This is a genomic window from Gemmatimonadaceae bacterium, assembly GCA_020851035.1.
Classification (GTDB): Bacteria; Gemmatimonadota; Gemmatimonadetes; order Gemmatimonadales; family Gemmatimonadaceae; genus JACMLX01.
The window spans coordinates 1-57,671 of the sequence record JADZDM010000001.1; the positions used below are offsets into that span (position 1 = coordinate 1).

Annotated in this window: 48 protein-coding genes and 1 CRISPR repeat array (1 of these 49 running past the window's edge); of the genes, 27 read left to right on the top strand and 21 right to left on the bottom strand. The window is 70.1% G+C overall.

Going from position 1 to position 57,671, the window contains the following annotated elements; genetic code table 11:
* The first annotated feature begins 35 nt into the window (after positions 1 to 35).
* Positions 36 to 2,188: direct repeats of the CRISPR family, unit length 36 nt; unit sequence GTTTCCGCTCAGGTCAACGAGCGGCTCCATTGAAGC.
* A gap of 424 nt (positions 2,189 to 2,612) precedes the next feature.
* The 6 genes from cas5u6u to IT355_00030 all read right to left on the bottom strand — a co-directional run bounded on the left by cas5u6u (position 2,613) and on the right by IT355_00030 (position 11,011).
* On the bottom strand, positions 2,613 to 4,058 hold the full coding sequence (gene cas5u6u, locus IT355_00005; protein MCC7051612.1) for a type I-U CRISPR-associated protein Cas5/Cas6: 1,446 nt from the start codon (positions 4,056 to 4,058) through the stop codon (positions 2,613 to 2,615).
* Positions 4,058 to 5,074 carry a type I-U CRISPR-associated protein Cas7 gene (gene cas7u, locus IT355_00010; protein MCC7051613.1) on the bottom strand — a complete coding sequence of 339 codons (1,017 nt, stop codon included), beginning with the start codon at positions 5,072 to 5,074 and terminating at the stop codon, positions 4,058 to 4,060. Before cas7u ends, cas5u6u begins: the two co-directional genes overlap by 1 nt.
* A complete protein-coding gene (gene csx17 / locus IT355_00015) occupies positions 5,028 to 7,118 on the bottom strand; it encodes a type I-U CRISPR-associated protein Csx17 (protein MCC7051614.1) in 2,091 nt (696 codons plus the stop codon). The genes cas7u and csx17 overlap by 47 nt, the downstream gene beginning before the upstream one ends.
* A complete protein-coding gene (gene cas3 / locus IT355_00020) occupies positions 7,115 to 9,529 on the bottom strand; it encodes a CRISPR-associated helicase Cas3' (GenBank protein ID MCC7051615.1) in 2,415 nt (804 codons plus the stop codon). The genes csx17 and cas3 overlap by 4 nt, the downstream gene beginning before the upstream one ends.
* A 368-nt stretch (positions 9,530 to 9,897) precedes the next feature.
* Positions 9,898 to 10,476, bottom strand: a complete 579-nt coding sequence (locus IT355_00025) for an RES family NAD+ phosphorylase (GenBank protein ID MCC7051616.1) — start codon at positions 10,474 to 10,476, stop codon at positions 9,898 to 9,900.
* Complete coding sequence (locus IT355_00030; GenBank protein MCC7051617.1) at positions 10,463 to 11,011, bottom strand: DUF2384 domain-containing protein; 549 nt, start codon at positions 11,009 to 11,011, stop codon at positions 10,463 to 10,465. Before IT355_00030 ends, IT355_00025 begins: the two co-directional genes overlap by 14 nt.
* A gap of 316 nt (positions 11,012 to 11,327) precedes the next feature.
* On the opposite strand from IT355_00030, the gene IT355_00035 reads away from it, so the two are divergent.
* The 9 genes from IT355_00035 (at position 11,328) to IT355_00075 (ending at position 22,208) form a co-directional block, all read left to right on the top strand.
* On the top strand, positions 11,328 to 12,506 hold the full coding sequence (locus IT355_00035; GenBank protein ID MCC7051618.1) for a hypothetical protein: 1,179 nt from the start codon (positions 11,328 to 11,330) through the stop codon (positions 12,504 to 12,506).
* Between the two features lie 379 nt (positions 12,507 to 12,885).
* Positions 12,886 to 14,580: a hypothetical protein gene (locus IT355_00040; GenBank protein ID MCC7051619.1), complete on the top strand. Its 1,695-nt coding sequence runs from the start codon at positions 12,886 to 12,888 to the stop codon at positions 14,578 to 14,580.
* A gap of 52 nt (positions 14,581 to 14,632) precedes the next feature.
* Positions 14,633 to 15,868: a DNA repair exonuclease gene (locus IT355_00045; GenBank protein MCC7051620.1), complete on the top strand. Its 1,236-nt coding sequence runs from the start codon at positions 14,633 to 14,635 to the stop codon at positions 15,866 to 15,868.
* Complete coding sequence (locus tag IT355_00050; protein MCC7051621.1) at positions 15,865 to 18,306, top strand: SMC family ATPase; 2,442 nt, start codon at positions 15,865 to 15,867, stop codon at positions 18,304 to 18,306. Before IT355_00045 ends, IT355_00050 begins: the two co-directional genes overlap by 4 nt.
* A gap of 2 nt (positions 18,307 to 18,308) precedes the next feature.
* Positions 18,309 to 19,286, top strand: coding sequence for a GNAT family N-acetyltransferase (locus IT355_00055; protein ID MCC7051622.1), 978 nt, complete (start codon positions 18,309 to 18,311; stop codon positions 19,284 to 19,286).
* A gap of 420 nt (positions 19,287 to 19,706) precedes the next feature.
* Positions 19,707 to 20,120, top strand: coding sequence for a 6-carboxytetrahydropterin synthase (locus tag IT355_00060; GenBank protein ID MCC7051623.1), 414 nt, complete (start codon positions 19,707 to 19,709; stop codon positions 20,118 to 20,120).
* Entirely contained in the window at positions 20,098 to 20,736 is a 639-nt protein-coding gene (gene folE / locus IT355_00065) for a GTP cyclohydrolase I FolE (protein MCC7051624.1), read from the top strand. Before IT355_00060 ends, folE begins: the two co-directional genes overlap by 23 nt.
* Before the next feature lie 94 nt (positions 20,737 to 20,830).
* Entirely contained in the window at positions 20,831 to 21,541 is a 711-nt protein-coding gene (locus IT355_00070; GenBank protein ID MCC7051625.1) for an SDR family NAD(P)-dependent oxidoreductase, read from the top strand.
* Positions 21,542 to 21,548: 7 nt separating this feature from the next.
* A complete protein-coding gene (locus tag IT355_00075) occupies positions 21,549 to 22,208 on the top strand; it encodes a hypothetical protein (GenBank protein MCC7051626.1) in 660 nt (219 codons plus the stop codon).
* Between the two features lie 189 nt (positions 22,209 to 22,397).
* Here the strand turns inward: IT355_00075 and IT355_00080 are convergent, their stop codons facing one another.
* The 4 genes from IT355_00080 to IT355_00095 form a co-directional block, all read right to left on the bottom strand.
* Positions 22,398 to 24,278, bottom strand: a complete 1,881-nt coding sequence (locus IT355_00080) for a long-chain fatty acid--CoA ligase (protein MCC7051627.1) — start codon at positions 24,276 to 24,278, stop codon at positions 22,398 to 22,400.
* A gap of 122 nt (positions 24,279 to 24,400) precedes the next feature.
* Positions 24,401 to 25,162 carry a hypothetical protein gene (locus tag IT355_00085; protein ID MCC7051628.1) on the bottom strand — a complete coding sequence of 254 codons (762 nt, stop codon included), beginning with the start codon at positions 25,160 to 25,162 and terminating at the stop codon, positions 24,401 to 24,403.
* Positions 25,159 to 25,944 (bottom strand): ParA family protein, encoded by a 786-nt coding sequence (locus IT355_00090; protein MCC7051629.1) that lies wholly within the window; start codon positions 25,942 to 25,944, stop codon positions 25,159 to 25,161. Before IT355_00090 ends, IT355_00085 begins: the two co-directional genes overlap by 4 nt.
* Entirely contained in the window at positions 25,934 to 26,545 is a 612-nt protein-coding gene (locus tag IT355_00095; GenBank protein MCC7051630.1) for a tetratricopeptide repeat protein, read from the bottom strand. Before IT355_00095 ends, IT355_00090 begins: the two co-directional genes overlap by 11 nt.
* A 227-nt stretch (positions 26,546 to 26,772) precedes the next feature.
* Between IT355_00095 and IT355_00100 the strand changes: the two genes are divergently transcribed.
* On the top strand, positions 26,773 to 27,303 hold the full coding sequence (locus tag IT355_00100; protein ID MCC7051631.1) for a hypothetical protein: 531 nt from the start codon (positions 26,773 to 26,775) through the stop codon (positions 27,301 to 27,303).
* A gap of 200 nt (positions 27,304 to 27,503) precedes the next feature.
* Here IT355_00100 and ligA read toward each other — a convergent pair whose 3' ends face one another.
* Positions 27,504 to 29,552 (bottom strand): NAD-dependent DNA ligase LigA, encoded by a 2,049-nt coding sequence (ligA, locus tag IT355_00105; protein MCC7051632.1) that lies wholly within the window; start codon positions 29,550 to 29,552, stop codon positions 27,504 to 27,506.
* Between the two features lie 154 nt (positions 29,553 to 29,706).
* On the opposite strand from ligA, the gene IT355_00110 reads away from it, so the two are divergent.
* Positions 29,707 to 30,012: a YtxH domain-containing protein gene (locus IT355_00110; GenBank protein ID MCC7051633.1), complete on the top strand. Its 306-nt coding sequence runs from the start codon at positions 29,707 to 29,709 to the stop codon at positions 30,010 to 30,012.
* A gap of 12 nt (positions 30,013 to 30,024) precedes the next feature.
* Here IT355_00110 and IT355_00115 read toward each other — a convergent pair whose 3' ends face one another.
* Positions 30,025 to 30,798: a hypothetical protein gene (locus tag IT355_00115; protein ID MCC7051634.1), complete on the bottom strand. Its 774-nt coding sequence runs from the start codon at positions 30,796 to 30,798 to the stop codon at positions 30,025 to 30,027.
* Positions 30,799 to 30,882: 84 nt separating this feature from the next.
* On the opposite strand from IT355_00115, the gene IT355_00120 reads away from it, so the two are divergent.
* The 7 genes from IT355_00120 to IT355_00150 all read left to right on the top strand — a co-directional run bounded on the left by IT355_00120 (position 30,883) and on the right by IT355_00150 (position 37,861).
* A complete protein-coding gene (locus IT355_00120) occupies positions 30,883 to 32,214 on the top strand; it encodes a thymidine phosphorylase (GenBank protein MCC7051635.1) in 1,332 nt (443 codons plus the stop codon).
* A 105-nt stretch (positions 32,215 to 32,319) separates the two neighbouring features.
* A complete protein-coding gene (locus IT355_00125) occupies positions 32,320 to 32,553 on the top strand; it encodes a hypothetical protein (GenBank protein MCC7051636.1) in 234 nt (77 codons plus the stop codon).
* Positions 32,554 to 32,557: 4 nt separating this feature from the next.
* Entirely contained in the window at positions 32,558 to 34,507 is a 1,950-nt protein-coding gene (locus IT355_00130; GenBank protein ID MCC7051637.1) for a M1 family metallopeptidase, read from the top strand.
* A gap of 77 nt (positions 34,508 to 34,584) precedes the next feature.
* The gene (locus IT355_00135; GenBank protein ID MCC7051638.1) at positions 34,585 to 35,592 is read left to right on the top strand and encodes a glycoside hydrolase family 16 protein; all 1,008 of its coding nucleotides are present in this window, start codon (positions 34,585 to 34,587) and stop codon (positions 35,590 to 35,592) included.
* 349 nt (positions 35,593 to 35,941) lie between these two features.
* Positions 35,942 to 36,100: a light-harvesting protein gene (locus tag IT355_00140; GenBank protein MCC7051639.1), complete on the top strand. Its 159-nt coding sequence runs from the start codon at positions 35,942 to 35,944 to the stop codon at positions 36,098 to 36,100.
* A gap of 39 nt (positions 36,101 to 36,139) precedes the next feature.
* Positions 36,140 to 36,352, top strand: coding sequence for a light-harvesting protein (locus IT355_00145; GenBank protein ID MCC7051640.1), 213 nt, complete (start codon positions 36,140 to 36,142; stop codon positions 36,350 to 36,352).
* 105 nt (positions 36,353 to 36,457) lie between these two features.
* Complete coding sequence (locus IT355_00150) at positions 36,458 to 37,861, top strand: PucC family protein (protein MCC7051641.1); 1,404 nt, start codon at positions 36,458 to 36,460, stop codon at positions 37,859 to 37,861.
* A gap of 15 nt (positions 37,862 to 37,876) precedes the next feature.
* On the opposite strand, the gene IT355_00155 is transcribed toward IT355_00150, so the two are convergent.
* Both IT355_00155 and gyrB read right to left on the bottom strand, forming a co-directional pair.
* Positions 37,877 to 38,191, bottom strand: a complete 315-nt coding sequence (locus tag IT355_00155) for a hypothetical protein (GenBank protein MCC7051642.1) — start codon at positions 38,189 to 38,191, stop codon at positions 37,877 to 37,879.
* 276 nt (positions 38,192 to 38,467) lie between these two features.
* Positions 38,468 to 40,411, bottom strand: coding sequence for a DNA topoisomerase (ATP-hydrolyzing) subunit B (gene gyrB, locus IT355_00160; protein MCC7051643.1), 1,944 nt, complete (start codon positions 40,409 to 40,411; stop codon positions 38,468 to 38,470).
* Positions 40,412 to 40,820: 409 nt separating this feature from the next.
* On the opposite strand from gyrB, the gene IT355_00165 reads away from it, so the two are divergent.
* Positions 40,821 to 43,577 carry an EAL domain-containing protein gene (locus tag IT355_00165; protein MCC7051644.1) on the top strand — a complete coding sequence of 919 codons (2,757 nt, stop codon included), beginning with the start codon at positions 40,821 to 40,823 and terminating at the stop codon, positions 43,575 to 43,577.
* Here the strand turns inward: IT355_00165 and IT355_00170 are convergent.
* Both IT355_00170 and IT355_00175 read right to left on the bottom strand, forming a co-directional pair.
* Positions 43,538 to 44,029: a GNAT family N-acetyltransferase gene (locus tag IT355_00170; protein ID MCC7051645.1), complete on the bottom strand. Its 492-nt coding sequence runs from the start codon at positions 44,027 to 44,029 to the stop codon at positions 43,538 to 43,540. The two genes, IT355_00165 and IT355_00170, sit on opposite strands and share 40 nt — an antisense overlap.
* 77 nt (positions 44,030 to 44,106) lie before the next feature.
* A complete protein-coding gene (locus tag IT355_00175) occupies positions 44,107 to 44,463 on the bottom strand; it encodes a DUF937 domain-containing protein (protein MCC7051646.1) in 357 nt (118 codons plus the stop codon).
* Between the two features lie 221 nt (positions 44,464 to 44,684).
* On the opposite strand from IT355_00175, the gene IT355_00180 reads away from it, so the two are divergent.
* Positions 44,685 to 44,987: a Dabb family protein gene (locus tag IT355_00180; GenBank protein MCC7051647.1), complete on the top strand. Its 303-nt coding sequence runs from the start codon at positions 44,685 to 44,687 to the stop codon at positions 44,985 to 44,987.
* A gap of 21 nt (positions 44,988 to 45,008) precedes the next feature.
* On the opposite strand, the gene IT355_00185 is transcribed toward IT355_00180, so the two are convergent.
* From IT355_00185 to IT355_00205, 5 genes are all read right to left on the bottom strand, one after another.
* The gene (locus IT355_00185; GenBank protein MCC7051648.1) at positions 45,009 to 46,667 is read right to left on the bottom strand and encodes an HD domain-containing protein; all 1,659 of its coding nucleotides are present in this window, start codon (positions 46,665 to 46,667) and stop codon (positions 45,009 to 45,011) included.
* Between the two features lie 6 nt (positions 46,668 to 46,673).
* Positions 46,674 to 47,081: a hypothetical protein gene (locus tag IT355_00190; protein ID MCC7051649.1), complete on the bottom strand. Its 408-nt coding sequence runs from the start codon at positions 47,079 to 47,081 to the stop codon at positions 46,674 to 46,676.
* A gap of 263 nt (positions 47,082 to 47,344) precedes the next feature.
* On the bottom strand, positions 47,345 to 47,662 hold the full coding sequence (locus IT355_00195; protein ID MCC7051650.1) for a DUF721 domain-containing protein: 318 nt from the start codon (positions 47,660 to 47,662) through the stop codon (positions 47,345 to 47,347).
* Positions 47,659 to 48,852: a DNA replication and repair protein RecF gene (gene recF, locus IT355_00200; protein ID MCC7051651.1), complete on the bottom strand. Its 1,194-nt coding sequence runs from the start codon at positions 48,850 to 48,852 to the stop codon at positions 47,659 to 47,661. The genes IT355_00195 and recF overlap by 4 nt, the downstream gene beginning before the upstream one ends.
* Positions 48,849 to 49,628, bottom strand: coding sequence for an enoyl-CoA hydratase/isomerase family protein (locus tag IT355_00205; protein ID MCC7051652.1), 780 nt, complete (start codon positions 49,626 to 49,628; stop codon positions 48,849 to 48,851). The genes recF and IT355_00205 overlap by 4 nt, the downstream gene beginning before the upstream one ends.
* Positions 49,629 to 49,848: 220 nt before the next feature.
* On the opposite strand from IT355_00205, the gene IT355_00210 reads away from it, so the two are divergent.
* The 7 genes from IT355_00210 to IT355_00240 all read left to right on the top strand — a co-directional run.
* On the top strand, positions 49,849 to 51,693 hold the full coding sequence (locus tag IT355_00210) for a M28 family peptidase (protein ID MCC7051653.1): 1,845 nt from the start codon (positions 49,849 to 49,851) through the stop codon (positions 51,691 to 51,693).
* Positions 51,694 to 51,709: 16 nt separating this feature from the next.
* A complete protein-coding gene (gene mtnA / locus IT355_00215) occupies positions 51,710 to 52,750 on the top strand; it encodes an S-methyl-5-thioribose-1-phosphate isomerase (GenBank protein MCC7051654.1) in 1,041 nt (346 codons plus the stop codon).
* Positions 52,750 to 54,237 carry a glycerol kinase GlpK gene (glpK, locus tag IT355_00220; GenBank protein ID MCC7051655.1) on the top strand — a complete coding sequence of 496 codons (1,488 nt, stop codon included), beginning with the start codon at positions 52,750 to 52,752 and terminating at the stop codon, positions 54,235 to 54,237. Before mtnA ends, glpK begins: the two co-directional genes overlap by 1 nt.
* Before the next feature lie 113 nt (positions 54,238 to 54,350).
* A complete protein-coding gene (locus IT355_00225; protein ID MCC7051656.1) occupies positions 54,351 to 54,560 on the top strand; it encodes a hypothetical protein in 210 nt (69 codons plus the stop codon).
* A gap of 72 nt (positions 54,561 to 54,632) precedes the next feature.
* Positions 54,633 to 55,115 carry a cytochrome c maturation protein CcmE gene (locus IT355_00230; GenBank protein ID MCC7051657.1) on the top strand — a complete coding sequence of 161 codons (483 nt, stop codon included), beginning with the start codon at positions 54,633 to 54,635 and terminating at the stop codon, positions 55,113 to 55,115.
* A complete protein-coding gene (locus IT355_00235) occupies positions 55,112 to 57,148 on the top strand; it encodes a heme lyase CcmF/NrfE family subunit (protein MCC7051658.1) in 2,037 nt (678 codons plus the stop codon). The genes IT355_00230 and IT355_00235 overlap by 4 nt, the downstream gene beginning before the upstream one ends.
* A protein-coding gene (locus IT355_00240; GenBank protein MCC7051659.1) for a cytochrome c-type biogenesis protein CcmH crosses the window boundary here: on the top strand, positions 57,148 to 57,671 show its 5' portion. 94 nt of this gene lie beyond the right edge of the window; the window shows 524 of its 618 coding nt (coding positions 1-524); the start codon lies at positions 57,148 to 57,150; its stop codon lies off the right edge, out of view. Before IT355_00235 ends, IT355_00240 begins: the two co-directional genes overlap by 1 nt.

Consider the following 57,671-nt stretch of genomic DNA (forward strand, 5'->3'; position numbering starts at 1 on the left):
GCAGTTGCGCGACTGTCAGCGCCGGGGTCAGGCTCGTTTCCGCTCAGGTCAACGAGCGGCTCCATTGAAGCTCAACTACCGCACCCTGAAGAACTACGTCGCGGCGTTGTTTCCGCTCAGGTCAACGAGCGGCTCCATTGAAGCGGGTCCGCGGCGCTCGCCGGACTGGGGGGCGTGTCGGTTTCCGCTCAGGTCAACGAGCGGCTCCATTGAAGCAACTCTTTGTGGATGTAGACCGGGTTCAGCTCGGCGGGTTTCCGCTCAGGTCAACGAGCGGCTCCATTGAAGCGGGACGTGGAACAGCAGGCGGGCCCGTGCGTCTGGGTGGTTTCCGCTCAGGTCAACGAGCGGCTCCATTGAAGCGAGCGTGCTCTCTCCCGTGCCTCGGGCGCGACGACGCTGTTTCCGCTCAGGTCAACGAGCGGCTCCATTGAAGCCGCACCGCCTTATTCGGGGTCGCCATCGTCCTCCTCGTTTCCGCTCAGGTCAACGAGCGGCTCCATTGAAGCAGCTCTTTGTGGACGTACAGCGGCGCGAGATCGCCCGGGTTTCCGCTCAGGTCAACGAGCGGCTCCATTGAAGCCGTCCTCCGACGCCCCGGCTACCACCGGGGCGTTCGGTTTCCGCTCAGGTCAACGAGCGGCTCCATTGAAGCCTGATAGAGCTGCGCCGCTTCCGGCGTCACCTCGCCCGTTTCCGCTCAGGTCAACGAGCGGCTCCATTGAAGCAACACCGCGATCGTGCGCCGGTAGCGCTTCACGATGTTTCCGCTCAGGTCAACGAGCGGCTCCATTGAAGCTAGTAGATCTTGAACGACGTCTCGTACGCGTCGCGGTCGTTTCCGCTCAGGTCAACGAGCGGCTCCATTGAAGCCAGCGCTCGCGCCCCGCCACCGACGGATCGATGTTGTGTTTCCGCTCAGGTCAACGAGCGGCTCCATTGAAGCACCCAGTTGTCCCACACCAGACGCGCCGGCACGTAGAAGGTTTCCGCTCAGGTCAACGAGCGGCTCCATTGAAGCATCATGACGACGCGGAGACCCCACGTCGCGAAGTTGGCGTTTCCGCTCAGGTCAACGAGCGGCTCCATTGAAGCGCCACCCGCATGCTGGAGGCCGGGGCAGCCGTGCAGAGTTTCCGCTCAGGTCAACGAGCGGCTCCATTGAAGCCCATGACGGCGCAGGAAGCGGACTACTGGCACAACTGTTTCCGCTCAGGTCAACGAGCGGCTCCATTGAAGCTGCTGCGGCGTCATCAGCATCCCTCCGCCTCGACCGTGTTTCCGCTCAGGTCAACGAGCGGCTCCATTGAAGCTGCCATGGGTCAGGCTCGGTGTGAGGGAGTGCGCCAGGGTTTCCGCTCAGGTCAACGAGCGGCTCCATTGAAGCCACGTCGCCGCGTTGGCGAGCGCGCCAGTCCACGCCACGTTTCCGCTCAGGTCAACGAGCGGCTCCATTGAAGCTCGAGCTCGGCCGACGTCGGGGCGTACCGGGAGTAGACGTTTCCGCTCAGGTCAACGAGCGGCTCCATTGAAGCACCTTCGGCGTGCGGCGCGACCTGCTGGTCTCGAAGGGTTTCCGCTCAGGTCAACGAGCGGCTCCATTGAAGCTGCTGGTCGGGCTGTCCGGACCGGGAGTGCCCGACCCGTTTCCGCTCAGGTCAACGAGCGGCTCCATTGAAGCGGCTGCGTGGTCTGGAAGCACACAACCACCGGCTCGTGTTTCCGCTCAGGTCAACGAGCGGCTCCATTGAAGCCTTTGCTGCGCTGCGCGCCGGCCAGCAGGAGCGGCGGTTTCCGCTCAGGTCAACGAGCGGCTCCATTGAAGCATCGTGTCGATGTCGATGCCGGTGCACACGAAGGGTTTCCGCTCAGGTCAACGAGCGGCTCCATTGAAGCGTGGACTTCTGTATTTCACTCACACACGGCGAACGTTGTTTCCGCTCAGGTCAACGAGCGGCTCCATTGAAGCGGCGACGCTGACGTACGATGCCGATCACCTACCTTTGTTTCCGCTCAGGTCAACGAGCGGCTCCATTGAAGCGCCGCCGCCATGTGGCGACCCCGACGCCGCAGCACGCGTTTCCGCTCAGGTCAACGAGCGGCTCCATTGAAGCTCAACATGGAGAAGTGCCAGCGGTGGAAGGTGCTGACGGTTTCCGCTCAGGTCAACGAGCGGCTCCATTGAAGCGGCGACATCACCTCGCCCACGAAGCAGGCCATCGGCCGCGGCCGGCGCTCGTCCTGTTGGTCGACAAGGTCAACGTCGGCCCCGCCGACGCGGTGATCGTGGTGCCGATCACGACGACCACCACGCGATCGCTCCCGACGCATGTGCTGGTGCCTGCAGGCGACGCCGGACTGGGCTTCGACAGCTTCATCAGGGGCGAAGACCTGCGTTCCATCTCCAATGATCGACTGGTGCGGCGAATTGGAGCCGTGGCCTGCCCGCAGATCGAGACTGTGCAGCGGTACGTCAGGGTGCTGCTGGGACTGCAGGCGGACTTGCCGTCAGTCCCGACCAGCACGACTTCAGGCCGGCCCGATCCGATCCGTGGCGTGAGCACGAATCACTCCGGCAGTATCCCGTCTGTGGAACAAGGCCTGCAGCGCCGTCACGCCGGTTCGAATTGCCCCAACCCCTGGCGGGCGCCGTACCCAACCGCGATCGGTCCCCGGACGGGCTCGGGAAACTCGAGGACGAATCCGTATCCAGCGCCGCCGCCGCGACTGCCGCCGCCGGACAGCCTGTTCATGCTGAAGTGACGCCAAGGGATCTCCTTGTCCGCCATCGTGTGCCCCAACGGCGAGATCAGCGGCTCCGGAAGGCCAAGGCGCGCCAGCTCGCGCTTGAGTTGATCGATCGGTCCGTCGACCAGGCGCCCGCCGCGCACCTTCGCGTGGCGCGTGAGCACGAACGGCGTTCTGGACTTCCAGCGTCGCGCTGGCGTCAGCGGGAACCTGGACTGCGACGCACGAGGGACACCGAGCGAAGCGGGATCACTCGTGGTCGTGCCACTTCCGGCAATGGCGGTCTCCAACGGGTAGTCGTCCACGCCCCAAAGCCGACGCAGTTCGGCGATCGCGCCAAGCGCGCCCGGACTGAAGCCGTCAGGCGCCCACAGGAGGATGTGATCGAGGTGCCCGTCCCTGTCGTCGTCCTGCGGAAGCACGTGGAGGTGCCCGTTCCCGCGCAGTGGAGTTCCATCGATCTCCTTCCCCGAGAAGATGGAATCGACCTGTCCAGTCAGCTTCTCCGACTTGCTCATGAGGGCGCATCGAACCACATCGCCGACATGCACTGCGCGTGTCAAGCGCGGGGTCACTGTGCCGCCGACAGCCAGGCGCACAATCGTGGTTCGCTCGCTCGGCGACACCGCGTCCCGAACCGATCGACGATTCGCCTCGACGCCCCGGATACGATACGTCACCCACCGTGAGTCCGGCGGCTCGAGCAGCCGGGACTTCTGAAGACTCGCGGTCGTGCGCATCAGTGCCGCGAGCAATGCGTCACCCTGCACTTCCCCTGCCGCCAGAAGACGAGCGGTCTCCTCTCCGGAGAAGCCCGCATCGATGGACGCGCTCGGCCCACCCGCAGGCACGTCGCCGAGCCACGCCTCCACCCAGCTTTCAGCGCGTCCCAGATAGGCCAAGCCACCGAGCCAGCGGGCGAGCGCCGTCGAGGCCTGCGCACCGAGGTGTGCGTTCGGCCAGACGGCATGCACGACTGCCGTGTCGTCGCACGCGCCACCGCCGACGGCGACGAACGCATCCAGCACGAGCGATGTATCGCCCGCAGCGAAAAGCGGCTGATAGCTTCGCGTATGTGCCGACGTCGACGCGGGGAGGTGGTAGTCCGGCGCCATGCTCAACGCCCCGACCGTCTCGGCGAGCAGGGCCCGATCCGGCGAACCGTCGACAGCATATGCCGCGGACACGACCGCACGAAGCAGACGCCACGGCGAGGGAGGCCACTCGGTGCCTCCCTCGTTGGGATGCTTGTCCCACGGCGTGGCGTGATAGCGACCGGCAAGGAAACGCATGGAGATCGTGAGAGGCATCAGTCCTTCTCCGCGCGGTCCGGTGATGACTTGCCCTTCGCTGCCTTCGCGGGCTTGGCCGCCTTGGCGCTTCCTCCGGCACTCCATTGCACGTCCGTCACGGCCGGCGTGGCAAACAACCCATCGGCCGTGCACTTCGCGATGCCGTCCCGGATCTCCTGTTCGAGCGCCGCGATCGTCGGCAGCTCGTAGCTCGTCGGGCGCGTCGCCCGGATGTCAGTGACCTCGAAATCGCATGCAGTCCGCAGGCGCAGACCGTCGTCGAGCAAGGTGCGGACCTTCCAGACGGCGAGTGCGGCGAGGAGCGCAGTGGCGGCCTCCGGCAACCGGTATGCCCGAAGCTGTCCGAGGTCGAGATTGAAGTACGCCGTCACGCGTTCGGCCGTGAACTCTTCCCGCGAGAACGGCACGTTACCGAAACCCGCGCCCGTGTCGCCACTTGGATTCACCCGGTCGTTCTTCACGCCGCCGGACGCGACCGGGCTGACGTTCCGTGCTTCGATGAACGACGAGAGGGCGCGCCGAAGCCGGAATCTGCCACCCGAAATGTCCTTCTTCGCCAGGAAGAGTCCGTGGATGAGACTGCTGGGGTCATACTTCATCACCACGTTCGCCAGCAGCCGCTCGTCGACCGCCGTCTCGTCCGCCACGCCAAGCGCCTCGATCAGGGCATTCCGGAAGGACTTGTCGTCGCCCTCCAGGATGTAGGGCGAGTTCAGGCGATGTGCCTCCACGAGCGACGATGTGATGGCAGCTCCTTCGCGGAGCACGCGCACGTACGGCAGCCCGGTGAAGAGTGCCCGCGGGGCGACGGAACCGGGCTCCAGCATGACCGTTTCGAGACGGTTCGCCATCGACTGTGGTGACTCGACCAGGAGCATCGTCGTGTCGTCGGCCAGGCGATAGGTCGCTGCCCCCAGCGCGGGGAAGCCGGTCGGCTGGAACCGGTTGCCCTGAACGGGTGCGAGATCAGCGGAGATCAGCAGTCGCGAGCTGGTCGGAAACGAGATCGTCATTGGTCGGGTTCTCTTGGGGAGTGTCTGAGGAGGGATGGCACACGGAGCGAAGCGCCAGCGCCCGCAGTGAACGCGAGAGCGGGAACAGCAGCGCGACGGCGAGTCGGCGCGCGCCGTCCGACTCGATGGAGACATGTGGAAAGCGCGGTCTGAAGTTGGCCGAGATCAGATACTGCCGGGCCGCCTGCAATGCACGGTCGCCGTCGCCGCTGGCCAGAAGTTCGAGCATCCTCGTGGGTAGGCGCCGCGTCTGTCCCGCATCCGACTCACCGGTCGCGACGAACAGCGCGGCGATGCATGTCGCGATGGGCACCGGCAGCACGACGTTCGGTTCCGGAATCCGAGGCGCGGGTTCGCTAGTGAGCAAGGCGGATTGGAATGCCCTTCCAAGCCAGCGTTCGCCACCCTTGAGCTGACCGTCGACGAAGGCGACGATCGTCGAAAGTCGAACGCTTGCCGAGGTCGTGGTGAAGGCGTAGAGCGGGGGATCCCGGTGCAGCCGGCGCTGCCCGACGCGCAACAGCCGATCGACGAAGCCAACGGCCGGCCCCATTTCGCTTTCGCGGACCAGGTCACGCCAGATGTACCGCGCGCCAGGGTCCACCGGATCGACCTCCGCTCGTGCGCGTCCGCTGGCGAGAGCGCGCGCGATCTCCCAGACCGGATCGTCACTCGCTGCGAGCGACGGCCAGCTTCCCTCCGGCGTGGGTGGGATCGGGAGGACATGCTCCAGCGCCTGCGCCCTGCGCGAACGGGCAACAGCTGCCGAGAGGTCGCCAAGCGCGAGCAGCAGATGCGCCTCGCCTCCACCAGCGCGACGGTCCAGAATGGCATCGGACAGCGTCCGGTACGCATGAACCACGCTCGCCGGACAACCCGGCTTCAGCGTCGCTGAGCGAACTCGTTCCAGCTGCGCATCGATTCCAGCAAGGGGGTCGGTTTCCGGGGTGTCTGCGACGCGATACTGGCCGGCCGGCGTCGCGAAGAAGGACAACCCGTTCCGTTGCGCGATCACGAAGCGCTGGAACGCGGCAATCCCGCGACTCACGCCCAGTCGCCGGATCGCACGACTGAACTCCTCGCCAGTGCGTGCGGGTCGTGTGCTCAGCCACGCGCGTCCCTCGCCGATGAGGAGCGCAATCTCGTTGCTTGTGGCAGGATGCTGCCAGAGCGGCATCCAGAGCTCGCCACGATCTTCCTCGGCGCTCGATGCGCTCCCGAATCCAGCCATCGTTCCCCGAACGTAGAACGGGAACGCCACATCCGATGCGCTCTCATGTGAGCGCGAAGCGCTCGCGGCGAACAACAAGGCGCCCTCGAGCGCCAGTACATAGTCCCACGGATTGACAATCGCCTCGCGGCTGAACCCGAACCCGGTGTTCACCCCGCCCGCGCGACCGGGGGCGAACTGTCCGATCGGATCCTGCGAGCCCACGGCCGAGCTCCCATACAGCGCGTGCGCAAGCTGGCTGCGTGACACCCGTGCTTCCTTCGGCGTGAGCAGCAGCGTGACGAGTCGCTGCATCTGGTTGTTGCTGAATTCGAGCCGGCCGTCATTGCCACCCGTCCCCAGCAGCGGCGGATACTTCGGCGTGTCCGCCGCGCCCAGCACGACGGCGGCGTCCAGCCAGCGGATGGCATCGTCGGCGAGTTCGGCCCGCAGGCGTGCGAGAAGCTCAGGCTTGTCGGCGAGACCGTGTGACGCGAGCACACGCCGACTGGTCGCGATGGCGGATCGGTAGCGTGTGAACCGAGGGTCGGAGGAATGCTCGATCGTGGCGATACCAGCCTGCTGGTCCTTCTCCCGGAAACCGCTGCCGCCATTCCATGGCGCCACGACGGGTGTCGGTGACCAGCGAGTCAGCAGGAAATCCGCGAGCTCCGCTTCGTCCGCCGCAGCGCAGATGGCGAACCCATCTGCAGTCCACCATCCCGTGACATCAGCGTCGAGCTGCTCGGCGACGATGCGCAACAACGCGATGGCCTTCAGGTACCCGGCGAGTGGCGTCGGGTGTACGCCGGTGAGAACGATCGTGGATGTCATGCCGTCGTGACTTCCGCGCTCGCTCGCCAGTCAGCGGCCCGGAGCAGCGTTTCGAGAAGGGCAAGTCGAAATGGGCCGTAGAGGTCGCGCAGCTCAGACGCTCGCGCGCTCCACCCGCGAGCGCCATTCGTTCCGCCGAGGCCGAACGGGCCGAGGTCCACCACCAGCGGCGCTGCAACGACACCTCCACCGAGATCGGTTGCGGGAAGCGCATCGTGGTCCCGGACGCCAAGAATCACGCGATCTCCGGATGGATGGACAGTTTCGCCAGGCCGCGCGCGCACGACCAGTCGTGCCTTGCCATGGTGAGCCGCGATCAGGTAGGGCACCAGAAACTCCTGAGGAAACTCGCGCATCGCCAGCAGTGCGCTGGCCACCTCGTGTCGGAAACTTGGTCGTGAGTAGCGGGTGTTCCGTGGAGACTTGGCAAGCAGGCGTGACGGGTCCGGAGTACCGCCGTGCAGGGCGGCCTGGAAAACAGGATGAGCCTTGCCCGCGTCGTGCCATCGCGCTGCCCGCAGGAGGGACGCGCGCTCCTCGGCGCCTATGGCTGGCGACCGATCTGCGATGGTGACGAGTTCGCGAAACACGGCATCCGTATGTTCGGCAATGGTCTCTTCGCGGGACAAGCGGGTGTGGGGGTCGTCTCGGTCTCCCTCGTTGGGTTGTCCGGCAGGGCCCGGCGGAAGTGGCGGTACCGCATCCGTGCTTCGGAGCGAGAATCCGATGTCCGCGGTGTAGCCCCCTGCTCCCGGGGAGACGAGCCAGGCGTGACCGGGAACGGCCTGCGTGACCCGTGTCCACTCGCTGACACGCGTATCCCAACGCCACGCAGATTCGCGGCGTGTCGCGAGGATCTTGAGGAACGCTCGCGCATCGCTGATCGACACGCGGCACTTCTCGTGGCGCTGCGGTTGCGCGGTCTTTGCGTCTGGCGCACCACGACGCTGGCCCGCCGCCTCGTGCCCGGCTGTCTCCTCCTCGCCAGGGGTATCTGCTTCATCACGGGCCGTGCGTACTGCCGAGGGCTCGGCGGTGCTCCAATCGCGCCAGGCGACGAAGACGTCGGTCTCCTCGTCATTGCGGATGAAGCGAGATACGTCGACATCCGCGCCAGAGAGGTCGGATGTGGTGTCGAACAGATCGATCAGGTCTCGTCGGCGGAGGACCGGCAACACCAGCTCGGTGTCAGCCTGCGGTACGATGGCGAGCTGGTTCGGCGCGGCGCCAGCGGCAGCTGCGAGATTCGTTCTCGCGATGTCGAGTTCAGATTCGGTGTACGGTACGGCACCGCTGCCGATCCGATCGATCCAAAGCACCTGACCGGATGAGAACTCGCCGTATCGATTGCATCGGCCGAAGCGTTGCACGAGCGACGGCCACGGCGCGAGGTCGGTGACGAGTGTTGCCGCGGAGATATCGACGCCCGCCTCGACGACCTGGGTCGCAACGAGGATTCCGTGCCATGCACGGGACAGGACCTGCGTTTCCACGCCAGCACGGTCGGCCGGTCTGAACCGTGAGTGGAGCAGTGCGGTCGTCGTCGTGCCGGCGAGCCGTCGGACCGCCAAGTACAGGTCTTGCGCGCGGCGCACGGTGTTCACGACGACGACGGTGCGCGAATCCGTCCGGTGGGCTGCGACCACGGCCGCGGCGACGGCGCGGAGGTCGTCTCCGTCCGGGATCGGCAGTGGGGATATCGACTTGGATGCGTCGAGCAGGTGCGTCAGTTCGGCGCGTTCCGACGGAGTCAGTCGGAACACGTCGAGTTCGTGCGGATGGTCGACCGTGGTGATCCGGCCTGGCTCGAACGTTGCGCTCATCCACAGCGATCGGCACGCACCCATCGTGCCGAGCGTGGTACGCAACCCGTCGAGTTGCGCGCTGGTCGTTGCGCCGACGCCCATCAGCTGCACTTCGTCGAACACCCATTGCGTGTCGTTGTTCAGAAGCCCGAACGCCATCGGCCAGCTGTAGCGCGTCTGATCGAATCCACGATTCAGCGCCCGGGAGAGCAGCATGTCCTGGGTGCCCACGAGGATGCACTCGGCGTCAGGGATCCCCAGCCACGCATCGTCGACGTCGCCTCCCATCACGACGTGCACGCTCGGCCGACGCACGAGGTCGAGCGCGGCGATCCACCGCTCGACGGCGAGTGCCGTCTGCGTGGTGAGCGTTCGCATCGGCAGGCAGATCGCGAGGCGTCGAGGCGTGGCAGTGCGGCTTTCCGCCGCGGCGCCGTAGCGCTTCCAGAGCCACGCCAGCACGACAGCGGCGGTCTTGCCGGCGCCGGTCGGCACTTCGACAGCGCCGGGAAGGGCAGCGGCTTCTGCGAGGCGCACCTGGTATCGATACGGCTCCATGCCTGTGGCACGCAAGAAGAACGCGTCGAAGCTCGTCGGAGAATTCATGGCGGAATATGCAGCGAGTGGAACCGAATGCTTGAAATGGGCACCTTGAAATGCGATGGGGGAAGTGCCGCGGCGTTGGCCTCCTCCTCTCGTATTGCGCATCGCTCCGTGGGTCGCGGAGACAGCAAAGAACCAGGTGGCCACGAACCATCTGTTCGGAAAGCACGAAGGGTGGGTGGCACGGGCATCCTGCGTTCGCGCACGAGAGCCGTCTCGTTCCCGGGGTAGGACCTAGCTCCCACGCAGCGCGATCGCGCTTTGGCAGGCTCTGCCGTGAGGCTCGGAGGCATCGGCGAGCTGTGCTGCAGGCGGACGACTGTTCGGCGTGACGAATCGGGCCTTGCCGCCTGAGCTGCCGCGTCGGCAATTCACGTGCTCCGCCGCCGCCGCGGCGGCTCGCCGCCCGCGACGAACATCCTCGGATCGTACAACCAACGCCGGACCTTGCTGGCGGTGACGTGTGCCACCCGTGCATGTGCGGGATTGATCAGCACGTTCGTCTCCTCCGGCACGATCGCCGACGGCACCTCGGCCAGCAGTGTGGCACTGCGCGCGGCCCACATCGTTCCCCAGTCGAGCGAGACGAGACCGGCGGGCTGTGCATCCCACCCCACCGCCTCGTCCACGCGGAACACCGCACGTGCGCGCCAGTCCGCCTCCGTGACCGTGATCGCCACCAGGTAGCGGTTCAATGGCATTCCGGCGCCATGGAGATGCACCACCGTTTCCAGGCAGGCCAGCGCACGCGACGTGGATGCGTACACCATCGCGGTCCCGCTCCGATTCCAGCGCCCGCCCGTGGCGCGCGCGCCGGCGCCGGTGAGATCGTCGGCGCCGTATCCCGGCGTGTCAGTCGCGATCCGCCAGAGTGTGCGCGTCAGCGGCGGCCGGCCAGGCCGGCGCGACGGGCCATGCGCCGCCGCGGCACCCTGCTCAGGCGTACGCACCGGACTGCATCTGCGTGAGCAGCTGATGCACCACCGCGCGCCCATCGGCCGTGTCCATGAGCGCCATCGGCGGCACGCCGCCCAGCGCCGGCGCGGGAGTGCGCAGCCAGTGCGACGTCCACCGGCCCGCATCGAAGCCCGCCGGATCGCCGGACTCCTGCACCATCCGCCCCGCCAGCGCCACCAGCGTCGCGACGCCGAGCAGCCGCTCGCTCTCGGCTTGTCCAAGGGCGCCGGCGGTACGCAGCTTCCGCTCGACGGTGGCGCGGGGCAGCCCCAACTGTCGCATCAACTCGTCGCGCGACAGGTCGAGCGCCTCCGCCAGCGCCGGCACGATCTGCGCCGGCAGGCCTTCGCGCACTACCGTCATGCGCACCATCGTGCCGCTGCCGGCGAGACTGGCGATCCAGCTCGAGTCCGCCGGTGTGGTGAAGTACGCGGGGTCGAGATACCGCATCGCGGCGCGGGGAACCACAGGGGTGATCTCCGCCGGGTTGCACCCCGGCTCGTCCGCTGCGGCACTGCGGCTGGACATGACTGTTCCTGTATCGAATGAGACCGTGAATGTACTCGAGTGAGACCGCACACGCAAATCCTCCCGGCGCGGTCGCCGTGTCGGGGGCGATGCGGCGAGGACCGGGGTGATCGTCGCCAAATTCGAATGGCCATGTTCGCCAGTGCGCCCCGGAACGGCTCGTGCAGCGGGACGTGGCGGCACCCGTGCGCCGGACCGGGGTTCATCTCCGGGCGCGCGAACGATCCATCCGACCAACGCGGTGGCACACCTTTCCCTGCCTGCCATGATGTCGCATTGCCGATCCCGACGGTCGTCGCGAGCCGCGCGCCCGAACGTGTTCCTGTTCCCGTTCGTTTTCCTGTTCCTGCTGCCCGTTGCCGCGGTACCGCTGCGCGCCCAGCAGCTCCCCGCCGGCTGGCGCGCCCTGCCGGTCCTCCCACCCGCGCCCGTCACGCGCGAGTTCGAGTCCGGCGCGCTCCCGCCCACCGAGTTCGTGCGCGTGCGCCAGTCGCCCGTCGCACCGCTCGCCGGGCTGCGCATCGACACGTGGCTGCGCGCCGCCGTCGCCACCGACGCGGCGCCGGACGGCGACTGGTCCGGCGACCTGCGGGTGATGCCGCCGGCCGGTGCACTCGTCACCGCCACACGCGAGTTCCGGCGCGTGTCCGGCGTGACCGGCGCCGTGCTCTATTCCGCCGTGGTGGTGAAGGGGGAACGCGCCCGCCTGCTGCGCACCGCGTTCAGTTCCTCGGCCGTCGTCACCGGTCCGGAGGGGCGCGCGGCGAAGGAGCTGATGCTGCAACTGGCGCGCGAGTCACCCGATGTGGTGCACGCACCGACGGCGGACTCGCCCGCGTCCGAACCCGCGTCCGATGCTGTGCGGACCGTGGGTGCGTCGCCACCGGTTGCCGCGCCGCCGGCCGCCACGCCCGTGCGCGCCGCCGCCGGCACCGGCGTGCGCGACGCCGACATCGAGGCGGTGTTCTATCACTGGGACCAGCGCTACGACGCATTCCAGGGACTGGTGATGGACGAGGCGGTGTACCTGCTGCTGAAGGACGGCACGGTGTTCAGCCGGCTGCCGGAATCACTCGAGACGTTCGACGTCATCGCCTCGCGAGCGGCCGCGCCGCGGCAATGGGGGCGGTGGCGACAGGAGCGTGGCGCCTATGAGTTCAGCTGGTTGATCGGCGGCACCGGCTGGCGACGGGAGCGCGGTAACGCGGTGCCACCGAGTGCGCCGGGCCGGAGCCTGTCAGGGCGGTTCCGGTCCGTGTCCACGTATCAACTCCCTGGCGGCAGCGTGGGGATGACGCTCTGGACGGACATGACCTTCACTGCCGACGGCCGGTTCACGGCCAACGACGAGCGACGGGGGACCTATCGCATCGACGGATACGCGATCGAACTGCGGCAGGCGGATGGACGCGTCGAGCGGCGGCCGTTCCTGGTGGATGGCGACGGGATCATCCTCGGCAGCGGACGGCTGTCCCGGGTGAAGCCGGGACCCTGACGGCCCAGGCCGGCGCCGTCGATCACCGTTGGGATGTCGCGGCGTCCGGTGCGACGGCGGGTGTTGGTGTGGGCCACGCGCCCATGGCGTGGGACCCGGTGGCAGCGTGGACGGTACGCGAATGCAGCGTACGATGCCGGACCTCGGCTATGATGCCCGCGGCACACCGCGAGTCCGCGCGTTCGCGCAGGCGCCCGGGGTGGCGCTGGAACCGTTGCACCGCTTTCCGGGTCTCGACTGAGCGATGACACCACCTCTCTCCGCCTCTGGCGTGCCTGCCGACTGCACGCGACGCCTGGATCACCCCGCCATGCGCGGTGCATTGCCCCCGGCCGCGTGGTCGTGCGCGCTGCCGAAACTGAGGCGAACGGCCGCGCTCATGTGGAGCGTCGGTCTGCTGTGTGCCGCGGTGCCGCTGCCGGCGCAGGTGCTACCCGCCGGGTGGCGAACGGCGCCGGGCACGGCGGCCGACGTGGAGCGCACCTACGAGGCCACTGGTCTGCCGCCCGGACAGTTTCTGCGCGTCGAACAGACGGTGCTGCGGCCACTGGCCGGGGCGACGATCGACGCGTGGCTTTCCGCGGCCATCGTGGACGATGCCGCGCCAGCCGGCGCCTGGTTCCCGCCGTCCCGCCCCGGCAACGTGGTGGAGTCGATGATGGCCACCATCACGCGGGAGTATCAGTCCCCGATGGGTGTGCGCGGCGGGCGCATCTACCTGGGCGTCGCGGGTGGCGAGTCACAGGCGCGGGTGGTGCGCCTCACGTTCAGCTCCGCGGCCGTGCTGCGCGCGTCGCAAGGCGCAGCCGCGAAGGAGCTCATGAGCACGTTGGCGCAGGCGTCGCTCGCGGGCCGGCGCGCATCGCGTGCGTCGTCGACTGACGGCGCCGGATCGCCCATCGCAGGCGAGGCACGGCGGGCCGTCGCGCCATCGCGCAACGGATTCCGCGCGGGTGGTGCGATCGTGCCCGGCCGATACGTCGGCGACATGGTCAACGACGAAGGGCGCGTGATCGTCCGCTACGACGTCACGCTCTTCGCCAACGGCGAGTACGCGGCGCCGTCCGGTGACAACCTGCTCGACTCCACCGGCACCTACCGGTACGTCGCCACCACGGGGCGGCTCGACATCGACGGGAAGCTCGTCAACAGCCGCTACGATCCCGACCAGGATTTCTGCCTGTACGGGCGTGATGCCGGCGGGGGCGCCGCCATCTACGTCGAGGACTACTACGGCATCGGCACCTTTCGCGCCCTGCTGCGTCGCGTCAGCGACCCCACCCGCGACATGCCATCGGTGGTGCAGGCCGCGCGCAAGGCGGCCGCCGCCGAGGCGGCGCGATACCGGTTCGTGACGGCACCCGGGGCGGGGCTGCAGCCGTCGCAGATCGAGGCCGTGTTCTACGAGTGGCGGCAGGAGCTCGAAATCGGAGGCCTGCAGTTCAAGGAGGCCCTCTACGTGCTCCTCACGGACGGAACGGTGCGGAGCGGCATGCCTGTGCCACCGCAGGATCTCGACGTGGCCGCCTCGCGTCGCGGCGAGCCCGGGGCGTGGGGCCGGTGGCGTCGCGCCGGCACGACCTACGAGTTCGCGTTCGGCGCTGACCGCGCGTTCGCGCGCAAGCAGGGCTACGTGGTGCACCCGGCGCGAGCGGGGCTCTCCCTGCAGGGCCGGTACGAGGGCAACTCGCACTATGAGATCCCCGGTGGGGCAGGCGCCTGGTCGAACTTCGGGGTGACGTTCAGCGCGGGGCAGCGCTTCGAGCGATTCCGCAGCGGTGGTGCGGGGATGAGCGGCGGCTACGGCGACACGCGGGTGACGACGGCGACGGTGTACGACGACGACGGTGCGGTTGGCGGTGTCGCTGGCGCCACTGTCGCCGGGGGCAGCGTGCGGCGCACACCGGACACGGGCGCTCGCCGCGGGACCTGGCGCACCGAGGGGTACGCGCTGATCCTGACGTACGACAACGGCACGGTCGAGCGGCTGCCGTTCGTGATCGAGGAGAAGGTGCCGGGGCGGGTCGAAGGGGTCTGGCTCAACGGCTCCCTGCTCTCGCCGCCGAAGAAGTAGGCCGGCCGGCACGTCCGGCGCGGTCGCCTGCGGTGGCATCGTATCTTTGGCCATGCGCATCGCCCACCTCGCCGACCTGCACCTGGGGTTCCGTCAGTACCAGCGCCTCAGCGCGGCCGGCAACAACCAGCGTGAAGCCGACGTGGCGTGGGTCACCCACGCCGCCATCGACGCGCTGATCGACGCGCAGCCGGACATCGTGCTCGTCGCCGGCGACGTGTTCCACCAGGTGCGGCCGTCGAACCCGATGATCCTGTTCGCGCTGCGCGAGTTCACCCGACTGCGTGCCGCGCTCCCCACCGTGCCGGTGGTGATGATCGCCGGCAACCACGACCTGCCGCGTGCGGCCGAGACGGGGTGCATCCTGGCACTCTTCCGGACGGTGGGCATCACGGTCGTGGAACATGCGCCGGAACGCCTCACCTTTCCGGATCTCGACCTCGCCATCCTCGCCGTCCCCGACCGGCTCGGCCAGCCGCTGCCCGCCCTCACCACCCTCGCCTCCGCCCGCCACAACGTCCTGCTGCTGCACGGCGAGGTGAAGGGCGTGCTCCCCGATCGCGCGGTGATGGTGGACCGGAGCCCCAGTGAGGTGACCGTGGAGGAGCTGCAGGCCGCGCCATGGGACTACGTGGCGCTGGGCCACTACCACGTGCACCGGCAGGTGGCCGAGCGGGCTTGGTACGCGGGGTCGCTGGACTACGTGAGCACGAATGCGTGGGGCGAGCTGGCCGAGCAGCGCCAGCACGGCGTGGATGGCAAGGGGTTCGTGCTGCACGACCTCGTCACCGGTGAGCACCGGTTCGTGCCCGTGCCGCCGCCCCGCCGCTTCCTGGATCTCGAGCCGGTGGATGCACGCCTGCTGGCACCGGCCGACGTGGATGCGGAGATCGCCGCGCGGATGACACGCATCCCCGGCGGCATGGACGACGCGGTGGTGCGACTGGTGGTCCGCGAGATTCCGCGGCACGTGGCGCGCGACCTGGACCACAAGGCCATTCGCGAGTACAAGCGGCGCGCGCTGCACTTCCAGCTCGACACGCGCAAGCCGGAGCTCGTGCGCACCCGCACCGGCTCAGGCGCCGGCGGCGCGCGGCCCTCGCTGCCGATGCTGTTGCGCGACAAGCTCACCTCGCGCGTGTTGTCGCACGACATCGATCGCGCGGCGTTCGTGGCGCTCGGGCTCGACTACCTGCAGCGCGTGAGCGAACCGGCTGCGCTCACGCCGGAGCCGGGGTCCGAGGCGGGCTTCATGCTGGTGGTGCCGGACGCGCCGGAGCCGGCATGAGGCTTCGCGCGCTGCGCCTGCAGAACTTCCGGCAGCACGCCGACACGCTGATCGAGTTCGAGAACGGGCTCACCGGCATCATCGGCCCCAATGGCGCCGGCAAGTCCACGATCCTCGAGGGGATCGCGTGGGCGCTGTACGGCAACCCGGTGGCGCGCGGCACGCGCGAGTCGATCCGCTTCCACGCCGCGCCGCCACGCGCCTCGGTGCGTGTGGAGCTGGACTTCGAGCTGGGCCCGCATCGCTACCGCGTGGTGCGCGGCCTGACCTCGGCGGAACTGTTCGTGGACGGCGGCACGGCGCCGGTGGCCAACAGCATCGGCGCCGTGAGCCAGCTCATCGAGCAGCGGCTCGGCATGACGAGCCGCGAGTTCTTCACCACCTACTTCACCGGCCAGAAGGACCTGGCGGCGATGGCGGCGATGGGGCCCGCCGACCGCGGGCGCTTCCTGTCCCGCGTGCTGGGCTATGACCGGCTGCAGAAGGCGCAGGAGCTGGCGCGCGAGACGCGCGGCCAGGTGATCGCCGCGCTGAAGGCGCTGGCGCAGTCGGCCGCCGATGCCGAGTTGCTGGCGGCCGAGGTGGAGGCCGCGCAGCTCACGGTGCGGATGACCGATGGCGCGCTGACGGCGGCCACCGCCGAACTGGCGCGCGCGGAGGCCGCACTGGCCGGCGCCGAGCCGCGCTGGCGGGAGTCGGAAGGTGCGCAGCTGCGTGACCTGGAGCTGCGCGAGGCCATCATCCGCGCCGCCGCCGCCGTCACCTCGGAGCAGCGGGAGCTGGAACGTGCAGCGGCCGCGGTGCGCGAGGCCGAGGGCGTGACTTCGGGGCTGGCGTCGGTGCTGGCGCAGCTCGCGCCGCTGGCGGCGCTGCGTGCGGAGTTGCAGCAGCTGGAGGACCGCTCGCGGGCGGCGGCGCGGCGCCAGGCGCTGGTGGAGGAGATCGCGCGGCTCTCGGCGAGCGTGGATGCGGCGTCGGCGCGGCTGTCGCAGCTCGCGCCGGCCCCCGCGCTGCGTGCGGAGGCGCTGGCTTCGCTCGTCACGGCGCGCGCCACGGCGACGGCGGCGATCGAGGCGGCCACCGCAAGGCGCACCGAGTGGGCGCGTGACCTGCAGGAAGCCGAGACGCGCCGGAACCAGAAGCGCGACGAGTACGCCGACATCCGGACGCAGCTGGACCGGCTGCGCGCCCTGGGCGTGGATGCCCCGTGCCCCACCTGCCTGCGCCCGCTCGGCGCCAGCCACGAGGCGCTGCTCGAGGAGCTCGGCGACAAGCTGGAACTCGTGCGCGGCGAGGGGTCGTACTTCAGCAAGCGGGTGGAGGAGCTGAAGCCCGAACCCGCCGACCTGGTGGCGCTGGATGCGGCGCGCACCGAGGCCGAGCAGGCCGTGCGCACGCTGGAGCGGCGCGAGGCGAAGATCGAGCAGGCGCTGAAGGAACAGGCGGAGAAGGAACGCGAGCTGGCGCAGCTCACGTCGGCTCGCGATGAACGGGCGCAGGCGGTGCAGGGGCTGGACGCGGCCTATGATGCGGCGCACCATGCGGCGGTGCGCGCCACGGTGGCGACGCTCGGTGCACTGGAAGTGGAGCATGCGGTCGCGAAGGGGATCGCCGACGACCTGCCGGCGCGTCGCGTGTCGCTGGAGACGGTGACCCGGTCGCTCGCGGCCGCGCAGGCGGCGGCCGCGGCGGCGCGCACGGCGCACGCCGCGCACGGCTTCAGCGACGCGGTGCATGCCGCGGCGCGGCTGGCGTGGGAGTCGGCGCAGGCGCAGCGCGAGAAGGCGGCGGTGCAGCGGCGCGGGTCCGAAAGTGACGCCACGAACGCGGCCGCGGCGCTGGCCCGGGCCGTGGCGGCCGCCGCGCAGGCGGCGCGGGTGCGTGAGCAGCAGCGCCAGCTGGAGGGGGAGCGGCGCGTGCATGACGAGCTCGACACCGCCTACGGTGAGCTGCGCACCGAGCTGAACGCCCGGCTGCGGCCGGAACTCGGGGAGATTGCCGGATCGTTCCTCACCGATCTCACGGACGACCGTTACAATGAGTTCGAGCTGGATGAGAACTATGAGGTGATCCTGATCGGCGGTGGCGTGCCGCGGCAGGTCATCTCGGGCGGCGAGGAGGATCTCGCCAACCTCGTGCTCCGCCTCGCGATCTCGCAGTTGATCGCCGAGCGCAGCGGGCAGCCGTTCTCGCTGCTGGTGCTGGACGAGGTGTTCGGGTCGCTGGACGACCAGCGCCGGCAGAACGTGGTGGAGCTGCTGCGACGGTTGCAGGATCGTTTCGAGCAGGTGATCGTGATCACGCACATCGACGGTGTGCGGGACGGGCTGGACCGCGTGCTCGAGGTCAGCGTGGACGAGGCGACCGGGCGGGCGGTGGTGGAGAGTCGGGATGGTGGCCGCCTGCCGGCCGAAACCCTGGCCGGGCTGGAGGCCTGACCGTGGCAAGTCTGCGTACGTGGCGATCCGAGCCGGTGATCACCGGGCCGGAACTGATCCAGCCGGGCGATGTCCCGGCGCTCAACACCGTCTTCAGCGATGCGTTCTCGGAGCGCTACCGCAAGGACGGCCTGGTGGGCGTGCGCGTGCCGTTCCTGAATCCCATCATCTGGCGCTATGCCATCGAGGGGGCGGGCGCCGGGGCGGTGCTGTGGCGCACCCACCGTGGCTCGATCGCGGCGTTCAACATCGCGCACCGGAGCGGCGTGGAGGGGTGGATGGGACCGCTCGCGGTCTCGCCGGAGCTGCAGTCCCGCGGCGTGGGCCGGACGGTGGTGGAGTTCGGGGTGGACCACCTGCGTACCCTCGGGTGTCGCGTGATCGGCCTCGAGACGATGCCGCGCACGATGGACAACATCGGCTTCTACTCGCAGCTCGGGTTCGTGCCCGGGCCGCTGACCATCACGGTGACGCTGGATGCCGCGGCCAGCGACGGCTCGTTGCTGCTGCTGGGTCGGGTGTCGGCGCTCGAGCGTGATGACCTGGTGCTCGAGTGTGCCGCGCTGACGGGTGCCATCCGTGAGGGCTACGACTTCACGCGCGAGATCCGCATCACCGATGCGCTGTCGATCGGCGAGACGGTGCTGCTGCGGCGCGCCGGTCGCGTGACGGCGTACGCGATCTGCCACTCGGCGCCGCTGGTGGAGGGGCGATCGCGCGACGAGGTGCGGGTGCTGAAGTTCGTGGCGCAGACCGCGGCCGACGCGATGCTGCTGTTGACGCACCTGACCGAGTACGCCCGCCGCTGCGGCACGCGGCGGGTGGCGATCCGCGTGCAGGGTGACGCCTCGCGCCTGTACGCGGCGCTGATCGCGCGCGGTGCCCGCGTGCGCTGGACGGACCTGCGGATGACGCTGGCGGACTACGCCGAGCCGTCACAGCCGGCTGATGGCGTGATGCTGTCGAACTGGGAGATCTGACGGTCGGCGGTGTGACCGGCGCACCTGTCCAGGCGTCCAGTTGACGAATGTCCGCACGCAGTCCTACCTTCTGCGCAGCGAAAGACCAGGAACGGGAAGGCATAATTTTTGAGCCGATAAGTCTGCCGGTGAAGTCCGATAAATCGTGCTGACGTCATGCCCCAGTGCGGGGAAGGCGGAAGGCTGCGGGTGAGGGCTGTAGCGTATCGACGGGCTTCAGAAACCCCTTCTCGTTCCACCCTGTGAACGTGGGCGTTTCCTCATGGAGGAAGCGCCCACGTTCGTTTCGCCGCCCCGGGCGGGAACCCCGGCCGGGGCCGGTGTCTTTGTCTCCCAGCGCGCGGCGGGCAGGACGGGCCGCGCACGGTTCCGCCCCCTCTCGACTTCACCCGCGCCGTCGGCGGGTGCCAGCGTGCCCAGATGCCGATCGTGACCGCCACGCGGCGGCTCCGCTTCAATGCGGCGCACCGCATCCACAATCCCGCGCTCTCCGATGCCGAGAACACCCGGCTGTTCGGCAAGTGCAACAACCCCAACTGGCACGGGCACAACTACACGCTCGACGTGTCTGTGGAAGGGGAGGTGGACGGCGTCACGGGGTATGTGATGGACCTTGGCCTGCTGCGTGCGGTGGTGGAGCGTGAGGTGATCGACCGGATGGACCACCGCAACCTGAACCTCGAAGTCGAGATCCTCCGCGGGATCAATCCCACGGCGGAAAACATCGTGGTGGCCTGCTGGCACGCGATCGCGCCGCACGTGGCGCCGGCGCGGCTGAGCCGGCTGCGACTCTGGGAGACGGAAAACAACTATGTCGAGTATTCAGGTCGTTAGGCCGCGCGACGCCGACGAGGCGTTCGAGGATGTCCGCCCCGCGCTCTCGGGCTCGGCGCTGGCCGAGTACGAGGCGCTGGTGCGCCGCCAGCTCGAGCTGCTCGGCGAGGACGCGGAGCGCGAGGGGCTGGTGAAGACGCCGCTGCGCGTCGCCAAGGCGATGGCGTGGCTCACCCGCGGCTACGAGATGAACGCCTCCGAGGTCATCGGCGACGCGATCTTCGAGGAGAACGCCGACGGCATGGTGATGGTCCGCGACATCGACCTGTACTCGATGTGCGAGCACCACATGCTGCCCTTCTTCGGCAAGGCGCACATCGCCTACATCCCCGACGGGCGCGTGGTGGGGCTGTCCAAGCTGGCGCGCGTGGTGGAGGTGTTCGCGCGGCGCCTGCAGGTGCAGGAGCGGATGACCGAGCAGATCGCCCAGGCGCTGGCGGAGGTGCTGCGGCCGAAGGGAGTGGGGGTGGTGATCGAGTGCGCGCACATGTGCATGGCGATGCGCGGCGTGGAGAAGCAGAACTCCAAGACCATCACCTCGGCGCTGATCGGCAACTTCCGCAGTGACGCCAAGACGCGCGAGGAGTTCCTGCGCCTGGCCCACGCGCCACGCTGACGACGGACGGCACCCCCCGGGAAGCCCGCCCGCCCGTGAACGCACCTCCCGCCGCCGGCCGATCCGATCGTGCCGGCGGCGGTACAGTTCCGGCATGACCTCCCGTCCACTCGCCGTCATCACCGGGGCCTCGCGCGGCATCGGTGCCGCCCTCGCCCGCCGCTGCATCGACGAAGGGATGCAGGTGGCCCTCATCGCGCGCACGGCGGTGCCGCTGCGCGAGTACGCGCGCAGCCTCGGTGCCGCGGCGCAGGCCTTCCCCTGCGACCTCACGGATGCCTCCGCCGTGCGCGCGGCGGCGGAGGCGATCACGACGTCGTTCGGTGTCGCCCCCGATGCCCTGGTGAACAACGCCGGCCTGTTCCAGATCGCGGCGGTGGACACCATGTCGCCGGCCGACTTCGCCGCCGTGGTGCAGGTGAACCTCGTCGCGCCGTTCCTGCTCACGCGGGCGCTGCTGCCCGCGATGCGTGCACGCGGCCGCGGCACGGTGGTGACGCTCGGCTCGATCGCGGACCGGACGGTGTTCGCCGGCAACGGCGCGTACGCGGCCAGCAAGTACGGCCTGCGGGCGCTGCACGAGGCGATGCGGCAGGAGCTGCGCGGCAGCGGCGTGCGGGCCACGCTCGTCTCACCCGGCCCGGTGGACACCTCCCTCTGGGACCCCATCGATCCCGACAACCAGGCCGGCTTCACGCCACGCGCGGCCATGCTGCCGGCGACGGCGGTGGCGGATGCGATCTGGTATGCACTCTCGCGGCCCGCGGACGTGAACATCGACGAGCTGCGGCTGTCGCGGAGCTGAGGGCACCGTGTTCACGGAGCTGATCGACCTGCTGCGTTGCCCGCAGCCACACGAGGACAGCTGGCTGGTGGCCAGCAGCACGCGCACCGGCGACCGGCACATCCTCGACGGCCGGCTCGGCTGCCCGGTGTGCCGGGCCTCGTACGACATCACCGACGGCGAGGTGCTGTTCTCGTCGGCGCCGGTGCTGCGCAGCGCGATCACGCTGGATGAGGACGCGGCGTTCCGGCTGGCCGCACAGCTCCACCTGCTAGAGGCGCCGCCGCCGATCCTGCTGACGGGTCAGTGGTCGCGCGCGGTGGCCGCACTGCGCCGCATCACACCCACCGTCACGATGTTCGTCGGCGACGCGACCAGCGTGGTGGCGCAGGACGATCGCGTGAGCACGCTGCGCCTGCCGGCGTCCGGGATTCCGCTCGCCGCCGGTGCACTGCGCGGCCTTGCCCTCGACCGGGCCCATGCCGGCGAGGCCTACCTGCCCGACGCCGCCCGCGTCGTCCGCGCCCGGGGGCGTCTCGTCGTGCCCCTCGGCACCCTCCTCGACGCCACGACGTGGCGGACCCTCGCCAGCGACACCGACGTCACCGTCGCCGAGCGGCTCCCGGTGGCGACCGCCCCGGTCACGCTGCGCCGCGCGCCGGCCCATCCGCTCTTCACGCCGTCATGACGCGGGATCATCGACTGCAACTGCTCTGACGCAAAGACGCAAAGGGGACGCAAAGGACGCAGAGAACTGCTTTTTTGGGGGAACTGCGTACGCGCTTCAGCCTCCGAGCTTGCACACGCAGTTCCCAAGACTTCTTTCTTCGCGTTCTTTGCGCCTTTTGCGCCTTTGCGTCAAGCTGTTCTTGTCCGGCTAATCGCCAGATGATGGATCGGCGTAGAGCGCGTCGATCAGCCCGCGGAACTTCTCGTTGATCACGCGGCGCTTGATCTTGAGCGACGGCGTGAGCTCGCCGCCGTCGATGGTGAACTCGCGCTCGAGCAGGGCGATCTTCTTCGGCGCCTCGAACTTCGCCAGCCCCTGCAGCTCACCACGGACCTCGCGGTCCATCTTCTCGATGACCCGCGGGTCCGTGAGCAGCGCGCGGCGGTCGGTGGAGGTGATGCCCTTGTGCGCCGCCCAGCGGAGCAGGGCATCCCAGTCCGGCACCACCAGCATCACCGGGAACTTCCGCTGGTCGCCGAGCATCACCGCCTGGCTCACCATCGCGTTGGTGACCACGCGGTTCTCGATCGGCTGCGGCGCGATGTTCTTGCCGCCGGCGGTCACGATGATGTCCTTCTTGCGGTCGGTGATGCGGAGGAAGCCGTCCTGCATGGTGCCGATGTCGCCGGTGTGGAACCAGCCGTCGCCATCGATCGCCTCGGCCGTCGCCTCGGGGTTGCGGTAGTACCCCTTCATCACGCTCGGGCCGCGGGTGAGGATCTCGCCGTCGGCGGCGATCGCCACCTCGACGCCCGCCACGAGCTCGCCCACCGTGCCGACCCGGATGTTGTCGAGCCGGTTGACCGAGATCACCGGGCTCGTCTCGGTCAGGCCGTAGCCTTCCACCAGCGTGAGGCCGGTGGCGACGAAGAACTTGTTGATCGTCGCCGCCAGTGGCGCGCCGCCGCTGCAGGCCACCCGCAGGCGACCGCCGATGCGTGCCTTGATCTTGCTGAACACCAGCGTCTGCGCCAGCGCGTACTGCCCGGCCAGCACCGGCCCCGGGGCGCGCTTGGCGAGGTAGGCGTCGGCCCACTGGTCGGCCACCCCCAGCGCCCAGTGGAAGATCGCGCGCTTGAGCCCCGAGCCGGCGTTCCCGCCCTCCATGATGCGCGCGTACAACTTCTCGTAGATGCGCGGCACCGAGCTGAGGATCGTGGGGCGCACCTCACCCAGGTTGGCTGCCACCGCGTCGATCGACTCGGCATAGGCGATGGTGCACCCGCCGGCGAACATCATGTAGTGGCCGGCCATCCGCTCGAAGATGTGCGACAGCGGCAGGAAGCTCAGCGCCACGTCGTCGTCCTGCGGCTGCAACACGGGCAGCGACGCGAACACGTTCGAGTAGAGGTTGTCGTGCGTGAGCATCACGCCCTTCGGCAGCCCGGTGGTGCCGGAGGTGTAGATCAGCGTCGCCAGGTCGTCGGGCTGCGTGGCCAGTGCCGCGGCCTGCCACTGCGACGCGCGGTCCGGCGTGTCCACCTGCTCGCCGCGCGCCATCAGGTCCGTCATCGTCAGGTCGCAGCCCTGCGGCGTGGGTGCGCAGAAGCTGATCACGGTCTTCAGCGCCGGCAGGTCGGGGCGGATGCGTGCGATCTTCGCCGCCTGCTCCGGCGTCGAGACGAACAGCACCACCGCGCCGCTGTCGTTCAGGATGTGCACCATCTGCTCGGCCGGCAGCGTGGGGTAGATCGGCACGTCGGCGAGGCCGGCCATGAGGCAGGCGTAGTCGGCGATCGCCCATTCGGGGCGGTTCTCGCTCAGGATCGCCACGCGGTCGCCGCGGGCGAGCCCGAGTTCCTGCAGCGCCAGCGAGGCCCGTCGCACCCGCACCAGCAGGTCGGCATGCGAGATGTCGCGCCACGCGCCGTCAGCCTTGTACCGCAGTGCCGCCGGCTTCGAGAAGGTGGCGACGGCATCGAGGAAGAGACGCGTCAGCGTGCCCGGCTCCGGGCGCGGGGGACCCCGATGCACCACCAGCGTGCCGTGGCGCGCTGCGGTGTCGATTGCGGCGCTGGGAACTGCCATGACCACCCTCCGGGCATCGGGTCCGACGGAGCCTGCGTTCCGGCGAGCCCGGCCGGTGCCGGTTCGCGTCGACCGGAGGCTAGGGCACTGCGCGACCGTTTGCCAGCGCCCCGCCTTGCGAACTAGAAGACCGTCAGCCGGATGGGAAAGGTCAGCGGGCTGCCGGGCACGCTCGCGCCGAGCGCGTTGATGGACGCCTCGAGCAGCACCGAGTCCGTCCCGGTCGCCCCCGTCTTCGGGTACACCTTCACGCGGATCAGTGCCGCGCCGCCGGTCATCAGCGCCGAGGTGGCGTTCCGGCCGTCGGTGCCCACCAGGCGCACCGAGTCGAGCAGGGCTGCAGGAAAGGCCGCCACACGGAAGTGCACCCGCAGCCCGTTCACGGGTGTCGTGTCCCGCAGCACGCGGACGCGCGTGTCCACGAACCGGCTCACGCTGTCGAGCGGCAGTGACACGATCGAGTCGGACGCGCTGGCGGCGCTGCGGGTGAGCGCGGTCGGCGCCGCCACCACGGCGAACGTCTGCGTCTGGCTCTGCAGTCCGCCGGCCTGTGCCACGATCCGCACCGCGGCGGTGACGACCTTGCCGGTGAGGAACAGCCCGTTCACCAACCCGAAGGCCTTCACCGACGTGGTGTCGATGCCGAGGACGCGGAGCTGCGAATCACTCACGGTGCTGCCGTTGCCGCTGAAGGCCCGCACCGGGAGCCGGGCCGGCTGCAGCGTGCCGTCGCGCATCGTGTCGCCCACCACGACCGCCAGTGCGGGCAGCGAGTCGAACTGCAGCGACACCGGCACCTGCGGATCGGTGCTCACCTCGGTGCAGGCCGCGACGGTGACGCAGCCCAGCAGCGCGGCGATCACGCCACGCCGTGCGCCGTTCACGCGAAGTGCTCCGCGAGCAGGTGCGCGAGGTTCGTGTAGGCGAGTGCCGCGGGATCGCTCGGGTTGCGCAGCACCACCGGCACGCCGGCAGCAAAGGCGTCGGCGGCAGCCATCGAGCGGGGGATCGTGAGATCGTACACGAGGTTCGGCGGCAGGTGCTGGCGGATGTACTGCGCGGTGCGCTCGCTGACGGAGTTGCCAGCCTGGTACATGGTCAGCAATACCCCTTCCAGCGCCAGTTGATCATTCGAGCGCAGGGCATCCTGGATGCCGCGGAGCACCTGCGGCGTGGTCTGGACGGCGAGGGGCTCGCACTGCAGCGGCACGATCACGTGCTGGCTGAGGCTGAGCACGGCACGCACGATCCCGCCCAGGCCAGGCGGCGTGTCCACCACGACCACGTGGCAGCGCTCCCGGGCCACGCGCAGGAGCTGGGCGAGCTGCTGCGTCTCGGTGGCGCGGCGGATGTAGTCGTCGTGCTCCACGCCGTCGATCACGCTGCCGACGAGCATCGCCCGCAGCCATGGGAGCTGCGTGGGCAGGATGATGTCGCGCAGCGGGACGTCGCCGCGCAGGTAGTCGGCGAATCCGACCGTCGGGTGGCCCTTCCGCAGGCCGACGCCGTACCGCACCGCCCCCTGCGGATCGACATCCACGATCAACGTCTTCAGCCCGTGGCGCGCGAACGCGGCCGCGAGGTTCACCGCCGTGGTCGTCTTGCCGACCCCGCCCTTCTGGCTGACGACCGCGAGGACGCGGCCGAGCGGCTGTTCAGGCGTCATTCCCGTGACGGAGCCCGTCGGTGCCGGTGGCCTTCAGGCGGTCATCGACCAGGTCCTCCTCGTCGAGCAGCTCCCGCAGCGAGACCAGGCGCACGGGGGTGTCCACCGGGGCCGCCGACTCGCCGGCCTCCGCCACCGGCTCCGCCTCGGCAGGTTCCCCGCGCAGGGTGCGGAGCGTGGCCTGGGCGTGTCCGATCCATCGGGCGCTGTCGCCTCCCGACGGGGCCGCGACGAGGAAGGTCTCGAGGTGCTGGATGGCGGCGTCCACGTCGCCCTTCTTCGAGAGCAGGAAGGCGATGCCGTAGTTGGCGCCCGGGTGGGTGGGCTCCGACTCGAGGATCTTCCGGTAGGCGCGGACCGCCTCGTCCATCCGACCGGACTTGGTGAACACGATCGCCATGTTCAGCAGGATCCGCGGGTCATCCGGGCTCGTCCGTAGCGCGAGCCGATAGGATGTCAGCGCACCGTCGAGGTCGTTCACCTTTTCCAGCGACATTCCTTCGGCGACGAAATCGGGTCGACTCGCACCCAGTTCGCGCGCGGTGGGGTGGCCGCCCAGCAGGCGGGACACTCCGTCGGAGACACGGCGCAAGAACGTCATGGATACATGGAGCGGAGGAAAAAGTCGCAAGGCCACGCCAGGCGCACCTGAAGAGCGGACTCGTGATTCTGCACAAGGTATGCATGCGGTACCGGGTCCTGCAATGTTTTCCCGACAGCAGCGTGACCCGGTTTGGGGTACCTTCGAATGGCCTCCCGGTTTCCGCCCTCGCGCTCCACTGCGGCGCAGGGCGGATCAGTCCGCCCCGCAGAACGAGAACCGTCGTCATGGCGCCCCGCCGCACCTCCGTCGATCCCTCCAAGGGCGTGTTCGAAGTCGAGTGGCAGCTTTTCGGGGAACTCTCGCGGGCCCTCGCCCTGAAGGTCTCGCGCGACTTCGATCCCGAACTCGTGATCGGCATCGCCAACGCCGGCGTGATTCCCGGCGCCACGATCTCGTCGATCCTGGATCGCCCGTTCGCCTCGATGACCGTCAGCCGGCACTACCGGCCCGATGCCCAGGTGCGCGAGACCCCCGCCATCTTCGGCGAGGTCCCGCACGCCGCGCGTGGCAAGCGGGTGCTCCTGGTGGATGAGACCTGCGATTCGGGCGACACCCTGCGCCTGGCCAAGGCCGCGATCGTGAACGCGGGAGCCGAGGCGGTGCGGACGGCGGTGGGCTTCCGCACCGGCGCCTACGCCCCGGATTTCGCCGCGATGACCACCGAGGCGGCGATCGTGCTGCCGTGGGACCGCGAGCTGCTGATCAATGGGGAGCTGGTACTGAACCCGGCCTACACGGCGCTGTTGAACCCCTGACGCGCGCGGGGGGGGGCAGCAGCGCGCGGCGTTTCAAGGGGACCGCTTCAAGGGGACGGAGATCTTGAACCCGAGATCCCCGTCCCCTTGAACGTGAGGCTGTTCAAGATCTCCGTCCCCTTGAACGCGAGATCCCCGTCCCCTTGAACGTCGGGCGGTTCAAGATCTCCGTCCCCTTGAACGGCGCCCGGGAACGACGCTCAGCCCCCGCCGGCGCGCCGCAGCAACTCGGCCTCGTCGATCACCGCGACCCCCAGCGCGCGCGCCTTCTCCAGCTTCGAGCCAGCCTCCTCGCCCGCCACCAGGAACGACGTGTTCTTCGACACGCTGCTCGTCACACGTCCCCCCGCACGCTCCACCACCGCCGTCGCCTCCGTCCGCGAGAGCGTCGGCAACGTGCCGGTGAGCACCACCGTCAACCCGTTCAGCGCCCCGTCGCCCCCATGTTCCTCGGGCTCGGTCACCTGCACCCGCGCCGCCACGAGCTTCCGCACCAGCGCCCGCGCCGCCGGGTCGTCCAGGAACTCGCGCACCGACTGCGCGATCACGTCGCCGATCCCGCGCACCGCCATGATCTCGTCCAGCGCCGCCGCCTGCAGCGCCTCGATGCTGCCGAAACGCCGCGCCAGCAGCTGCGCCGCCACCGCCCCCACGTGCCGGATCCCGAGCGCGTTGAGCAGGCGCGAGAGCGGCTGCGCGCGCGACGCGTCGATGGCCGCCACCAGCTTCTCGGCACTCTTCGCGGCCATCCGCTCCAGTGGCAGGATCTGCTCCGCGGTCAGTGCGTAGAAATCCGCCGCGTCGTGCACCAGCCCCGCCTGCACCATCTGCTCGATGCGCGCGTAGCTCAGCCCACGGATGTCCATCGCGTCCACGCTGGTGAAGTGCACCAGCGACTCGAGCAGGCGCCCCGGGCAGGCCACGTTCGGGCAGTACAGCGCCACCTCGTCCTCGTCGCGACGCACCGCCGTGCCGCATGACGGGCAGGCCGCCGGTGCCACGCACGGCACCGGGGGATCGGACACGCTGCGCTGCTCGGGCACCGGACCGATCACCTGCGGGATCACCTCGCCCGCGCGCCGCACCAGCACCCGGTCGCCCACGCGCAGGTCCTTCGCCGCGATCAGGTCGAAGTTGTGGAGCGTCGCCATCCGGACGGTGGTGCCCCCGATCTCCACCGCCTCCAGCACGGCGTACGGATTCAGTGAACCGGTGCGACCCACGTTCACGCGGATGTCGAGCAGGGTGGTCTCGGCGATGTCGGGCGCGAACTTCCGCGCGATCGCCCAGCGCGGCACGCGGCCGCTCACCTCGCCCAGCTCCTCCTGCAGCGGCAGCGCGTTGACCTTCACCACCGCGCCGTCGATGGCGAAGTCGATCGCGGCGCGCCACTCCGTCTCCACCCGCGCCGCCCACGAATGCACCTCGGCCAGCGTGCGGAGCACCACGCGATGCGGCGCCACCGGCACGCCCCACGCCGCGAGGGCCGTCAGCAGCGCGTCCTGGGTGGCGAAGGGCAGGGCGGCGGCGCCATCGGGATGCACGGCCGCGTATCCGAAGAACCGCAGCGGGCGTCGGGCGGTGATCCGCGGGTCGAGCTGGCGCAGCGCGCCGGCCGCCGCGTTGCGCGGGTTCGCGAACACCGGCTCGCCGTCGCGGATCCGCTCCTCGTTCATGCGCTCGAAGCGACTGAACGGGAAGTACACCTCGCCCCGGATCTCGATGAACGCCGGTGGCGTGTCGGTGTGGAGCCGGAGCGGGATGTCGTGCATCGTGCGCAGGTTCGGCGTCACGTCCTCACCCACCGTGCCGCTGCCCCGCGTTGCCCCGGTCACCAGCAGCCCGTCGCGGTACGTCAGCGACACGGCGGCCCCGTCGATCTTCAGCTCGCAGCTGAAACCCGCAGCGTCCACCGCGTCGCCGGCCAGCTTCCGCACCCGCTCGCCCCACGCCTCGAGCTCGGCATCGTCGAACGCGTTGTCGAGCGACAGCATCGGCACGCGGTGGGCATGCTTCGGCAGCGCCGACTGGGGCTCGGCGCCCACGCGCTGCGTGGGGGAGTCGGGCACGCGCAGCGCCGGGTGCGCCTGCTCGAGGTCCTGCAGCTCGCGGAACAGCAGGTCGTACTCGGCGTCGCTGAGCGTCGGCCGGTCCTGCACGTAGTACTCGTGGCTGGCGCGCGTGAGCTGCGCACGCAGCGCCGCGGCGCGGGTGGCGGCGTCGGTGGCACCGGGAGTGGGTTTCGCCATGGCGGATGCGATCGGCTGAGGTCGTCGGCGAATCTAGCGGCGGCGGCGCACGTATGGTGTCGCGGCGGACGGGCCCGCGCGAGAGGGCACGGAACCTGCCCGACGGTGTACCACGGACAGCAGCACCTGACACTGAATCAGAGGAGAGACTTGCATGATCTACGAAGAGGATGAAGTGACCGAGGACACCGGCGCCGAGATGCAGGAGACAGCGCATGACGAGGGCGCGTCCACCAGCACCGTGGCGCTGGCCGTGCTGGCCGGTGCGGCCATCGGCGCTGCCGTCGCGCTCATGCTGGCGCCGAAGAGCGGCCAGGAAGTGCGCCGCGTGATCCGCAAGCGTGCGCAGGGGCTGCGCGAGACTGCCGGCAACCTGATCGACGACACGAGTGAGGACCTGAGTCGCGAGCTGCGCCGTCGTGGCCGCCAGATCCGCCGTCGCCTGGACCGGATGGCCTGACGGTCGGCGCGGTCAGCGGGTGCGGGCGATGATCTGCTCGCACTGCTGCTTGTAGCGCGCGTCGTTGAACTCCACCACGGGCATGCGCAGCACCGTCTCACAGGTGCTGCGTGCCCGTGGCTTCGATCCTTCGTCGGCGAAGATCGCGGCGAGATCCAGGCGATGCGTGATCCGCCCGGGATCGGCGGCCACCGCCGCCTCCATGTACCGGATGGCCTCGGGCCAGCTCGCCTGGTCGAAGACCTTGCCGCCAAGGAAGTTGCGCGCGGCGAAGCGGGTGAAGCTGCCGAGCCGCATGATCTCCGCATTCCAGACACCGAGCACGTGCAGGGCGCCGGCGTGCTGCGGCTCGATCCGGACGGCCGCCAGTGCCGCACTCCGCACCTCGGCGGCATACCGCACCCGCTCCCGGGCACTCACCGACTGCGCCGTGCGTCCCAGCGCCACCGAGAGCATGAAGTGCCCGTCGGCACCGCCAGCGTTGGCACTCACCGCGCGGCGCGCGTAGCCTTCCGCCTTGCTGAAGTACTCGCTGCGCCGGGCGCCGGTCGCGGCCTCGCCGAGGTCGATCCCTTCGCGGGACGCGCGCCAGAGCAGGTCGTAGCTGGTGGGCGCGGTGGCGAGGGCCGATTCGTAGCGCGCGAGTGCCGCGGCCGGGTTCCGTGCCGCGCGATCGCGCTCCGCGAGCTCGATCACCGCCGCCGCATCCTGCGCGACGGCCCGGACGGGGGACAGGGTCGTGATGACCAGCGCGAGCAGGACGAGTCGGAGCACGGGGCGGGGCATGTGGGATTCCAACAGGGACACGATGGCAGAGAACGTGGACACGCAGCGCAGCAGTACACGGCCGGGCCGGTCATGGTCCGCCGCATGATCCTTCGTGAACTGATCGAGCGCAAGCGAGATGGCGGCCGGCTCACGGACGAGGAACTCTGCGAGGTGGCCGACGCGGCCGCCCGCGGCACCGTGCCGGAGTACCAGCTCGCCGCCCTGCTGATGGCGATCTACTTCCGCGGGCTGGATGCGGCAGAGACGCGTGCACTCACCGCGGCCATGCTCGCCAGCGGCGACGTGCTCCGACGACCAGCCGGCGCGCCCCCGTGGATCGACAAACACTCCACCGGCGGTGTCGGCGACAAGACGTCACTGATCCTCGCCCCGCTGCTGGCCGCGGTGGGCGTGGCCGTGCCGATGATGTCGGGTCGCGGCCTGGGGCACACCGGCGGCACCCTCGACAAGCTCGAAAGCATTCCCGGCTTCCGCACCGACCTCTCGCTGGCCGCCGCCGCCGCACAGCTCGACCGGCTCGGCTGCGCGCTGATCGGGCAGACTGCCGAGATCGCCCCGGCGGACCGTCGCCTCTATGCGTTGCGGGACGCCACCGCGACGGTGGAGTGCGTGCAGCTCATCGCGGCCAGCATCATGAGCAAGAAGCTGGCGGAAGGGCTGACCGGACTGGTGCTGGACGTGAAGACCGGCAGCGGCGCGTTCCTGCCCGATCTCGACCGCGGCCTGGAACTGGCCCGGACGATGATCGCACTCGGCAGCGCTGCCGGCGTGCCGGTGGTGACCCTGGTGACCGCCATGGACCGGCCGCTGGGCGCCGCCTGCGGCAACGCGCTCGAGGTGGTGGAGTGCATCGACGTGCTGCGGGGGGGCGGGCCGGAAGACCTCTGGACGGTGACCGAGGCGCTGGCGATCGAGATGCTGCGGCTGGCGCGGCCGACGCTGACCGTCGACGCGGCGCGCGTCACGCTGCGGGCCGCGATCGACGATGGCTCGGCGCTGGCCCGGTTCCGCGAGATCGTGGAGGCCCAGGGAGGCGATGTCTCGTGCATCGACGACCCGTCGCGGCTGCCGGTCGCACCCTGCATCGGGGTGGTGCCGGCACTCCGCGATGGTGTGGTGCACGCCATTCCGCCGCGGCCGGTTGGGCACGCGATCATCGCGCTGGGTGGCGGCCGGACCAGGACGGATGACGTCGTGGATCCGTCGGTCGGGATCGTCTTCAGGGTGCGGGTGGGTGACCGGGTGACGGCCGGCGCGCCGCTGGCGACCGTGCATGCCGCCACACCGTCGGCGCTGGAGGCGGCCGTGGCCCGGGTGCAGGACATCGTGGTGCTGGGTGATGGGCCGCCCGCCGGGATCCTGCCCTGGGTGAGCCACCGCGTGACCGCTGCCGGCGTGGAGCGGCTCGCGTAGCGGACGGCCCCGCCCCTAGCCCGCGCCAGCTGGTCCGGCGATCTTTCGCGCGCCCGCCCGACACCCCTCGGGCGCGGTGCTCCTGACGACTCACCCGCCTCATTCATGCTCAAGCTTCAGGCCTTTGCGGCCCTGGGTGTCGCCGTGCTCGCCGCGGCGTTCTACTTCGGCTTCTATTTCGCCGTGATGACGCCGGTGACGCCGACCACGGCCGGCCTCGACGTCGGATCGTCGAACATCTCGCGCCTGGCCGTCGGCGTGATCTTCGCGGCCATCATCGCCGTCGGCATCGCGTTCTTCCGCCAGCTCTGGAACGGCGCCAAGCACCACAAGCACTAGCCGAATGTGCCGCACGCGCTGGCTGGCGACCGCCGGCGCGTGCCTCTGTTCCGCCATGCTCGGCGCCCAGGCCGCGCCACGGGTCGTGGATGGCGTGACGGCAGTGCGGCGCGCCGACTCGCTCTGGCAGGCCGCTGCCGCCCGCGGCACGCGCGCCGATTCCGGCACGCCGGGGCCCCGGCACTGGGTGCAGGGCGCCCGTTATGTCCTGCAGGTCGAGCTCGCGGCGGGGATGCGGTCCGTGCGTGGGGCCGGGCTCCTGCGCTACCGCAACAGTTCCCCCGACACACTCGACCGGATCGCGCTGATGCTGGCGCAGAACCTGTTCCGCGCCGGCGCGCCGCACAACGAGCCCGTCCCGGTCACCGGGGGCATGGTGTTCGACAGCCTGTGTGTGGCGCGGCTCACCCGTGCCCCCGCCGCGCGCCTCTGCGGCGCGGCGGGAGGGGCGTCGGTGACCCCCGACCTGCGCGTGGAGCACACCGTGGCCTGGCTCACGCTGCCGGCGCCGCTCGCACCCGGCGACTCGGTGGATCTCCGCGGCCGCTGGCACTTCACGCTGCCCCCCGAAACCGCGCCGCGCATGGGCACCGACGGGCAGGTGGCGCTGATCGCATACTGGTATCCCCAGTTCGCGGTCTACGACGACGTCGCCGGGTGGGCTGCCGACCCGTACCTGGCCGCCGGCGAGTTCTACATGGATCCCGCCGACTACGACGTGCGGATCACCGCGCCCGCCGGCTACCTGGTGGCCGCGACCGGCACGCTGCAGAACCCGGCCGAGGTGCTGGCGCCGGCGGTCCGGGAGCGGCTGCAGCGGGCGGCGCGCAGCTTCACGACGGTGCGGGTGGTGACCGACAGCCTGCGGACGGCGCGGGGGGCGACGCCCGCCGGCGCGCCGCTGACGTGGCGCTTCACCGCGGCCGGTGTGCGCGACTTCGCCTTCTACGCCTCACGCGAGGTGGTGTGGGACGCCATGGCCGCGCTGGTGCCGCGGGGCGGCACTGACACCGGCGTGGACACGGTGCTGGTCCATGCGTTCTACCGGCCGTCGGTGAAGGGCTGGCGTCGCGCCGCCGACTACGGCCGCCAGAGCATCGAGCTCTTCTCGCGCACGCTCTGGCGGTACCCGTGGCCCCAGATGACGCTGGTGGAGGGGATCGTCGACGGCGGCATGGAATACCCCATGCTGACGGCCGTGTCGGTGAGCAACGATCCGCGCGAGCTGCTGGCCACGCTCGCGCACGAGATCGGCCACATGTGGTTCCCGATGCAGGTCGGGAGCAACGAGCGCCGCTTCGCCTGGATGGACGAGGGCGTCGCGAGCTGGCTCGAGCGCAGCCTGCTGCGGGCCAGCACCGGGCACGACGACGACGATGACGGCCTGCCCGACCTGTACCGCACCGTCACGCGGATGCGCGGCGAGCAGTCGATGCTGGTGCACGCCGATCACTACAGCGGACCGCTGACGTACACGGCGGCGAGTTACGACAAGCTGGTGGTTGTGTTCCGTGCTTTCGCGGCGGAGTACGGTGACAGTGCGCTGGCGCAGGGGCTGCGGCGCTACGGGCGCGCCTGGACGGGCCGGCACCCCTATCCGTCGGACTTCACGCGCATGGTGTTCGCTGCGGCCGGGACGGGGCGGGAGGCCTTCGTGCGCGAATGGGTGGCCGGCACCGGGTACTTCGACGCGCGCATCGAGGACGTGACGCGCGCCCGCGACACGCTGACGGTGTCGGTGCGGGTGGACGGTGGCGCGCTGCTCTCGGTGCCGGTGGCGGTGACGCACGCCGACGGCCGCACCGAGGTGCACACCATCCCGGCGGCCGACTTCCGCCGGAATCCGCTGCAGGTGCTCCGCATCGGTGGTGCCCGCTCGGTGAGTGCGGTGATCCTCGATCCGGCACGCACCCGTCCCGACATCGACACCTCGAACCAGCGCTGGGCCCCTTGACCGCGGCGCCACCGCGCGCGCACCGCTCCTGACACTCCACCTCGCGCGACACCGTCGCGACCACCGCCGGGGAAGCCATGCACCTGCCGTTCCGGATCACCGCCGTCACCGCGACGCGGCTCACCGCCCTCGCACTGCTGGTGACGGCGCTCGCGCCGCCGCTCGCGGCGCAGCGTGCGGCGCGCCCTCGCAGCACCACGCCACCGGGATGGCGCCTGGCCTGGCACGACGAGTTCGCCGGCACCACGGTCGACACCACGAAATGGGGCTTCGATCTCGGCAACGGGTTCACGGGCGACAACGGCGTGTACGTGGCCGGCTGGGGCAACGACGAGCTGCAGTGCTACACCAGCGACCCGAAGAACGTGTTCGTGTCCGGTGGCTCCCTTCACCTGCGCGCGCGGCGTGGTGGCGCCGAAGGTTGTGCCTTCACCTCGGCCAGGCTGCGCACGCGACGGCGTGACGGGAGCGCGCTGTTCGCCGCGACGTATGGCCGGTTCGAGTTCAGGGCGCGGCTGCCGGTGGGCCAGGGCATCTGGCCGGCACTCTGGATGTTGCCGCATGACACGAAGTACGGCACCTGGGCCGCGAACGGCGAGATCGACATCATGGAGGCACGCGGGCAGACGCCCTCGACCGTGCTCGGCACGCTGCACTACGGTGCGCGCTGGCCGAAGAACGTGCACACGGGGATGGACTACGTGCTGCCGCGCGGCGGCACGATCGCCGACTTCCACGTGTACGCGCTGGAGTGGGAGCCGGGGCGCATCCGCTGGCTGGTGGATGGGGTGGCGTACCAGGAGCAGCGGTTCTGGTGGAGCAGCGCGGCGATGGCGGATGGCCAGGGCGTGATGCCCGCGGGTGAGTCCGACCTGCACCCCTGGCCGGCGCCGTTCGACCGCCCGTTCCACCTGCTGATGAACCTGGCCGTGGGCGGCCGGTTCCTCGGCAATCCGGATGCGACCACCCCGTTCCCGGCCACGATGGAGGTGGACTGGGTGCGCGTCTTCGAGCGGCGCGGTGGCGCGGGGGCGCTCTCGCCTCGTGGTGCCGGTCTCCTGCCGTGGGCGCAGCCGTCGCGCTGAGGGTGACTCGGCGGAAACCGTCTAAAGCGCAGACATTCGGTTAGTCGTGTGCGGGTCTCGCGGCTGACGCTGCCGGCGATCCCCCTCTGGCGCTTTTGTGAGGGGTTTTCCTGTTTCGCAGGGGAGTGGTCCGACGCGGCGTCCGCGGCTAACTGTCAATCTTAGTTGACGCTTGAAGATGTCACGAAGCCTTGACACCAGCGGGAGCGGGCGCAGAATAGGACTGTGGTTCCGGACTTGTGTTGTCGCGAGGACAACGCCGGAGACGGGAACACTCTGCATGGCTAGCCGAGCCATGGTCCCCCTACGTGCGGGTAAGCACGGAAGTTGTTGCTCCGGGAGATTCGTTATGGCAGATAACGATCCGAATCGCGTCTGGCCGTCAGGCCTGACGACGAGGGAAGCTGAGGAGTTGCACGACGGTCTGAAGCAGGGCACCCGCATTTTCGGTGCGATTGCGATTGTGGCACACATCCTCGCGTTCATTCAAACTCCCTGGCTCAAGTAGAGGGCTACCGTCATGAACGAAGGAAAAATCTGGACCGTCGTGAAGCCGAGCACGGGTGTGCCGCTGTTCCTGGGCACGGTCGTCGTGATGGTCTTCGCGGTTCACTATGCGATCCTGTCGCACACGACCTGGTTCGCGTCCTACTGGCAGGGTGGTGCCAAGGCTCCGGTGACGGCTTCGGCACCGGCGATCGAAACCGCTCCGGCAGCTGCAACGCCGACGTCGGCTGCACCGGCAACGCCTGCGCCGTAATGGTCTTGCCGAAAGGCAAGGCGTCATAGGGGCCGGGATCTTCGATCCCGGCCCCTACGTCGCTTCCGCCCTTCCGCTTTCCGGCATCGGGGTCAGTTTTTCGGCATGAATCGGATCTCCCGCAAGGTTCTCAGCGCCTGGGCGTCACAGGGATCGCGGCTGCTCCCGTTTGCGGATGTGGCGACGCCGGACCTGCCGCTGGCGCGCCTGCTCCGGCTCTCGCTGTTCCAGATCTCGGTCGGCATGGCTTCCGTGCTCCTGGTGGGCACGCTCAACCGGGTGATGATCGTCGAGCTGAGGGTCCCGGCGTCGATCGTCGCGATCATGATCTCGCTGCCGCTGCTGGCCGCCCCGTTCCGTGCCCTCATCGGCTTCCGTTCCGACACGCACACCTCTGCCCTGGGGTGGCGTCGTGTGCCGTACATCTGGAACGGCACGATGCTCCAGTTCGGCGGCTTCGCGATCATGCCGTTCGCGATCCTGGTGGTGTCGGGACGCAACGCGGTCGGTGCGCCAGACTGGATCGGCCAGGTCGGTGCGGGCCTCGCGTTCCTCCTCGTCGGTGCCGGACTGCACACGGTGCAGACGGCGGGACTGGCGTTGGCCACGGACCTGGTCGCCGAGGACTCGCAGCCGCGGGTCGTGGGGCTGATGTACGTCATGCTGCTGGTCGGGATGATCGCGAGTGCGATCGTGTTCGGGTGGCTGCTCACCGATTTCTCGCCCGGGCGGCTGATCCAGGTGGTGCAGGGCGCGGCGGTGGCGACGATCATCCTGAACGTCATCGCGATGTGGAAGCAGGAAGCGCGTGACCCGAACAAGACGCGCGAAGGGCGGGTGGAGCCGTCGTTCGCCGAGTCGTGGTCCAGCTTCATCGCCGGTGACGGCGCGATTCGCCGCCTGATCGCGGTGGGCATCGGCACGATGGCCTTCAGCATGCAGGACGTGCTGCTGGAGCCGTACGGCGGGCAGGTGTTGGGCCTGACGGTGGCGAACACCACGCGGCTCACGGCCACGCTCTCCTCGGGTGGCCTGCTGGGGTTCCTGCTGGCGTCCCGTCTGCTCGGGCGTGGCGGTGATCCGTTCCGCATGTCGTGCAGTGGCGCATTGGCGGGGATTCCCGGCTTCGCGTTCGTGATCATGGCGGCGCCGATGCACTCGGGGCTGCTGTTCTTTGCCGGCACCTTCCTGATCGGGTTCGGCGGTGGGCTGCTGAGCCACGGCACGCTGACGGCGACGATGCAGAATGCGCCGGAGGCGCAGCGCGGGCTGGCGCTCGGTGCGTGGGGGGCGGTGCAGGCCTCGGCGGCGGGGCTTGCGGTGGCGTTCGGGGGCGTGGCGCGCGACGTGATGAACGGGTTGCAGTCGCGGTCGGTGTTGGGCTTCAGCCTGGATGGCCCCGCCACCGCCTACACCTTCGTCTACAGCCTCGAGATCGTGCTGCTGGTGGTGGCACTGGTGGCGATGGCGCCGTTGATCCGCCGCGCACCCCACGCGGTCACGGCCTGACCGGTCACGCGCCGGTCATTCGCCGGGCGTGATGCGTTCGTCGCGGCCCGGCGACGCCACGTCGCGCAGCAGGCCCTGCTGCTCGCGCAACGAGCGCCATTCGGCATCGAGCGCGGCGCGCGCCACGCGCAGGGCTTCACGCTCCCGCTCCACCTCGCGCTGGGCCTCGTAGAGCTCGGCCACGCGGGCGCGCAATTCCTGCAGCGACAGCAGCTCGAGTGCGGCGGGCGAGGGCAGGGCGCTGGCGCGGCGCTCGATCGGGCGTGGTGCGGCGGCGATGTCGGGCAGGGAGATCGATGCGGCGTCTGCGGGGCGGCGCGCGTCGGTCATCGTGCTGCACTCCGTGGGGATCGTGGTGTCGCGCGCATCGACACGTGCTGGGCGCGAGCCGGTATCACGGCGGGCAGTCGGCACTGCATCGAGCCGACGGGTGCATCGGGGAAAGGTAGGGTTGATACGGCGTCGTGACGAGGTCGATCCGACCGGCCGCCCGCACTCATCCGTTTGCCGGATCTCGTCGCATCCCACCGATCGCGACAACGGTCCGAGGGGCAGGCACCGGTGCGTGTGCCTGCCCCTCGGACCGTGTGCGACCCTGCCAGCGGCTCAGACGTCGAGCGCGGTGACGAAGCGGGCGTTGGCCTCGATGAACTCGCGGCGCGGCTCGACGGCGTCGCCCATCAGGGTCTGGAAGATCTGGTCCGCCATCACCGCGTCGTCCATGCCGACACGGAGGATGGTGCGGCGCTCGGGGTCCATGGTGGTGGTCCAGAGCTGCTCGGGGTTCATCTCGCCGAGCCCCTTGTAGCGCTGGACGTAGACGTTCTTGCGCGCGTCGCCGCCGCTGAGGCGCTCGGTGTACGTCTCGCGCTCCAGCTCATCGTAGGCGTAGTACTCCTCCTTGCCCCGCGCGACGCGGTACAGCGGCGGCTGCGCGATGTAGATGTAGCCGGCGTCGATCAGCTCGGGCATCTGGCGGAAGAAGAACGTGAGCAGCAGGGTGCGGATGTGGGCGCCGTCCACGTCGGCGTCCGTCATGATGATGATCTTGTGGTATCGCGTCTTGCCGAGGTCGAAGTCGTCCTTGATGCCGCAGCCGAGGGCGGTGATGATGGTGCGGATTTCCTCGTTGCTGAGCACCTTGTCGATGCGGGCCTTCTCGACGTTGATGATCTTGCCGCGGAGCGGGAGGATGGCCTGGTTCTGGCGCTCGCGGCCCTGCTTGGCGGAGCCGCCAGCGGAGTCACCCTCCACCAGGTAGAGCTCGCAGAGGGACGGCTCGGAGAGGGAGCAGTCGGCGAGCTTGCCCGGCAGGTTGCCGATGTCGAGGGCGTTCTTCTTGCGGGTGAGGTCGCGCGCCTTGCGGGCCGCCTCTCGGGCGCGGGCGGCGCTGACCGCCTTCTCGATGATGATGTTGCCGATCTTCGGGTGCTCGTCGAGGAACGTGGCGAGGTGCTCGTTGACCACGCTGCGGACGATGCCCTCGACACTCGGGTTGCCGAGCTTGGTCTTGGTCTGCCCCTCGAACTGCGGCTCGCGGACCTTCACCGAGAGCACGCAGGCGAGGCCCTCGCGCACGTCGTCGCCGGTGAGCTTGATGCCGTCCTTGTCCTTCTTCGACAGGCTCGAGCGCTCGATGTACTTGTTGACGACGGAGGTGAGCGCACTCTTGAACCCGGTGAGGTGCGTGCCGCCCTCGTGGGTGTTGATGTTGTTGACGAAGGAGAACGTGGTGTCGGCGTAGCCGTCGTTGTACTGCATCGCCAGCTCGATCGCGACGTCGTCGCGCTCGGTGTCGATGTAGACGACCTCGGAGTGCAGCGCCTTGCGCTGGTTGTTGAGGAACTCGACCATCTCGCGCAGGCCGTTGACGGCGAGGAAGGTCTCGCTCTTCTCCCGGTCGTCGCGCTCGTCGGTGAGGACGATGGTGACGCCCTTGTTCAGGTACGACAGCTCCCGCATGCGGCTGGCGAGGATGCCGTAGTCGAAGATCGTCTCGGTGAAGATCTGGTGGTCGGGCTTGAACCACACCGTCGTGCCCGTCTCCTTCTTCGGCACGTCGCGCGTCTGGCGGAGCTTGGTGATGGTCTTGCCGCGCGAGAAGTCGATGTAGTGCTCCTTGCCGTCGCGCTTCACCCAGACCTTCAGCGACTCGGAGAGCGCGTTCACGCAGCTCACCCCGACGCCGTGCAGGCCACCCGAGACCTTGTAGCTGTTCTTGTCGAACTTGCCACCCGCGTGCAGCACCGTGAGTGCGAGCTCGACGGCCGGGATGCCGGCCTTGGTGTTGTTCTCGACCGGGATGCCGCGCCCGTTGTCGACCACCGTGATCGAGTCGTCCTTGTGGATCGTCACGCTGACCAGGTTGGCGTACCCGGCGAGCGCCTCGTCGATGGAGTTGTCCACCACCTCGTAGACGAGGTGATGCAGGCCGCGTGAGCCGGTGGACCCGATGTACATGCCGGGACGCATCCGGACGGCCTCGAGGCCCTCGAGTGCCTGGATGTCGTCGCCGCCGTAGTCACCACGATTGCCGTTCACGTCTGCCATGCTGCTCCCTTCGCTGCGGGTCTGACGGCCGACCGTACAAATTCCGAATGGAATGGTGGTCGGTAGCTGATGGAAGATAGCCGGTGGATGCGGGAAACGCAATCCGGCCCATCCTGCCTAACTCGTTTCATGGTAACGCTTTACGGCATATCCCACGAGACGGCCACGGTACCGCCACGGCACCGCCATGTCGTGATCCTGTGCCGGTGCTGGCTCGACGCGTCGGCGATCTGCGGCGCTCACCGACCGCCGACGGCCTCCGCCGGCCCGCCGAACCCGGGCCGCCGCCTCAACTCTCCCGGAATGGGGGACGATCCTCCAGAGGACAATGGAGCGCGTCCGCCCTCGACCCACGCCGGTGTTTTCCCCGATCTCCACCCCGGCTGAACCAGCCGAGGTCGGGTTGCCCGTGCGCGAGCAGCTGGACCCGGGTCCGCCTGCGCGGACGCTCCTCGTTGCCGCCGCGCTCCTGATCCTCGCCATGGTGCTCACGCAGCGGCAGGGCCTGCTCGCCGGCGAAGCCACGGGACTCGCCGTCGTCGCACTCGCCGGCGGGTTGCTCATCGCCCTCGTGCCGATCGTCGCCCTGCTCACCGACCGGCGCATGGACGACCGCCCCAAGCGCGCCTGGCGACTGCTCGCCCTGGCGGCCTGTGCCCTGACCCTCGCGTGGTGGGGGGAGCTGCAATGGGTCGGCCCGCGTGGGCACCTCATGGCGGCGGTGCTCAACGTCGCCTTCCATGTGCTCGCCTTCGCCGCGGTCGCGATGCTGCCGTGCGGCCTGCGCACGCCCATGGAGCGCGTCCGCCTCCTCTTCGACGTGATCGTCACCGCCGGTGCGGCGATGACACTCACACTCGTCTTCCTCCCGGGCGGCCTGGGCGCCTCGGGCGAGGGTGGGGGCGCCCCGTCCGTGCCGCCGGTGGTGGCCGTCCTCTGTGACGCGGTCCTCTTCGCCACCGTCGCCATGCTCTGGCTGCGCGGCATGGTCACGGTCCTCCGGGATCCGCTGGCGCCGCTGGCGGCATCGAGCCTGGCGCACCTGGCGGTGCACGGCGTGGCCGGCGCGGTGCACTCACCGGCCGGCCTTGCCACGGTGCGCGCGTTCTCCATGCTGCCGCTGGTGCTGCTCGGGCTGGCGGCGGTGCGTCACCGTGCCCACGTGGTGAGCGTGGGCGTGACCTGCGGCGCACCACGACGCCTCTCGCTGCTGCCGACCGGGGCCGCCGCAGCGGTCCTGTTCACGATTCTGTGCCTCTTCCTCGCCGGACACCCGCCGTCGACCATGGCGGTGGTCAGCACCGCACTCGTCGGCCTCGCGGCGCTGGCCCGGCAGGTGCTCGGCATCCGCGACGAGATCGGCGCGCGCGAGCAGAACGCGCTGGAGCAGGCCGACCGCCGGCTCGCGGCGCTGGTGCGCCACGGCAGCGACATGCTCACGATCCTCGAGGCCGACACCGAGGTGCGCTACGCGAGCCCGTCGCACCTGCAGGTGATGGGCATCCCGCCGGAGCTGCTGGTGGGGCGCCGGATGGCCACCGAGATCCACCGCGACGACTATCCGGCGGCGCAACGCGGCTTCGACCGGCTGCTCACCGGCGAGTCGATGCGGGAGTCGCTCGTGGTCCGCATGCGTGACGGCACCGGCCACTGGCGCTGGGTGGAGGCGGTGGGCACGAACCTGTTCAGCGAGCCGACCGTCGCGGGCCTGGTGCTCAACAGCCGCGACATCACCGATCGCAAGCAACTCGAGGCCCAGCTCATCGAGCAGGCGCTGCGCGACCCGCTCACGGGGCTGGGCAACCGGCGCCTCTTCTCCGACCGCGTCTCGCACGCGCTCGACCGTCGCCTGCGCAGCGGGGCACGGGTGGCCGTGCTCCTGCTGGACCTCGATCACTTCAAGTTCGTGAACGACACGCTGGGCCACGCCAAGGGTGACGCCCTGCTGGTGGCGGTGTCGGAGCGATTGCGCAACGTGCTCCGCACCGGCGACACCGTCACGCGGCTGGGCGGCGACGAGTTCGCCGTGCTGCTCGAGGACATGGTCGCCGACGAGGAGGCGGATGCCACCGCGCTGCGCATCCAGCACGCGCTCGACCGGCCGTTCCGGCTCGACGAGCGCGAGGTGTTCGTGCGCGCGAGCATCGGCATCGCCTGGGCCACCGACGGGCAGGACTTGGATGCCCTGCTCACCGACGCCGACGTGGCGATGTACGGCGCGAAGAACTCCGGCCGCGGTCGCGTGGAGCGCTATTCGAGCGAGATGCGGGCCCGGGTGGCCGAGCGCCTCGACCTCGAGGCCGACCTGCGCTGGGCGCTGGAACGCGACGAGCTGGATCTCGTGTACCAGCCGGTGGTGGACCTGGAGACGGGCACGATCAGCGGGGCCGAGGCGCTGATCCGCTGGGCACACCCCGAGCATGGCCTGGTGATGCCGGCGCGCTTCATCCCGGTGGCGGAGGAGTCGGACCTGATCATCGAGATCGGGCGTTTCGTCACCCGCCGCGCGACGATGGATGCCGCGCGTTTCCGCTCGCTCTGCCCGGCCTCGGCCGAGCTGCGCGTGGCGGTGAACATCTCGGCGCGGCACCTGCTCTCGCCCGAGCTCGTGCCCGATGTCATGCAGGCGATGCTGGATGCCGGCCTCAGTGGGTCGGCGATGACGGTGGAGCTCACCGAGTCGGTGCTGGCGTCGAACGAGCCGATCGTGGCCGGACGGCTGCAGGCGCTGCGCGACCTGGGGCTGCACATCGCGCTCGACGACTTCGGCACCGGCTATTCGTCGCTGGCGTACCTGCGCCGCTTCCCGATCGACGTGCTGAAGGTGGACAAGAGCTTCGTGTCGTACGGCCAGACGGACGTGATGAACGACGGCGTCACGAAGGCGATCGTCTCGATCGGGCTGAGCCTCGGCATGCGGACGGTGGCCGAGGGGGTGGAGACGGTGGAACAGCTCGACCGGCTGCGGCAGATCGGCTGCGCGCTGGGGCAGGGCTACCTCTTCTCCCGGCCCGTGAACCGCGAAGCGTTCGAGGCGCTGCTGCTGCAGTGGGAACCCGCGACGTTCGCCAGTCCGCTGCGCCTGGCGACGAGTGGCCAGTATCGCGTCGAGCCTGCGCGCGAGGGTCAGGCGCCGGTGGGGCCGTCGAGCGCGAGTTCCATGTAGACGTCGGCCGTCACGTAGCCGACGTCGGGCGGGCAGGGATGGTCCACGAATCCGAGGCTGCGATAGAGCGACAGGGCGGCGGTGAGCCCGGAGTTCGACGTCAGCACCACCCGCGCCATGCCGCGCTGGCGCGCATGCGCGATCACGGCGCACACCAGGCGGCGGCCGGTGCCGCTGCTGCGGGCCGTCGGCACCACGCCGACCTTCACCAGCTCGACCGCATCGGTGCCGGCCGGGATCGCGGCGGCGGTGCCGATGACGGTGTCATCCTGCACCGCGAGGAAGATCGCGCCACCGGGGTCGAGGATCATGCGGCGTGGTGCGGTGAGATACGGCTCGTCGAGTGGCTCGAGCAGTCCGCACGCCGCGAGCCAGGTGCGGTTCAGGCGATCGAAATCGGCCGCATGGCGATCCTCGAACGGGATGATGTCGATGCGCGAGGACGTCGTCATGGCGGCGGCTGGTGCGGATGTGACACGCCCGGTCGTGCATGGTGCACGACCGGGCGTTCATCGTGCAGCGGGGAGGATCAGGGCGCCGGCGGCAGCGTGCCGGTCGGCGTCGCGGCGTCCACGGCATCCGGCAGCATGGCGGCGAGCTTGTCGGCCGCATGCGAGGGATCGATGCCGAGCTTGGAGGCGATCGACGTGACGTACTCGTTGCCGAGTGCGGCCTTGAGCTGGTCGCCGGTGATCGGGAGGTTCTTCGTGCCGGTGGCGATCCACGAGTTCACCGTGTCACCGAGGCCGCCGGCCTTCAGCTTGTCGACCATCGCCGTCAGGCCGCCGTGCGCGGGATCGTTGATGGCACCCATCGCCTTGTCCACGAGGCCGTCGGCGGCATCGGGCAGGATGTTCTTCAGGGAATTGGCCAGGCCTTCGAGCATGAGTGGCTCCGGGAGGAGTGGGGTAGCGGAGAGAACAGTCCGAGATGCGACGAAGCTAATGGGCCGCCGTGGCGGGGACAGGGCGCCGGGCGCCGGCGTATGATGTGCCGGCCGGCGACCGCGCGGCGGGACCCGCTAGCTTGCGGCTGTCTCGCGCCGGCCCGTGTGAGGCGGTCTTCCGCCCGTGCCGCGTCGTCACCCGCTTCCCGGGGCCCTGCCTGATGCTCGTCCATGCCGTGTACTTCTCGCTGCGCGCCGACCTGCCGCCAGCCGACCGTGCCACCTTCGAGGCCTGGCTGCCCAAGCTCTGCGCGATCGCCAGCGTGAAGGACGGCCATCCGGGAGTGCCGGCGGACACCGACCGGCCGGTGATCGACCGGGCCTACACGCACGCGCTGGTGCTGCTCTTCGAGACGGCGGCCGATGAGGTGGCGTACCAGGTCGATCCCGTGCACGACGCGTTCCGCGCCGAGTGTCACACCTTCTGGGACCGCGTCCGCATCTTCGACTCGATCACCGCGTAGCTGCGCGGGTGGCCGCTGGCGTCAGGCGCTGGCCGCCACGGCCTCGCGGGCGCGGGCGACGGTGGCCGCGAGCTGCGAGGAGGCGTCGGCGGAGGCCTCGGCCGTGATGCGGCCGGCCGCGACGGCATCCATGAAGGCGTGCACGACGCGTGGGTCGAAGTGCGTGCCCGAGCTGCGCTGGATGATGTCGCACGCCTCGCGGGTGGAGAGGCCGGCGCGATACGGACGGTGGCTCGCGAGGGCATCGAAGACGTCGGCCACGGCGGCGATGCGCGCCAGCCAGGGAATCTCCTCGCCGCGGAGCTGGTCGGGGTAGCCGGTGCCATCCATCCGCTCGTGGTGCCAGCGCACGATCGGCAGGGTGTCGGCGAAGGCGGGGATCGGCGCGAGGATCTCGCACCCCACCACCGGGTGGCGCCGCATGACGACCCACTCCTCGTCGCTCAGGCGGCGGGCCTTGTCGAGGATCTCGGGGGGGACGGCGATCTTGCCGATGTCGTGCAGCAGCCCGCCGCGGCGCAGCGTGTCGAGGTCCGCGGCACTGAGGTGCAGCGTCCGCCCGATCTCGAGCGCGACCGTGGTGACGCGCTCCGAGTGACCCGCGGTCCAGGGGGAGTTTGCATCGATGGCGCGGGCGAAGGCGAGCACGGTGCCGGCCTGCAGCGCGTCGAGGCGCTGCAGCGTCTGGTGCAGTGACGACGCCATGTGGTTGAACGAGGTGGCCACCTGCGCATACTCGTCGTCTCCCTGCACCACCACCGGGGTGCCGAAGTCGCCGGCCTCGAGGCGCCGGGTGCCATCCTGCAGCCGCGCCAGCGGTTCGGTGGTGCGCCGGATCTGCGCGTGACTGACGGCGAAGATCAGTGCCAGCACGGCTGCTGCCAGGCCGAGGAACGTGTTCCGGAACACGCGCGCGGCCGCGAAGGAGGCACTCTCCGGCTGCAGCACCACGGTGCGCCACTCGGCCGCGGCGTATTCGTGGCGGAGGTAGATGTCGCGTGCGGACGTGAACACGCCGTCGCGGCCGATGCTGTCGTGCTCGATGCCGCCGCGCCGCGCGCGTGCCGTCATCAGGTCGCGCTGCGCTGGCGTCGCGCCATCGGTGCAGTGGATCACGGCCAGCGTGCGCGTGTCGAAGATGCAGGCGACTGCATCCTCGGCCGTGACCGACTCGTCGGACTCACCGAACAACGCCTCGCTGCGGAGCAGGGCCCACTGCACCGGCTGCGCCTGGTCGTTCCACGGCAGGCGGGCCCTGGCGAGCAGGACGCGCTGTCCCTCCGGTGCGGGGGCGAGCCGGACGAGCGGCCGGCCCCCAGCCAGGTGTGTGCGCTCGGCGTCCGTCAGTGGTGCGGGTGGTGGCGTCGCTGCCGGACCGGTTGGCACCGGTGTGCCGGCAGCGCGCGCGTCATCCAGCGTCACCTGCTCGAAGAACCGCGCCGCGTTCGTGCTGTCCACACCCTCGCGCAGCTGCCAGGAGAGGGATGTGAGGTACGACAGTGTGCCCAGGCCGAGTGTCCGGCCCAGTCGCACCACGCGGGTCTCGGCCTGGTGGCGCAGCTCGGCGTTCACGAAGTGGAACGACACCGCGATGACCAGCGCCACCGGCACGAAGGCGGTGAGCAGGTTCACGGCCAGGAAGCGCCGGCCGACCTTCGTCTTCAGGAATCCGGCGGCCACGCGTGCTCAGTAGCCTTCGGCGACACCGACGTACTTGCCGTCGTTGGCGACGATGATGTCGTCGCGCGAACGCGCGGCCGTGAGCGGCAGGTTCGATGCGCCGTCGGGCCCCTTCGAATAGAGGTCGAAGCGGCTGTTGAGCGGGTGCAGGCTGCGGTCCTTGCGCGAGCCGGCGGGGTTGCCACCGCGCCAGTCGTCGAAGCGCAGGTACTCGTAGGGGTGGCCCCACGGGTCGAGCATGTCGCCGCGGCCGATGGCAGCCAGAGACGCCGGCAGCTCGTCCATGGTGCTCAGCTGCATGACGAGTCCCTGCAGGTCCATGATCGCGCGCGCCTGCTTCGCCTTGTCGGTCTGATTCCGGTACTTCACCATCGCAATGCCGGCGAGGATCGCGACCACGAGGATCACGGCCATCAGCTCCACGAAAGTGAAGCCACGGCGTTTCCGGCGGCGGCGCAGGCGAAACGGAATCACAGGGTCAGGGACCGCAGGTGCGACGGCTGGGGGGATGGCATGGACCGGCGGGGTGGCGCCCCTCGTGGGCGGCCCCCTCCATGTGTCCTGACGAGTGACGGCCGGTCCGGGCACGGACATGAGTGCCCGGCGTGGCGCCGGGGGGCCGGTGCGGCCGCGGATGGAGGGGCCGGTGCCACCGGTGCCACCGGTGCGGCGGAGTGCTACGCGCGTCCCAGCCGGAACCGGAGCTGCCGGACCGGCGCGCGGCCGGGCACGGCGTTGATGCGGGCCAGCAGGGTGGGTGCCAGCAGGCTCAGCTCGTTCATCCAGGCCGCCGTCGACACCCGCACCCACAGCACACCGTCGGCGGTGATCGAGAGGGGCTCGGTCACCGCGGCGATCTGTGCGCCGACGGCGAGGGCCCAGTCGTCCATGGCGCCCACCTGGGCCACACGCTCGGTCATGCCCTTCTGCGCCAGCACCTGCGCCATCACGTCGGCGATGCTGGTGGGCTGGCTTTTCTTGACGGGGCCGGTCACGGGCCGACCCGCAGGGTGCCGTGCTGCACGTGCACGGTCTGCAACCCGGTCAGCGCGCGCGGGATATCCTCGCTGCGCGGGACGGCCAGCACCACCTGGCCCAGCCCGCGGCTGCCGAGCAGGCCGAGGATCCGGGCGCTGCGATCGGCGTCCAGCTCGGCGAACGGATCGTCGAGAAGCAGGAGCGGCGCGGTGCCGAGGGCGGTGTGCAGCGTGCGGGCCTCGAGCATGCGCAGCGCGATGGCGGCGCTGCGCTGCTGGCCGTTGCTGCCGAAGCTGCGCAGGTCGCGGTGGTCGAGCAGGAGTTGCACCTCGTCCCGGTGCGGCCCGGTGTGCGTGGTGCCGCGGCGCACGTCGTGGACGCGCTGCTGCTCGAGCGTGCCGGCGAGCCATGCCGCCAGCTCCGCCTCGTCGGTGCGGGCACCGCCACCACGCTTGAGCGTGAGCGAGACGGTGGTGCGTTCCCCGATCGACTGCAGCATCTCTTCGTACACCGGTGCCGCGGCCAGTGCCCAGGTGTGACGCTTCACGAGCATGGTGGCGCCCGCCTCCGCCATCGCCGGCTCGAAGGCCGCGACCCCGTCGAGCGCCCCGGCATCGCGCGCATGGCCCGCGAGCGTGCGCAGGGCCGCGTTGCGCTGCGCGAGCGCGTGCCGGTAGCGCTGGAGCGCCAGCAGGTAGCCGCGGTCGGCCAGCGCGAGCATCACGTCCAGAAAGCGACGACGCTCGGACGGTGCCCCGCGCACCAGCGCCACGTCGGCGGGGGAGAAGAGCACGGCCGGCGCGGCCCCGATCGCATCGCTCAGCCGCGTGACCTCCACGCCATCGAGCATCACCTTCTTGCGCTGGGTGGCCATGTCGAAGCCTGCGCTGACGCCCAGCGCGCCGCGCGGCGACCCTTCGAGCGTGGCCGACACGTGGAAGCCGGCGCCACCGAACTGCACGAGGTCGCGATCGCGCGCGCCGCGTGCACTGCGGAACAGCTCGAGGTAATAGATCGCCTCGAGCAGGTTCGTCTTGCCGTGCCCGTTGTCGCCAAGCAGGGCGGCGCCGTCGGGGGGCATGTCGAGCACGGCGCGCCCGTAGTTGCGGAAGCCGGTGAGCGTCAGGCGGCCCAGACGCACGGCGCGCGCGTCCGTCGCGTCATGGGCGACGGTGTCCCCGGCAGCCGGCGCCACGGTGGTGCTCACCCGCCGGTGAACACGGGCGGCCGCTTGTCGAGGAACGCCTGCATCCCCTCGCGCATGTCGGTGGTGGACGACAGGGTGCCGAAGTGGGCCGCCTCGTAGGCCAGCGCATCGTCCAGCGGCAGCGAGTGCCCGCGGTAGACGGCGTCGATGCAGGCGCGGATGGCCAGCGGTCCGTTGGCCAGCATCTGAGTGAGCATCGCGGTCGCGGTGGGGATCAGCTCCGCGTTCGGCACCACCTTGTTCGCGAGCCCGATGCGGTACGCCTCAGCGGCGTCGATGATCTCGGCCGTCATCAGGAGCTGCAGTGCGCGCCCGGTGCCGACCAGCCGCGGCAGGCGCTGCGTGCCGCCGTACCCGGGAATGATGCCGAGCTTCACCTCCGGCTGCCCGAACTTCGCGAACTCGCCGGCGATGCGCAGGTGACAGGCCATGGCCAGTTCGCACCCGCCGCCGAGCGCGAAGCCGTTGACGGCGGCGATGACGGGCTTGGGGCTGCGCTCGAACTTGCCGAAGATCACCTGGCCGCGGCGCGCCCGCGCGACGGCGCTCATCGGGGTCTGGCCGGCGAGCTCACCGATGTCGGCACCGGCCACGAACGCCCGTCCGGCGCCGGTGAGGATCACGCCGCCGACGGCGTCATCGGCGATGGCGAGGTCGATGGCGGCACCCAGCTCACCGATCAGGGCGGTGCTGAGCGCGTTCAGCTTGTCCGGACGGTTGACCGTGATCGTCGCGATCCGGTCCGCCACCGAGTAGAGCAGCAGGTCGAAGGACATGCCGGGCGTGGTTGCGGGTGGGGTGAGGCGCCCAGCGGCGCGGGGCGGCGTGGGTGAAAGCTACCCCGGTCGCGTCGCGCCACTGCGAGGGGTGGCTGGGCGCCGGCCGGCCGCCGTCGACATCGCTGCGCGTGTCGTAGTTTCCACGGCACGAGCCGTGTCCGGCGCGCCCCGCGCGGGACGCCGGACGCCTGCCCACCGCCTCCACCCTCCCTGACTCGTGTCCCGACTTCCGCTGCTCGTCCCGGCGCTCGCCTGCGCGGTGCTCACCGTCGCCTTGCCGCACCATGCCGCTGCCCAGGCCGCGGGTGGCGCCGGCAGCACGTTCTGGCCCGACGAGGGACCGCGCACGTGGGCCCCGCGTCCCACCGCCCCCGCGATCACCGCCAACGACCTGCGCACGCGACTGTACCAGTTCGCCGCCGACTCGATGCAGGGGCGGCGCATCGGTGAACCCGGCAACGTCAAGGGCACCGACTACATCGCGAGCGAATTCCGCCGGCTGGGACTCAGGCCGGCGGGCGACAGCGGCACGTACTTCCAGGTGCTGCCGTTCGGACCGGTGGGCTACGATGCGGCGGCGTCGGTGCTGCGGGTGCGCGGTCGCGCCCTGCGCCCGTCACGGGACTGGATCCCGATGACGCCGTCGGCGCCGATGCGCATCGTGTCGCAGGCCGCGCTGGCGAACGTGCCCACGGTGTTCGCCGGGCGATGGGGCGACACGGTGGCGCTCGACGCCGCGATGCTGCGCGGCAAGGTGGCGGTGTTCCGCGCCGCGCCGCCGGCGCAGGCGATCGGCGGGGCCGGTCGCGGACCGGCATCGTTCCTGAGCTGTGACCAGGTGCCGAACATGTTCGGTGCCGCGGCGGCGGCGGCGGCGGAAGCGTCCGGACGCGCGCCGCGCCGCGTGGCAGGCGCCGGCCCGGTGCGCGACCTGCGCGCGCAGGCGGCCGGTGCCGTCGGCATCCTGATCGTCGGGCTGGACGGGATGACGCCGGCGGCGGTGGCGGCGGCGTTCACGCCGCGTCCGACGATGCGTCCGGCACCGGTGACCGATGGCGCCGCTGCCGCCACGATCTCGTCGGCGGTGGCGACGCAGCTCTTCGGGCGGAACGTCGAGGCCCTCGCCGTGGGGAGCACCGGCGCGCCAGTGTCCGCGAGCTGGACGTATGCCTGGAAGCCGGCGGCGGCGCCGGCCCGCAACGTGATCGCGATCCTGCCGGGTTCCGATCCGGCGCTGGCCTCGGAATACGTGCTGGTGGGCGCCCACAGCGACCACGTGGGCACCAGCCCCGTCGCCGTGGACCACGACTCGCTGCGGGTGGTGAACACCGTCACGCGGCCGCAGGGTGCGAACGACCCGGTGTGCATCCCGACGGCGGCGCAGCAGCGTCGCATCGACTCGCTGCTGACGGCGGTCCGCGCCCTGCGTCCGCCGCGCCGCGACTCGATCTTCAACGGCGCCGACGACGATGGCTCGGGCACCGTGGTGCTGCTGGAGATCGCCGAGCAGTTCGCGGCCGAGAAGCCGGCGCGCTCGATCATCTTCGTGTCGCACCAGGGGGAAGAGAGCGGGCTGCTCGGCTCGTTCTGGTTCGTGCAGCACCCGACGATCCCGCTCACCTCGATCGTCGCGGCGCACAACATGGACATGGTCGGGAAGGGGCGCGTGGACCAGGTGAAGTTCGGCGGGCCCACGTCGATCCAGATGCTCGGGGCGCGGCGCATGTCGCGCGAGTTCGGCGACATCATCGACTCGGTGAATGCCACCCGCAGCGAGACGATGGCCATCGACAAGTCGTGGGACGTGACGGCGAACCCGCTCAACCGCTTCTGCCGCAGCGACCAGGTGGCGTACGTGAACAAGGACATCCCCACGACGTACTTTTCGCTCGGCTACGCGCAGGACTACCACCAGCTCACCGACGAGCCGCAGTACATCGAGTACGAGCATGCGGCGCGGGTGGGGCGGTTCGTCCACGACATCATGCTGGCGGTGGCGACGCGGCGCGAGAAGCCGGCGATCGCCGGCGCCGATCCCGCCTATCCGTCGTGCGCACGCTGAAGGGGACCTGCGCCGCATGACCACCACCGGGGCACCGCTGTCGGCGGTCTCGTTCAGTGCCGACGGCCTGGCGCTGCGCATCATCGACCAGACGCGCCTGCCACAGTCGCTGGTGGAGCTCGACCTCGACACCCTGCCGGCGATGGTGGAGGCGATCCAGTCGCTGCGGGTGCGCGGGGCACCGGCGATCGGGGTGGCCGGCGCGATCGGGCTCGCGGTGCTGGCGGGGCAGGCGGCGCTGGGCTCGCCCGCCACCTTCGATGCCGTCGTGGCGGAGGCGGCGCAGGCGCTCCGGACCGCGCGCCCCACGGCGGTGAACCTGGCGTGGGCGGTGGACCGGGTGCTGGCGTCGGGGCAGGTGGGGGGCGGGGCGCCGCACCTGCGTGCCGCCGCGATGCAGGAGGCGGCCGCGGCCATCCTCGCCGATGACATTGCGATGTGCGCGCGCATCGGGGCGCACGGGGCGACACTGCTCCGCGCCGGCATGACGGTGCTCACCCACTGCAACGCGGGCGCACTGGCCACCGCCGGCATGGGCACGGCGCTGGCGCCGGTGTACACCCTGCACGCGCGCGGCGAGGCCATCCGCGTCTTCGCCGACGAGACGCGGCCGCTGCTGCAGGGCGCGCGGCTCACGGCCTGGGAGCTGGAGCGCAGCGGCGTGCCGGTGACGCTGCTCACCGACGGCATGGCGGCCAGCGTGATGCGCGCCGGCGCCATCGACGCCGTGCTGGTGGGCGCCGACCGCATCGCAGCCAACGGCGACGTGGCCAACAAGGTCGGCACCTACGGCCTGGCGGTGCTTGCCCGCCACCATGGCGTGCCGTTCTACGTGCTGGCACCGCGCTCCACGCTGGACGCCGCGACGCCGGATGGCGAGGCCATGCACATCGAGATGCGGGATGGCAGCGAGGTGCGCGCGCTCGGCGGCGTGGCGGTGGCACCGGCCGGCGTCGCCGTGCACAATCCCGCCTTCGACGTGACCCCCGCCGCCCTCGTCACGGCGATCGTGACCGACACCGGCGTGCACCATCCACCCTTCGACTTCTCCGCCTGATGCGCTCCGTCCTTGCGCTCGACCAGGGCACCACCGGATCCACAGCTCTCGTGATCGCGGCTGACGGCCGCGTGCTGGGGCGCGGGTACCGCGAGTTCAGGCAGCACTTCCCGCAGCCGGGCTGGGTGGAGCACGAGCCGGCTGACCTGCTGCAGGCCACGCTGGACGCTGCCCGCGAGGCCCTTGCCGCCGCGGCCGTCACGCCGGAGTGCATCGGCATCACCAACCAGCGCGAGACGGTGGTGGTGTGGGACCGCGTGACCGGGGTGCCGGTGCACCGCGCGATCGTCTGGCAGGACCGCCGCACCGCCGACCGCTGCGTGGCGCTGGCCGGCGCGAAGGACGTCATCGCGCAGCGCACCGGCCTGGTGCTCGACGCCTATTTCTCGGCCACCAAGATCGAGTGGCTGCTGCGCAGCGACGGCGCGCTGGCCCGCCGCGCGCTGAACGGGGAGCTGCTGGCCGGCACGGTGGACACCTGGCTCATCTGGCAGCTCACCGACGGCGCGGTGCACGCCACCGATCCCACCAATGCCAGTCGCACGATGCTGTATGACATCGACAAGCACGCCTGGAGCGACGAGCTGTGCGAGCTGTTCGGCGTGCCGCGCGTGATGCTGCCCGAGGTCCGGACGTCGCGCGGCGACTTCGGGGTGGCCAGTGCGCGGCACCTCGGCGTGGCGCTGCCGATCACCGGCGTGGCGGGTGACCAGCAGTCGGCGCTGTTCGGGCAGGGGTGCGTGGAGCCGGGCGAGGCGAAGAACACGTATGGCACGGGCGCGTTCATGCTGATGAACACCGGCACCGTGCGGCCGAGCCTGGGCGACGGCCTGCTCACGACGATCGCCTGTGACGCGCAGGGCGCGCCGTGTTACGCGCTGGAGGCCGCGATCTTCATCGCCGGTGCGGCGGTGCAGTGGATCCGCGACGGGCTGGGCCTGATCGCCACCGCATCGGAGACCGAGGCGCTGGCCAGTGGCCTGGCGTCGAATGACGGGGTGTACTTCGTGCCGGCGCTGACGGGCCTCGGCGCGCCCCACTGGGAGGCCGAGGCGCGGGGCATGCTGGTGGGGCTGACGCGCGGCACCACCCGGGCGCACATCGTCCGGGCGGCGCTGGAGGCGATGGCGTTCGGGACGGCGGACGTGATGCAGTCCATGCAGCAGCGCAGCGGGGTGGCGCTGGACGCGCTGCGGGTGGACGGCGGGGCCGCCAACAACGGCTGGCTGATGCAGTTCCAGGCCGATGTGCTGGGCGTGCCGGTGGAACGGCCGGCGATGGTCGAGACGACCGCACTGGGGGCCGCAGGGCTGGCCGGCCTGCACACCGGGGTGTGGCGGGACGCGAGCGAGTTCCGGGGGGCGCAACGGGTCTCGGTGGTCACACCGGGCCCGGGCATGGCGGAGGCCCGGGCGTCGTATGCCGGCTGGCACCGGGCCGTCCGCGCCGCGCTTGGCTGGGCGCGCGACGGACGCGCGGGTGGGTAACCCGTGATCCGCGGCTTCGGTCGGCTCGCCGGCAGCCCGTCCCGGGCTATATTCCCGGACAGGCTGGCGGAACACCACGCGCCCGCTGACGGTACGCGCACGCACTCGGAGGATTGGTCATCTCGACACCGGAACAGGCAAGCGACCGGAGGGCGAACCTCGTCCTGCGGGCGCTCATCGACGAGATGCTGGAACGGGTCCGCGGGCTGAACGCCAACCCGTCGACGATGACCACCGACGAGCGCTCGCGCGCCGAGGCGGAGCTGGAGTCGATCATGGCACGCGTGCGGCGGTATGCGGCGTTACGTGACCAGCAGCTGTAACGCACGACGACACTCACAGGGACGCGGCGGCGCGGGTTGCCGGCCGCGTCGCTTTCCCCGGCGGTCGGTCTCATGAATACGCGCTCGAAGTTCCTGCTTGGCGGGCTCCTGATCCTTGGCACGGCCAGCTTCCTGGCGGCCAAGAGCACGGCGGCCACGGCCCAGTTCTACCTCACGCCGCACGAACTCGCCGAGCGGCTGCAGGCCGATGATTCCTTCCGGGAGAACGGGATGAAGGTCGGCGGGCGGGTGGTGCCGGGCACGATCGTGCGCGCGCCCGGCAACAAGGAGGTGCGCTTCGTGATGCGTGACACGCTCGCCACCAGCACCGCGCGGTTCACCGTCGTCTACAAGGGGATCATCCCCGACACGTTCACCGACAGCGTTGACGTGGTGGTGGAGGGCCGGCTCGACGCCGGCAACACCTTCCAGGCGACAGTGCTGCTGGCCAAGTGTGCCTCGCGCTACGAGAACGCCCCGGGCAAGCCTGGCGCCCCCGGCGGCGGCCACCCGGCCGGCGTGCCGAAGGGTCCGGACGCGGCCCCGCAGACGTGATCCTTCTCGGGGAGTTGTCGCTGTGGGTGGCGCTGCTGATGGCCACCTGGATGATGACCGTGAGCTTTGCCGGCGGGGCGACCCGGCGCGGTGAGCTGGTGATGAGCGGACAGCGTGCGACGTATGCCACGCTGTTCTTCGTGGGCCTGGCGAGTGCCGGCCTGTGGACGGCGCTCTTCACCCACGACTTCAGCCTCAAGTTCGTCGCCAGCTACACCAGCGCGAACCTGCCGAAGGTCTACCTCTTCAGCGCCTTCTGGGCGGGCCAGTCGGGGTCGCTGCTGTTCTGGTGCCTGATCCTGGCGGTGTTCTCCGCCATCGCGATCTTCACCAACCGCGCGCGCAACCGTGAGCTGATGCCATGGGTCACCGGCACGCTCGGCGTGATCCTGGTGTTCTTCATCGGCACCATCATCTTCGCGGCCAACCCGTACGAGCGGATGGAGTGGGTGCCGCCCGACGGTCGCGGCATGAATCCGCAGCTGCAGAACCCGGGCATGGCGATCCACCCGCCGATGCTCTACCTCGGCTGGGTCGGCACGGCGATCCCGTTCGCATTCGCGATCGGTGCGCTGGCCACGCGGCGACTGGACACCGAGTGGCTCGGCGCCATCCGCCGCTGGAGCCTGATCAGCTGGTTCTTCCTCACGATCGGGCTGGTGCTGGGCATGTGGTGGGCGTACGTGGAGCTGGGCTGGGGCGGCTACTGGGCGTGGGATCCGGTCGAGAACGCCCCGCTCACCTCGTGGCTCTGCCAGACGGCGTTCCTGCACTCGATCATGATCCAGGAAAAGCGCGGCATGCTGCGCAAGTGGAACGTGACACTGGTCATCGCCGCCTTCCTGCTCAGCATCCTCGGTACGTTCCTCACGCGCAGCGGCGTGATCGAGAGCGTGCACAGCTTTGCGCAGAGCCCGATCGGCAACTACTTCTCGACCTTCCTGGTCCTGATCTTCGTGGTGACGACCATCCTCGTGATGACGCGCCTGAAGGACATGGAGGCAAAGGCGCAGCTCGAGAGCATGGTGAGCCGCGAGGCGGCGTTCCTGTACAACAACCTGGTGCTGGTGGGCATCGCGTTCAGCGTACTCTGGGGCACGCTCTTCCCGATCATCAGCGAGGCCGTGCGGGGCACGAAGATCACGGTGGGCCCGCCGTTCTTCAACTCGGTGAACGTGCCGCTCGGCCTCGGCCTGCTGGCACTCACCGGCATCGGGCCGCTGATCGCCTGGCGCCGCGCGAGTGCGGCGAACGTTCGCCGGCAGTTCGTCTTCCCCGCCGCCGCCGGCCTCGTCACCGGCGCGGTCCTGATGGCGCTCGGCATGCGCGCCTTCTACCCCATCGTCGCCTACATCCTGGTGGGCTTCGTGACCGGCACGATCGTGCAGGAGTTCTGGAAGGGCACGCGCGCACGCATGCGCATGTACGCGGAGAACGTCGTCCTGGCGGCGCTGCGGCTGGTGGGCAACAACCGCCGGCGCTATGGCGGCTACATCGTGCACCTCGGCGTGGCGATGATCTTCGCCGCCTTCGCCGGCTTCGCCTTCAAGAAGGAGTTCGACGTCTCGCTCAAGACCGGCGAGGTGTTCCGGGCCACCGACCCGTTCGGGCACCAGTGGACCTTCACCAGCCAGGGCGTGAGCGAGTTCAAGCGGCTCAACCGCTACGTCACGGCGGTCGCACTCGCGGTCACGCGCGACGGGAAGCCGATGCCGCTCCTGGCGAGCGAGAAGCGCCAGCACGTGGACAGCAACGACCAGCCCACGTTCGAGCCGAGCACCGAGGTCGGGCTCTACGAGACGACCATGCAGGACGTGTACCTCGTCTTCAGCGGCATGATCGGCCCCGACCAGGCGGAGATGCGCCTCAGCTTCAACCCGCTGGTGTGGTGGGTGTGGTACGGCGGCATCGTGATGGCGATCGGCGGCATGATCGTGATGTGGCCGCAGGCGGAGAAGAAGCGGCAGGGCGGCTACGTGACGGTGCTGACGCCGGGGCGTGAGTCACTGGAGCCGGCGGGAGCGGGCGCCTGATGCCGGCGTCCCGCCGGGCGTTCCTCCGCGCCGGTGGCGTGGCACTGGCCGTTGCCGTGCTGGCGCCGCGACTGCGGGCGCAGGAGGCGGCGCAGGGTGCCGCGAACATCGAGATGCCCCAGTCGGCGTACAAGCCCGTGTCGCTGCCGAAGAAGGCGGGCGCCACGCCGCTGGTGACGCAGGCCCAGCGGGATGAGCTGGAACGGGGGCTCAAGTGCGCCTGTCCGTGCAAGCTCGACGTCTTCACCTGCCGCACCACCGACTTCCAGTGCGGCATCAGCCCGGCGATGCACTCCGATGTCGTCCGGCTGGTGGACGGCGGCTACAGCGCCGACGAGATCGTGGCGGCGTTCTCCACCGTCTACGGCGAGCGCGTGCTGATGGCGCCGGTGAAGGAAGGGTTCAACATCGCCGGCTACGTGGTGCCGTTCATCACGGTGGGCATCGGCGCGACGCTGCTGGTGTCGCTCCTGCGCCGCTGGCAGCGCGAGACGGAGAGGGCGGCCCCGGCGGTCACGACGAA

Bases quoted from the DNA above. Each gene is read 5' to 3' on its own strand.
- IT355_00070 (MCC7051625.1), top strand. From the start codon at position 20,831: ATGACCTCCCGTCCACTCGCCGTCATCACCGGGGCCTCGCGCGGCATC.
- IT355_00140 (MCC7051639.1), top strand. From the start codon at position 35,942: ATGGCAGATAACGATCCGAATCGCGTCTGGCCGTCAGGCCTGACGACG.
- gyrB (MCC7051643.1), bottom strand. From the start codon at position 40,411: ATGGCAGACGTGAACGGCAATCGTGGTGACTACGGCGGCGACGACATC.
- IT355_00155 (MCC7051642.1), bottom strand. From the start codon at position 38,191: ATGACCGACGCGCGCCGCCCCGCAGACGCCGCATCGATCTCCCTGCCC.
- cas7u (MCC7051613.1), bottom strand. From the start codon at position 5,074: ATGACGATCTCGTTTCCGACCAGCTCGCGACTGCTGATCTCCGCTGAT.
- folE (MCC7051624.1), top strand. From the start codon at position 20,098: ATGTCGAGTATTCAGGTCGTTAGGCCGCGCGACGCCGACGAGGCGTTC.
- IT355_00050 (MCC7051621.1), top strand. From the start codon at position 15,865: ATGAGGCTTCGCGCGCTGCGCCTGCAGAACTTCCGGCAGCACGCCGAC.
- IT355_00090 (MCC7051629.1), bottom strand. From the start codon at position 25,944: ATGACGCCTGAACAGCCGCTCGGCCGCGTCCTCGCGGTCGTCAGCCAG.
- ligA (MCC7051632.1), bottom strand. From the start codon at position 29,552: ATGGCGAAACCCACTCCCGGTGCCACCGACGCCGCCACCCGCGCCGCG.
- IT355_00180 (MCC7051647.1), top strand. From the start codon at position 44,685: ATGCTCGTCCATGCCGTGTACTTCTCGCTGCGCGCCGACCTGCCGCCA.
- glpK (MCC7051655.1), top strand. From the start codon at position 52,750: ATGCGCTCCGTCCTTGCGCTCGACCAGGGCACCACCGGATCCACAGCT.
- IT355_00175 (MCC7051646.1), bottom strand. From the start codon at position 44,463: ATGCTCGAAGGCCTGGCCAATTCCCTGAAGAACATCCTGCCCGATGCC.
- IT355_00110 (MCC7051633.1), top strand. From the start codon at position 29,707: ATGATCTACGAAGAGGATGAAGTGACCGAGGACACCGGCGCCGAGATG.
- cas5u6u (MCC7051612.1), bottom strand. From the start codon at position 4,058: ATGCCTCTCACGATCTCCATGCGTTTCCTTGCCGGTCGCTATCACGCC.
- IT355_00230 (MCC7051657.1), top strand. From the start codon at position 54,633: ATGAATACGCGCTCGAAGTTCCTGCTTGGCGGGCTCCTGATCCTTGGC.
- IT355_00100 (MCC7051631.1), top strand. From the start codon at position 26,773: ATGGCGCCCCGCCGCACCTCCGTCGATCCCTCCAAGGGCGTGTTCGAA.
- IT355_00030 (MCC7051617.1), bottom strand. From the start codon at position 11,011: ATGTCCAGCCGCAGTGCCGCAGCGGACGAGCCGGGGTGCAACCCGGCG.
- IT355_00120 (MCC7051635.1), top strand. From the start codon at position 30,883: ATGATCCTTCGTGAACTGATCGAGCGCAAGCGAGATGGCGGCCGGCTC.
- IT355_00095 (MCC7051630.1), bottom strand. From the start codon at position 26,545: ATGACGTTCTTGCGCCGTGTCTCCGACGGAGTGTCCCGCCTGCTGGGC.
- IT355_00060 (MCC7051623.1), top strand. From the start codon at position 19,707: ATGCCGATCGTGACCGCCACGCGGCGGCTCCGCTTCAATGCGGCGCAC.
- csx17 (MCC7051614.1), bottom strand. From the start codon at position 7,118: ATGACATCCACGATCGTTCTCACCGGCGTACACCCGACGCCACTCGCC.
- IT355_00170 (MCC7051645.1), bottom strand. From the start codon at position 44,029: ATGACGACGTCCTCGCGCATCGACATCATCCCGTTCGAGGATCGCCAT.
- IT355_00125 (MCC7051636.1), top strand. From the start codon at position 32,320: ATGCTCAAGCTTCAGGCCTTTGCGGCCCTGGGTGTCGCCGTGCTCGCC.
- IT355_00135 (MCC7051638.1), top strand. From the start codon at position 34,585: ATGCACCTGCCGTTCCGGATCACCGCCGTCACCGCGACGCGGCTCACC.
- IT355_00130 (MCC7051637.1), top strand. From the start codon at position 32,558: ATGTGCCGCACGCGCTGGCTGGCGACCGCCGGCGCGTGCCTCTGTTCC.
- cas3 (MCC7051615.1), bottom strand. From the start codon at position 9,529: ATGAATTCTCCGACGAGCTTCGACGCGTTCTTCTTGCGTGCCACAGGC.
- IT355_00205 (MCC7051652.1), bottom strand. From the start codon at position 49,628: ATGTCCTTCGACCTGCTGCTCTACTCGGTGGCGGACCGGATCGCGACG.
- IT355_00080 (MCC7051627.1), bottom strand. From the start codon at position 24,278: ATGGCAGTTCCCAGCGCCGCAATCGACACCGCAGCGCGCCACGGCACG.
- IT355_00115 (MCC7051634.1), bottom strand. From the start codon at position 30,798: ATGCCCCGCCCCGTGCTCCGACTCGTCCTGCTCGCGCTGGTCATCACG.
- mtnA (MCC7051654.1), top strand. From the start codon at position 51,710: ATGACCACCACCGGGGCACCGCTGTCGGCGGTCTCGTTCAGTGCCGAC.
- IT355_00190 (MCC7051649.1), bottom strand. From the start codon at position 47,081: ATGGCCGTGATCCTCGTGGTCGCGATCCTCGCCGGCATTGCGATGGTG.
- IT355_00040 (MCC7051619.1), top strand. From the start codon at position 12,886: ATGTGGAGCGTCGGTCTGCTGTGTGCCGCGGTGCCGCTGCCGGCGCAG.
- IT355_00150 (MCC7051641.1), top strand. From the start codon at position 36,458: ATGAATCGGATCTCCCGCAAGGTTCTCAGCGCCTGGGCGTCACAGGGA.
- IT355_00045 (MCC7051620.1), top strand. From the start codon at position 14,633: ATGCGCATCGCCCACCTCGCCGACCTGCACCTGGGGTTCCGTCAGTAC.